This window comes from Micromonospora sp. NPDC005173 (assembly GCF_040608515.1).
GTDB lineage: Bacteria > Actinomycetota > Actinomycetes > Mycobacteriales > Micromonosporaceae > Micromonospora.
Genome location: NZ_JBEXIK010000029.1, coordinates 1 through 56,096, shown reverse-complemented (window position 1 = coordinate 56,096; position 56,096 = coordinate 1). Strand labels below are relative to the sequence as shown.

Here is a 56,096-nt window from a genome sequence, read left to right as displayed (position 1 = left end):
GACTGGGCCATCGACCGTCCCTGGCTGCTCGGCGTCACCGCCGGCCTGTTCTGCGTCTGGATCGCCGTCCGGAACCTCGTCGCCGGCTGGCGGCACCGGTACCACGCCACCGGTGCCCGGCTGGTGACCATCGCCCCGCCACCGGAGGTCGACGAGCACGGTGCCGCCGCCCTGTGAACGAACCGTGCCGGCATCCTCACCCCGTCGCGCCGCCGGCTGTTCTACGGCACGCCGCACGTTGTCCTGCAGTACGCCTGGACCGGCCGGCCGCTGGTCATCTCCCTGTTTGCGCCCGCTGGTATTCACCCGCCCGTCCCAGCGCGGGTGTAAGCAGACGAGTGTCGCGCTTGGTCTGCGCGGCGCGCAGGACCTGATCTTCCCGCCACGGCGCGGTCGCCCTGAACCCGCCACGATCCGGCGCCCTCGGCACCGGCCAGGCATCCGCCGCGCGCACCCCGCCGTGCCGATGGGGTGGCACCAATGCGTCGGATCACCGCCGCCGGGCCGACTGTTCCTGGGATCGTCGGTACGGCTGGCGAGTGTTGAGCAGTAGGAGCGGGCGTGGGCAAGGAGCGGGACGGTGCCGGCCGGGATCGGCCCACGACTTCTGTGAGCCCATCAGCGGAGTTTCCGCCCATGTCGGCGCAGGACATTGAGGCGCTGCGCCGGCTCGGTGACCAGTGGCGGGCCGAGGAACCGGTGCGGGCGCTACCGGTGGATCCCGAGCTTCGCCCCTCCAGGCCGGGCGCTGCCCACGCCCGAGGGTCGAACGAAGAGTTCCGGCCGGACCAACCCGGTCAGCTGACCACGACGACAGCGGCGGAACAGCCCGACACGCTCCGGGGCCGACTCGCCGTCCGGGCACGTCGGGTGCTGCTCGGGCCACCCCTGTCCAGCGCGTCCACGCTGCGGGAACGCATGCGCAAACTGATCGCGCTGCCGATCCTCTCGTCCGACCTGTTGTCGTCGGTGGCGTACGGGCCGGAGGCGATGCTGACCATTCTGGTCCTCGCCGGAGGTGCGGCCCTGGGGCTGTCCTTGCCGATCGCCGGCGCTCTGGTTGTGTTGATGATCGCGGTCGGCCTTTCGTACCGGCAGACCGTGCGCGCCTACCCGCACGGCGCGGGCTCCTACCTGGTGGCCAGCGACAGCATCGGCCCCCGGGCCGGCCTGACCGCGGCGGCCGGTCTCATCCTCGACTACGTGCTGACCGTGTCCGTGTCGGTGGCGGCCGGAATCGCCGCGATCACCTCGGCTCTGCCGGCGCTGACCCCACTGTCCGTACCTCTGTCGTTGGCGGTCATCGCCGCCCTGCTGACCGGGAACCTGCGCGGGATCCGCGTCGCGGGAAACATCTTCGCCGCCCCCACCTACCTGTTCCTGATCGTGATCGGGGGGCTGACGCTTGTCGGGCTCGCGCAGGCCGGGGCACGCGGCTTCACCGTGACCCCGACGCCACCGGTGCCCGCGACGGAGGCTCTCGGCGTGCTGCTCATCGCGCGCGCATTCGCCTCCGGCGCTACCTCGATGACCGGCATCGAGGCAGTGTCCAACGCCGTACCGGCCCTCCGCCCCACCGAGTGGCGCAACGCCCGCACCGTGCTCACCTGGATGGTCAGCCTCCTGGTCCTCCTCTTCGCGGGCCTGATGTTCCTGATCCACCTCAACGGCCTGGTCCCGCGAGCGGACGAGACCCTGCTGTCCCAACTCGCTCACCGCACCTTCCCCCACGGACCGTGGTACGTGATCGTCCAGGCAGCCACCGCGCTGGTCCTGCTGCTGGCCGCGAACACCTCGTACAACGATCTGCCTCGGTTGCTGTACTTCATGGCCCGCGACGCCTACGTCCCGCGCCGATTCCTGCACCTGGGTGAACGGCTGGCCCTCAGCAACGGCCTGGTTGCCCTCTCAGTCTCCGCCGCGGTGATCCTCACCGCGTTCGGGGGCCGCACGCAGGCCCTGATCCCGCTCTTCGCGGTCGGTGTCTTCCTGGCGTTCACGCTCTCGCAGGTCGGCATGGTGAACCACTGGCGGCGTCACCGTGAACCGGGCTGGCGGCGCAGGGCCGCGGTAAACGCGTTTGGAGCGGTGCTCTCGGCGATCGTGCTGGTGACCGCCGCAATCACCAAGTTCACCGCGGGCGCCTGGGTGGTCGTCATCGCCGTGCCGGTGCTGGTGCTGGTGTGCCTACGGATACGACGGCACTACGACCAGGTACGGCAGACGGTGTCCCTGCGCCCCGCCCCCGCGCCAACACAGGTGCCCTCCGAAAACACGAGTGAGCCGGACATGACACAAGAATTCCTACCCCAACACATACGCCACCTACTCGTCGTCCCGGTCGCCCGGTTCGACCGGACAACCCTGCGTGCTCTCGCCTACGTGGTGTCGCTCGGCCAGCCGTCACTCGCCGTGCACGTCAGCCCCGAAGATCAGGAAGCCGACCGGCTCCGCGACGAGTGGACAGCCTGGGGCGACCACATCCGGCTGGAGACCGTGGCGTCACCGCACCGTGAGATCCTCGAACCCCTGGCCCAGTACATCGCCCAACTGCACGACAGAAGTCCAGACATCACTCTCACGGTGGTCATACCCGAGGTGGTGGTGGACCATCCGTGGCAGAAGATCCTGCACACACGAATCGAGCACCGCCTCCGCAAGGCCCTGCGCCGCCTACCCCGCGTCGTCATCACCAGCATGCCCATACGCCTGTCCGAGGCCCCTCCCCAGACCGCTCGCTGACGCGGGCTCGGGCCGACCGCGTGCCCTGACTCATTTGCCGAATGGTTTCCGAGCCGGGCAGGGCCAGCATCCTCGCCGGGTCTGTGGATCTAACGGCACCTCTCTGCTGCCAACGCCTTGACACAGAGGTTCGTTACTGGACAGCGGACGGGACGTGGGATCGGGTGCTCGCGGCGGCGCAGGTTCATGACGACGGCACACCGGTGCAGTGGGCGATCAGCGTGGACTCGTCGGTCGTGCGGGCACATCAGCATGCTGCTGGCGCCCGCCAAAAAGGGGGATCTACGACCAGTGCGGCGACGCCTGGTACGCAAGGTTCTGGCCCTTGCCGCGTCCATAAGTGCGGAACAGGATCCGCTGCGGGGAGGTGTGCAGCCTCCGGCCGAAGCCAGCAGGTGATGACCACCGCCAGAATGAGACGGCCCGTCTGCTGCCCGTGGCAGCGGCGCCGTCGCGAGGGCGGTGCGCAACCGGTTGAGGTCCGGTCGCCGCAGGCGAGGGCGTCATAAAGCGTTCCGTGACCGCGGCGGTCGGCGACCCCGTCCACGCACACCCGTCGAGAACTCGATACGGCGCTGGAGGAGAGACAGGGTGTCAGATCGTCCGTGGACGGGAGGTCCATTCGTGAGTCGACTCAAACAGAACCGTCCACCGTGGTGACCGCGGTGGTGGGCGGTGGCGTCAGCGATGCCACGGCCATCGCGGCGTCCCAGAGTGACGCCGAACAGTTCGGGGTGCTGTACGACCGGTACGCCGCCCAGCTCTACCGATACGCCCACCGGCGGATCGGGCCGGAACGGGCCGAGGACGTGGTCGCCGAGACCTTCCTCGCCGCGTTCCGGCGGCGGGGGGCCTACGACCTCGCCCGCACTGACGCCCGACCGTGGTTCTTCGGCATCCTCACCAAAGAGATCGCCCGGCACCGCCGGGCCGAGGAGGCCCGCTACCGGGCCATGGGACGGGCCGGGAGCGGCGACATCGCCGACGGGTTCGCCGACCGCGTCGCCGCCTCGGTCAGCGCCCAGGCGAACCGCCGCCCGCTGGTCGACGCGCTACGCCGACTTTCTCCCGGCGACCGCGACGTGCTGCTGCTCGTCGCCTGGAGCGATCTCAGCTATGAGGAGGTCGCCGAGACCCTGAACATCAAGATCGGCACGGTGCGCTCCCGGCTGCACCGCGCCCGCCGGAAGCTGCGCGACGCGCTCGGCGACACCAACCCCGCTGACTTCCTCGAGGTGGACCGATGAACGACCTGAAGACCCTGGACGAATTCGGCAGGACGCTCGACCCGGACACGGCCGTCCCGCCGGCCCGGCTGCGACACCGCGTGCTGACCGAGGCGAGGCATCCCCACGGCCGGTTCCGGGCGCCCCGGTTCACCGCGCCCCGGTTCGGTTGGCGCATGGCCGCGGTGGGCGGGATGGCGGCGGTGCTCACCGCCGGCGTCCTGGTCACCCAGGTGGTGCCGATGGACGGCCAGGCCCCGGCGTCCAGTGCGTCGGCCGCTGAGCGGATCCTGGCCGGTGCCGCCGCCCAGGCGCAACGCCAGCCCGCCGTCACCGTGCGGGGCAACCAGTTCGTCTACATCGAGTCGATTGCCACGGCGCTGAGCCGGAACGAGGCCGAGCCCGGGCCGGGGACGACCAGACCGATGCAGCGCCAGATCTGGCTCTCCGCCGACGGCACCCGGGACGGGCTGCTCCGCGAGCGTCCGCGCGGCGGCGCCGGTGACTGGGACGAGACCCCGCTGCCCGGCTGCCGCGACGGCAAGAGTGTCGCCACCAAGTACGGAAAGACCGCCGAGGTGGAGTGCACGCCCACCCCCGGTTACCACGCGGACGTGCCGACCGACGCCGACGCCATGCTGGTGTACCTCTACGCCAAGGGAGCGGGCACCAAGAACCCGCGCGACCAACAGGCGTTCACCGCGGCCGGCGACTTGATCCGGGAGGCGTACCTGTCGCCGGCGTCGCTCGCCGCGGTCTTCACCGCGGTCGCCAAGATTCCCGGTGTACGGGTGGTCGGCGACGTCACAGACGAGGCCGGGCGGGCCGGGGTGGCGCTGGCCCTGAACGAGGTGCAGGGCTTCCGCACCGAGCTGATCTTCGACCGGCAGAGCTACGCGTACCTCGGTGAGCGGTCGGTGGTCGTCCGCGACCAGGACGGGATGAAGGCCGGACAGACGATCAACTCGGCGGCGGTGCTGACCGTCGCAGTCGTCAGCAGCGCCAGCCAACTGCCGAAGTGACCGGTACGGGGCGAGCGGGCGCACGGGGGCCCTGCCCGCCCCGTACATCGGCACTCGAAGTGCAGCTCGTCATACGGGTCGTCCATGCCCGAGCCACGCGGTGCCGGCTCACCGGCAGCGCCCACGTCAGTAATACCGAGATCAGCGCGCCGTCATGGGGCAGGCCAGCGTGCCACACGGGGGAGATATCAGGATGCTCGACCTGCGACCGTCGCCCGGCCAGGCCGCGCGGTGTTCACTGGGCTGGGTGCAGGTCGCCGGGCCGCCTTGGCGTACCGGCTGGCATGTCCCCGCGGTGGTCAGCGGGCGCGGAGGCCCTCCAGCAGGCGGGCGAGTGCGGCCCAGGTCTGCGCCAGCGCGTGCGGGCTGGTCGTCGTGGCGAGCCACAGCGCTGACTCGTTCATCGCGCCGGAGAGCAGGTGGGCTAGCGGCGTGACCGGCTGCGCCGCGATCGTCCCGTCCGCGATCAGGTCGGCGAGCGCCTCGGCGAGGTGGCGCGCGGACGCCGCCTCGTCAAGGGCCCGCCACTCGGCCCAGCCCAGCACGGCCGGCCCGTCGACCAGCATGATCTGCTGGATTTCCGGGGCGGTGCTTGCGGTGAGGAACGCCCTGCAGCCTGCCGTCAACCGCGCCCACGAGTCGTCCTGCGCCTCGGCGGCCGCGACGACCTGCTCGGCCACCTCCTGCTGTACCTGCTCGAGGACCGCCCGGAAGACGTCGGCCTTGCTGGCGAAGTGGTGGTACAGCGCGCCTTTGGTCACGCCGGCAGCGGCAACAATCTGTGAGAGGCCGACCACGCCGTACCCCAGCGTTGCGAACAGCCGCCGGCTCTCGCGCACCAGCGCTTGCCGGGTCCGCACCCGCTGTTCCGCCCGCCGCATACGCCCCTGCCCGCCGCCCGCGGCCTCCCAGCGCCGCACCCACCGTTGACATACCGATGGTACGCCAATATCGTCAGCTCAGATACCGATGGTATGTGAATGGAGTGATCATGCGGTTGACCAGCTTCTACCCGGTGATCTGCACGGCGCAGCTGAAGGAGTCGCACGCGTTCTACGCCGAGTGGTTCGGCTTCGAGACCACGTTCGAGGCGGACTGGTATGTGAGCCTGCGCCGGCTGGGCCCACTGGCGTACGAGCTCGCACTCCTGGACCACACCCATCCGACGATCCCGGACGGGTTCCGGAAGCCGGTGCGCGGGCTGCTGCTCAACTTCGAGGTGTCTGATGTGGACGCGGAGTGGCACCGTCTCGTCGTCGAGGGTGGGCTGCGAGCGGAGCTGGACCTGCGTCGTGAGGACTTCGGTCAGCGGCACTTCATCGTGGCCGACCCCAACGGCGTGCTGATCGACGTCATCACGCCGATCGAGCCCACGGGCGAATACGCCGACCGCTAGGTGCGCTCACCGGACACGCCGGGCGTCGTCCGCCCGGACGGTGTGGCGCTGTCCCACTCTCGATAGCGATCAGATTCCCCCATGGAGGTCGACGAGGACGGGTCCCCCTCCGCACACCATTCTCCTGCTGCAAGCCGGCACCTACCTCGGCGCCCGTGACCATCCCAGTCCGCCTCTGCAGCACCGCTATCTCCGTTGCGACGGCGAGGACGAACCGCCGACATTCCGGTACGACGGGCCCCTCCCCCACGACCAGTGACCTCATCAGGCGGGCAATAGGCCGGAGTGAAGGGTTGCCCTCGAACGCATATCGGCGCACACAGCCCAGCCTGGCGAACTCGATCGCGCAGTTGTGCTCGCGGGTCGACTCGGTCAAGGCCTGGCCTTTCTGCCGACGGTGGGGCACGCGCAGGCCGGTGCCGGAGTAGGCGGCGTCGGCGAACCCGCCCGGGCCCTCCGTCGGCGTGCAGCCGGCCGGTGAAGATCGCGGCGAGTCCGGACTCGCGCCAGGCCTTCGCATCGTGCATCGCTCCTGTCTGGGGTACACCGGTGAGCACGAGGGTGCCGTGGAAGGAGCCGACGACCTGGATGTTGAACCGGCACCGGTGGCGCCTTCCGGAGTACGTGCCGGAGGTGTATGGGCTATCGCCCAACGCGAGCGCCTCGGCTACGTCGTCACGATCATCCCCGCAACCGCCTGACCAGCACATCACTCACATTTTCGAGTCAACGCTTTCAGCCCTCTGCCGGTAGTCGGCCAGCGCGCGCGGCTTCCGGCATGTTAGCGGCGCGTGAGCGGAATCGTTCACCGCCGGCTAACGCGACCTCCGGATACTTACGCAGGGCAGTCTGGCGAGGAGGGTGTATGCGGGTGCTGGTGGTGGACGACGAAGAGCCGCACCCCGCTCGATGTGGCGATGGCCCGCCCGGACAGCCCGCCGCGGGTGCTGCGGCTCGGCGAGAACCTGCTCGCGGTCAACCTGCGCCACGAACGGCTGATCGACTCGCTGCTCACCCTGGCCAAGGCAGACGAGGCGGTCACCGACCGGCGGTCGGTCGACCTGGCGCAACTGGCGGGGTATGCGCTCGACGTCACCGCGAAGGCGGCCGCGGAGCAGCAGGTGCAGGTCCAGGCGCAACTCGCGGCGGCGCCGGTGGTCGGCGACCCGAACCTGCTGGAGCAGTTGATCCGCAACCTGGTCGACAACGCGGTCCGCTACAACCACCCGCACGGCTTCGTGTGGGTGCAGACCCTGGCCGAGGCCCGGCAGGCCGAGATCATCGTGACCAATACGGGCGCGCTGATCTCGCCGCACGAGGTGCCGGCGCTGTTCGAGCCGTTCCGCCGGCTCACCGACCGGGTGGGTTCGGCCAGGGGCAGCGGTCTGGCCTGTCCATCGTGCGTGCGGTCGCCCAGGCCCATGGCGGCGACGCGCTGGCCATCCCCCGTCCCGACGGCGGCCTGTCCGTGCGCGTGATCCTGCCCCGCACTGACGCCCCGCGGGCGTGAACCCACGCCCACACCCGAAGAATCAGTAAATCGATCGACTTCCGATTATGTTAGCGGGATGTGTGGAAATCTGCTCACCGCCCCATAACACCACCTCTGCTGGACTGCGTACCGAGACGGCGGGTGAACCCTTCCGGCGTCCAGCACAGGCATCGCGTACGACATTCCCGTCGGAGCGGACACGTCGCACGCGATGCGAAACCTACCTCCAAAGGAGACGTGGATGCCGATCGACGGCAGACGTGTGGGCCGGCGTTCAGGGCGTGGCATTCGGTACGCGGCAGTGGCGGCGTGCACGCCGTTGCTAGTGGCGGTGTTGACGGCGTGCGGGCCGGGACAGTCGGAGACCACCGGCGAGGCGAACTCCGGCACCGGCGGCCAGTGGGACGCGTACGACAAGCAGAAGCAGAACCTCGCGACGTGCCTGAACGAGAAGGGCCTGTCGGTCCGCTACCTCGGTCACGACAAGATGGTGGATTTCTCGGGCCTGCCGGAGGGCGAGCTGACTCCCGAACTGGTCGAGTGCTTCCAGAAGTGGCCCGCGCTGGACCCCCCGGTAAAGGACACGCTCCCCAAGCCGACCGAGGAGCAACTGCGCGAGCGCCGGGCGATCGCGGCGTGCATGCGCAACAACGGCGTGCCGGACTACCCCGATCCTGATCCCGACCCCGCCCCGGTCGACGCCGCCACCGAGAGCCGCCAGAAGCAGGAACTCAGGGGCCGGATGGCGGAACCGGCGTACAAGGCGGCGTCGGCGATCTGCAATCCCAAGAGCACCGACGGGCCGGGTGTCGGATGAGCGGCCGATGGCGCCGTGTGCTTTTCGGTGTCGTCGCCGCCGCGGTGGTCGCCGCGGCGGCGGCGATGTCCGCCGGGGCCTTCGCGGGGGGCGGGGACGACAGCCCCGTCGGCACTCCCGCGGTCGACACGGTCAAGGTGACGCGGTCCACGATCACGGCGGCCACGGTCGTCGAGGGCGAGATCGGCTACAGCCAGCCGTCGGCGGTCACGTCCAAGGCGGCCGGCACCCTGACCTGGCTCGCGGCGGCCGGCAGCACGGTTCGGCGCGGACAGCCGCTGCTGCGTGCGGACAACAACCCGATCGTGCTGCTCTACGGCGGGCTGCCGTTCTACCGGGTCCTCGCCGACGCGGTCAAAGGCCCGGACGTCGCCCAGCTCGAGGCGAACCTGGTCGCGCTGAAGTACACCGGCTTCGAGGCCGACACCTCCTACTCGGCGTCGACCGCGGCCGCCGTCAAGCGGTGGCAGAAAGACCTGGGGCTGCCCGTCACGGGCACCGTGGCGCCGACGGACGTAATCGTCGCACCCGGTCCGCTGCGGATCGCCACCCCGACGGCCCGGCTCGGGGCGCCGGCAGCCGGTGACATCCTCACCGCCAGCCCGACCACCCTCATCGTCACCGCGAAGGTGCCGGCCACCGCACCCGACCTGGCCAAGAAGGGCGCCAAGGCCACCGCCGCGCTGCCCGACGGCGCACCGGTGGAGGCGACCGTGCTCGGCGTGGTGACACCCACCGAAGGCACGCCCACGGATCCGCCGCCGGGTCAGGGGGAGCCCAAGGTGACCGTGCAGCTGGTCCTGAAAGCCACCGCCGAGCCGGAGCCCGGGCCGGTGACGGTCCACTTCGTCACCGCCGAGCACGCCGACGTGCTCGTCGTGCCGATCCAGGCGCTGCTCGCCATCGGCGAGCGTGGCTACGGCGTGGAACTGCGTGACGGCGCGACCAGCCGGGTCGTGCCCGTGGAGACGGGGCTGTTCGCGGGCGGCAAGGTCGAGATCAGCGGCGACGGCATCGCCGAGGGCGTCACAGTGGGGGTCGCGCAGTGAACGTGGTCAAGCTGACGGACGTCACCAAGACCTACCCCGGCGGGGTACGGGCCGTTCGCGGGGTCAGCCTCGACATCGCATACGGCGAGGCGGTCGCCGTCGTCGGGCGTTCCGGATCGGGCAAGTCCAGCCTCCTCAACCTGATCGGCACCCTGGACCGCCCCACCAGCGGCCAGGTCCGCATCGGCGGGCACGACGTGGCGGCCCTGTCCGACCGGCAGCTGTCCGGCCTTCGGGCCGCCACGATCGGCTTCGTCTTCCAGCAGTTCCACCTGACCCCGGGCGTCGCGGTGCGGACGGCGGTGGCCGACGGCCTGCTCTACTCGAGCGTGGCCGCCCGGGAGCGGCTGAGGCGGGCCGACGCCGCGTTGGAACGGGTCGGCCTGGGCCACCGGCTGCACCACCGTCCGCACGAGCTGTCCGGCGGTGAGCGGCAGCGGGCGGCGATCGCCCGGGCGCTGATCGGCGATCCGCCGCTGCTGCTGGCCGACGAGCCCACCGGCAACCTCGACTCCGCCTCCGGCGAGACCGTGCTGGGTTTGCTGACGGAGCTGAACGCGGCCGGCACCACCGTCGTGGTCATCACCCACGACCGGGAGTTGGCGGCACGGCTGCCGCGGCGGGTCGAGGTCTCCGACGGACTCATCGTGCGCGACGAGCGCGAACCCGGCGTGGTGCCTTTCGCCGCGCGGATCGGGGCGGCCCTGTGAGCGCCCCACCCCGCCCCGGGCGGCTGTCGCCGGGCGATGTGCTGCGGGTCGGCGCGGCCGGGCTGCGATCGCGCCGACTGCGGGTGTTCCTGTCCGCGCTCGGTATCGCGATCGGCATCGCCGCGATGATCGCCGTGGTCGGCATCTCCAGCTCCAGCCAGGCCGAACTGGACCGGCAGCTGGACGAACTGGGCACCGACCTGCTGACTGTCGAGCCGGGCAGATCGTCGGACGACAAGCCGACGCAGCTACCGGACGAGGCGATACCCATGATCGCAAGAATCGCGTCGGTGGAGGCGGTGTCGGCGGTCGGACAGCTGCCCAACGTGCACGCGTACCGCAACGAGCACGTCAACCCCGCGCAGACCGGCAGCCTCGCCGTGTACGCGGGCCGCCTCGACCTGCCGGAAACGGTCGGGCTCAGCCCGGTCAGCGGGCGGTGGCTGAGCCAGCCCACCGCCGACTTCCCCACTGCCGTGCTGGGCTGGACCGCGGCGCAGCGACTCGGCATCGACGACGCCACGGCACAGCCGCAGATCGTGCTCGGCAAGCAACGCTTCACCGTGGTGGGCGTGCTGCGGCCGGCGCCGCTGGCCGAGGAGCTGGATTGCGCCGTGCTCGTCAGCTGGTCGGCCGCGACGGCCTACCTCGGCTTCGACGGGCACGCGACGACCGTCTACACGCGTACGGCGGAGGACGCTGTGGTCACGGTGCGCAAGGTCCTTCCGCGCACCGTGAAACCGACGGCGCCCAGCGAGGTCCTGGTCTCGCGGCCGTCCGACGCGCTGGCCGCCAAGACGATCACCGAGAACACGTTCAGCGGCCTGCTGCTGGGCCTCGGCGCTGTGGCGCTCCTGGTCGGCGGGATCGGCGTCACGAACACGATGGTCATCTCGGTACTCGAACGCCGGTCGGAGATCGGCCTGCGCCGGGCGCTCGGGGCCACCCGCGGCCAGATCCTGCTGCAGTTCCTGGTGGAGTCGCTGCTGCTGTCAGCGCTCGGCGGCCTCGGCGGCATCCTGATCGGCGTCGTGCTGACCGGCGGGTACGCGGCCACGCAGGGCTGGCCGGCCGTGGTGCCGCTGTGGGCGACGGCGGGCGGGTTTGCCGCGACGCTGCTGATCGGCGCGGTCGCGGGACTTTACCCCGCCGTGCGGGCCGCCCGGCTCACGCCGACGGAAGCGCTGGCGGGCGTCTGAGCCGACCGGCCGGCGGCGTCCCGATCGGGGTCGCCGCCGGCGCGCACCGATCCCGAGGGCGGCCGCGAGGGCTGGGCGTTCGCGGGCACCGCCGCGGCGATCGCCCTGGCCGTGGCGTCGCTGTTCGCCGGCCTCTACCCGTTCGTACTCCCGTCGACCGTCGACCCGGCCGCCAACAGCCTGACCGTGGCCAACGCGTCGTCCACGCCATACACCCTGAAGATCGTGACCTGGGTGGCCCTGGTCTTCACCCCGATCGTGCTGCTCTACCAGGGCTGGACCTACTGGGTGTTCCGCAAGCGCATCGACACCCGCCACATCCCGTACGAAGTCGCTCAGCTGCCCGCACCCGGCGACCGCGCCGCCGCCGGATAACCCCGCCCGCGCCGCAGCTTGCGGCTGCTCACCGAGACACTGCCACACTGCGGGTCGACATCGGCCGCTCGGCGCTGTGGCGCTACCGCTCGCCGACGCGACCTAACCGTGCACGGCGGTCTACGTCGACCCGGAACCTGGAGCCCGCTTCCTCGGCGACCCCGACAACCCGTACCGTGCCGCCGAGGTCACGGCTGAAGCTATCGCCGCCACGATCCGCCCCGAGTTCCTCGACGAACACGGCCACCTCGCCGTTCACATACTCCACCGAGCCGTCCTCGCCGGCGGCCCGGTCCTGCGCTGACCCTCCCACCACCCGGCGCGGCCCGCCGCGACGGGGCGGGGCGGGGTCAGGGGTGGGGCGCGTCGTGGGGCTCGGGCAGTGCCGGGGCGACGATCACCGGTTCGGCGAGTGGGTGGGCGGAGCGGGGCAGGATCACTCGGACGACCAGGCCGCCGCCGGGACGGGGCACCGCCACTGCGTCGCCGCGGTGGGCCTGCGCGACCGCACGCACGATGGACAGCCCGAGGCCGCTGCCGCGCGACGAGCCGACCCGGTCGGTGAGCCGCCGGAACGGCTCGAACAGCGTGGGCACCTCGTACGACGAGATCACCGCGCCGGTGTTGCTCACCACGATCTCGGCGTGGCGGGGCCGGGCGACGGTCTGCACCCGCACCCAGCCGCCCTCGACGTTGTAACGCGTCGCGTTGTCGATCAGGTTGCGGATCATCTGCTCCAGAAGGATCGGGTCGCCCGTCACCGGCGCCGGGGCCAGCTCGCGGCCGATCTGCACGGCCAGCCGCCCGGCCAGGGCCTCGGTCGTGTCGGCGGCGATGGTCGCCAGCTCCGCGACGTCGACCTGGCGGCGCTCGGTCACCGCGTCCTCGGCGCGCGCGAGCGTCAGCAGGGCGTCGATGAGCCGTTCGTGGCGCTGGTTGACGGCGAGCAGGTTCTCGCCGAGCTGGCGCACCTGCGGCGGGCTGTCGGGGCGGGCCATCGCCACCTCGACCAGGGTGCGGTTGAGTGCGATCGGGGTCTTCAGCTCGTGGGCCGCGTTGGCGATGAATCGGCCCTGGCCCGCGAAGGCCTCGTCGAGGCGGTCGAGCATGCTGTCGAACGAGTCGGCGAGGCTCTTCACCTCGCCCGGCGGGGCGTCCAGATCGATGCGCTTGTGCAGGGTGCGCCCGGCGATCCGGTGCGCGGTCGCGGTGATCATGCTGAGCGGGCGCAGCAGCCGCCCCGACACGAACCAGCCCGCCACGGTGACCATCACCCACACCACCAGCAGCGTCAACCCGCCCTTGAACAGCAGGTTCGACTGCATCGAATCCATGATCGCCTGCTTGGAGGCGAAGCTCTGCCCGATGAACTCACCCGCGACGGCCTGTTCCTCCGGCGGGAGCACTGCGTACTTCTCCTCGTACGCGACGTTCAGGCTGTACTCCATGCTGTTGTCGACCAGGATCAGCGTCCCCGTCAGCACCGCCCCGCCCGCCATGGCAAACAGCAGGCTGAACACGACGGTCAGCCGGACCCGCAGATTGCCACGCCAGCACCCCATCAGCGGATTCGATAGCCGATGGCGGTCACCGTCTCGATCGGCTGCGGCTCGCCCAGCTTGCGGCGCAGGCCGCTGATGGTGACCCGGACGATGGTGGTGAACGGGTCCATGTGCTCGTCCCAGACCTTCTCCAGCAGCGTCTCGGCCGACACCACCACGCCCTCGGCCCGCAGCAGCTCCTCCAGGACCGCGAACTCGCGGCGGGACAGGCTCACGTAGCGGCCGTCGCGGTACGTCTCCCGGTGGTGCGGGTCGAGCCGGATCCCGGCCCGCTCCAGCACCGGCGGCGTCGCCGGGCGGGCCCGGCGGCCCAGCGCCCGCACCCGCGCCACCAGCTCGGCGAACGCGAACGGCTTGGGCAGGTAGTCGTCGGCGCCGAGGCTGAGCCCGGCGACCCGCTCGGCCACCGTCACCGACACCGTGAGCATCAGCACCCGCACGTCCAGGCCCTGCGCCACGACCTGGCGGCACACCTCGTCGCCGTGCACCCCCGGCAGGTCGCGGTCCAGGACCATCACGTCGTACGCGTTGACCGCGAGCTTCTCCAGCGCCGCCGCCCCGTCGTAGGCGATGTCGACGGCGATGGCCTCCTGCCGCAGCCCCTCGGCGACGGCGTCGGCCATCAACTCCTCGTCCTCCACGACCAGGACCCGCACCCCGCCACCTCCTCGACCGACCGGACCGACCGCTCGCCAAGTATGCACGGGCGTTGTTAGCGCAGCGTTAGTGAAATCCCTCTCGGCACCCTCACACGCCCTGCTGTTGACTACCGAACGTGACTGGAGAGCTGGCTGAGGCAGTCGTCGACCTCGCGGCGGTCCCGGGCAACGTCGAACGGATCGCCGGGGCCACGACCGCCGCGGTGATGGCCGTGGTGAAGGCGGACGGGTTCGGCCACGGCGCGCTGCCGGTGGCCCGGGCCGCGCTGGCCGGCGGCGCCGGCTGGCTCGGGGTCACCAGCGCCGCCGAGGCGCTGGAGCTGCGCTCCGCCGGGCTCACCGCGCCGGTGCTGAGCTGGCTGCACGGCCCCGACGCCGACTTCGCCGCGCTAGCCGCCGCCGACGTCGACGTGTCCGTGGCCGCCCCGGAGCTGCTCGACGCGGTCGCCGCCGCGGCCCGCGGCACCGGCCGCACCGTCCAGGTCCACCTCAAGATCGATACCGGCATGTCGCGGCACGGCGCGACCGCCGACGCCTGGCCGGAGCTGGTCGCCTGGGCCCGCAAGTACGAGCGGGAGGGCGTGCTGGCCGTGCGCGGCGTGTGGTCGCACCTGGCCACCGCCGACTCCTCGCCGTACGGCGTGACCGCGCAGACGGCCGCGTTCGCCGAGGCGGTGGCCTACGCCCGCGACGCCGGGCTGGACCCGGAGCTGCTGCACCTGGCCAACTCGGCCGCCGCCTTCACCGCCCCGCAGACCCACTCCGCGCCGCTCGTCATCGCGATCATGTCCAGCAAAGCGGCCGAAGACGCCAAATACCATCAGGCCCTCCTTGCTGAAGCCGCCGCACATGTAGTAGCCACTCTCACGTGAGCGCGGATGGTGACTGCTGGCTGAAGCCATGAAGCAGCGGCGCAGTTGGGCCTCAGCCCAACTGCCAGCCGAGGTGCGACAGCACTACTTTGCGGCCTGCGCGGTACCGGCTCACCGGCAGCGCCCACGTCAGTGATACCGACATCAGTGCACCGGCTGCGCAATGGAGCAGGCCGGCGTGCCACACGGGGGAGATATTAAAATGTTCGACTCTGCGACGACCCAGGTGATCGAACCGGTCCCGCCACAACCGCCGGCTCGGCGTCGCGCACGCGGCCTCCGGATGCTGGTCGCTGGCCTGCTGACCCTGCTCCTGGGCGGCACCACGCTGGTGGCGGTCGAGCCGCTGCGCCGCCCGTTGCCCGCGCCGACCGTCACGCGAACGCTGCCGGCGTCGACGATCATCCCCGGCACGGCCCCGGCGGTGCCGTGGCCGAAGACCGGGCAGGCTGCCCTCTCCGTCGAAGGGCTGGGCTCGCTCGGCACGTCGGGCGGGAGCAACCCGGTGCCGATCGCGAGCGTGACAAAGGTGATGACCGCGTACCTCATCCTGACCGAGCACCCCCTCAAGCGAGGCCAGCAGGGACCGAAGCTCACCGTCAGCGCGGAGCAGGCAGCCGCATACCCGAGAGAGCTGGCGCGCGGCGAGTCCCTCGTGCCGGTCGTCGCGGGCGCGGTCTTCACCGAGCGCCAGGCGCTCCAGGCGGTGCTGCTCCCGTCGGCGAACAACATGGCGCGGATCCTCGCCGCTTGGGACGCCGGCAGCGTCGAGGCATTCGTCGCCAAGATGAACGACACCGCCGCCGCGCTCGGCATGACCGACACCCATTACACCGATCCGTCCGGGCTCGACCCGGACACCGTGAGCACCGCCGTCGACCAGGTGATCCTGGCCCGCAAGGCGATGCAACTGCCGGCATTCGCGGAGATCGTGGCGCAGAAGAAGGCCACCCTGCCCGTCGCCGGCACCGTGCAGAACTACAACTCCCTGGTCGGCCAAGACGGCGTCGTGGGGATCAAGACCGGGTCCACCGACGAGGCCGGCGGCTGCCTCGTCTTCGCCGCCGTCGTCAAGGTCGGCGGCCGGAAAATCACCGTCGTGGGCGCCGTCCTGGGGCAGCCCGGCGCCAACACCCCTGCGCAGCTGGACCGGGTGTTCCGGGCGACTCGTCCGCTGGTCCGCACCGCCGCCACCGCGATTACGGTGCACCCGATCGTCCGGGCCGGCGATCAGGTCGCCACCGTGCGGGGCCCGCTCGGCACCAGCACGACGATCAACGCCTCGCAGGACCTGACCGTGGTGGGATGGCCCGGCATGCGGGTACGGCTGGACGTCGACATCCCGGCCGTACCGGCACGGCTGCCGGCCGAGGCCGAACACGGCCGGGTCAGCGCGGTCGTCGGCGAGGGCAGGCCGGTCGCCACCGCGCTACGCACCGGCGTACGGCTGGAGCCTCCCAGCACCTGGGATCGCATCCGACAGCACCGCTGAGCCGGCGGCGCTCTGGCCCGACGCCGCCGGCCAGGCGCTCGGGCGGCATGAGTCTCACGGAGTCGTAGCCCTGGGCTTGTCGAATGGATCGGGGTAGCGGATCCCGAGGGGCGGAGCGACGTCGAGGTTGGCGTGCTGGTCGTCGGATGCGGACCGGTTGGTGGAGTGTTGGCGGGGCTTCTCGGTGTCCACGGAACCGGTGTGGTGGTGGTCGACCAGAACCACGAGCCCTATCCGAGGCCGCGTGCTGCCACTCTCGACCGCGAGGTGATGCGGATCCTCGGCTGGGTGCCGGGCTTGGCCATCGGGACGTGGGCAGTGGGGGTGCGACGGTCGCGGGTGGTCGGGCCCGACCACCGGCCGTCGCCCCGGTCGCGCGAGGCTCGACGACGAGGCGCTGCTCGACGGGTACGAGCGGGAGCGGCGCCCCGACGTGCGGGCCACGACCATGATGGCCCTGCGCACCGGCCGAATCGTGCAGAACCGCAGTCGGGTGAGTGCGGCCTTGCTGCATACCGCCGGTGCCATGCCTGGAGGAGCTCGCCAGTAGCCGCGCCCAGCCGCCCAGCCTGGGCGTCGCCTTCCCAGAGGTACGGCCGGCCCCCATCCCGGCACCGGTCGGCTCCTGCCCAACGCTCGGGCACCTACGCCAGACGGTACCGTCGTCCGAATCGACGACCTTATCGGCAACCACTGGGCGAAAATTGGGTACGGCACCGACCCGCACACCCACTTCGATGCTGACGCCCGTCAGCGTAGCGGCGGTCGATCAGACCCAGCTCGTGCTGGTGGCCGCCGAGGCCGAACTGCAGCAGGGCGTAGCCGGCGCCAAGGGCGCGTTCGTCTTCGTTGCGGGTATAGCGCCGCCCGCCGGGGATGGTGAGCAGCTTGCCCAATCCAGCGTGCTTTCTGCGCCCAGGGGCAAAGGGATGACGGAAGTCCGGCCTCGCGGCTGCCGAACCGCCAGATAATGCGGGTGTCAGCCTGCGGTTTATCCCCAGGGGCGGCCGGCTGGCTGATCGAAGTGCCGTCGGAAGGAGCAGCAGTCGGATGAGCACTATGCACGCCGTGAGAGCCCACACCAGGGGCGGCCCGGAGCAACTCGTGTACGAGGAGGTGCCGCGGCCCGAGCCGGGGCCCGGTGAGGTGTTGGTGGCCGTGAAGGCTGCTTCCATGACGCCCCGCGAGCTCACCTGGCCGGAAACCTGGACGCACAGCTCGGACGGGACAGGGCCCGAGCGCACGCCGATCATCCCGTCGCACGAGTTCTCCGGAGTCGTCGCGGCGTCCGGGGCGGGGGTGGAGAGCCCCGCCGAGGGTGAGGCCGTCTACGGGTTGATCCCTTTCACCCGCGATGGCGCGGCCGCCGAGTACGTCGCCCTGCCCGCGGCCGTCGTGGCGGCCAAACCCGCCACCGTTGACCATGACCACGCCGCAGCGCTCCCACTGGCTGCGCTGAGCGCCTGGCAGGCACTGGTGGACCACGCCGACCTGCAGGCCGGCCAGCACGTGTTGGTGCAGGGCGGCGCCGGCGGGGTGGGGAGCTACGTGGTGCAGCTCGCGGCCGGTCTCGGTGCTGGCGTGAGCGCTACGGCGGCGGCGGCCGACCTGGAATTCGTCAAGGGTATGGGTGCCGCGCAGGCCATTGACTATGCGCACGACCGCTTCGAGGATCACGTCAGCGACGTGGATGTCGTCGTTGATCTTGTCGGAGGAGCGACGCAGTCGCGGTCCTGGTCGGTTCTGAAACCGGGCGGCATTCTGGTCACCCTCTCCGCGCCTCCCGACCAGCAGGAGGCAGCCCGGCACGGCGTCCGCGGGGTGTACTTCATCGTCGAGCCCGACCAGAAGGCGTTGCGTTCCATCGCCGAGCTCGTCGATGACGGCCGGTTGCGGCCGGTGCTGGACCGCGTGCTGCCCCTCACTGAGACGCGCTCAGGTTACGAGGCGCTCGAGACTGGTAAACGCCGCGGTAAGATCGTCATCCACGTCGCCGACTAGGTGTATCGCCCAGCGCCGTTGCTTACGCAGGTGACGGGTGATTTGCCGCCGACTGAGGTGTGGCGAGAGCCTGGAAAGCAATCCCGTTCTGCTGGACGAACTCCTCGTCGCCGTCAACAACCTGTGTTTCTTCCGTGCAGGCCGCCTCGTGGTGCCGTAGCCGCCGCGCCCCGGGCGACGGACCGGCCGAGGTGCTGGTCAGGTACAGCCGCCCGGTGGCCACCGCGCTGGCCCGCGCCCGCGAGGGCATCAACTTCGCCTGCCTTACCGCCAAGCTCGCCGCCGACCATGCCGGCAGGGAATCCCAGCTGCGGGAGATGCTCAGAGAACTGCGGGGCCATGGCGTCCTGGTCAGCGAACTGCGCCGGCCCGCCGACGTCACCGACCCGCTGCGCCCTATGAAGACAGCAACAGGTTGTTTAATCAGCTCGCGTCGGCCGTCAACCCCGCCTGCCGATTTGCCTCTGCCTTCAGCACTCCGGATGCTTGAAGCACCTCGCTGATGGCAAGACGTAGCCGCGAAGCGAGCACCTTCCCGCAGAACCCAATATCCTCGGCGCTGGCTTGGTTGACTTCCTCGATGGCCTGCTGTGCCCGTGCGCGCGCAAGGTCGGGCTCTCGGCCGGCGAGGAAGTCGCGATGCAGCAGCCTCACCGCCTGGCTGAGGTGCTCGATCGACGCTGGAAGGCTGGCCGGTACCGGCTCACGCTGCCGTAGCGTCGATACGACCCAATGCGACATCTCTCGGCTGTTGGAATAGGCGTATTGGAGGTGCTGGGAGGCATGCTGGTAGCGGCGCAGAATTCCTAATCGTCGCCACCGCCAGGGTGAGAGAACCGCGATCTCCGCCGCGGCAGCGACCATCTCGACCGTCTTGTTTCTCTCCTCCTCTGCCGCAACCAAGCGCTGCGAGGCGCCCTCGGCCTGTCGAACGTCACGCTGCTCCAATGCCTGAGCGGCAGCCGTGAGACTACGTGCGAAGACATCCAGCGTCGGGCCGGCAGAGCGATTGACGACGCGGACGGGGTTGGCCGGAATGATCAGCAGCGCCACGGCGATCGCGGTCGTCCCTCCGATCAGCCCGTTGACGGTCCGCGCCACAGCCAGGTGTGAATGTTCCGCGGACAGCGTTCCCAGCAGCAAGGCGGTGCTTCCTGCATGAACCATGACGGCGCCGCTCCCGTGGATCAACGCTGCCGACGAGATCGCAAACGCCACGATCAAGGCGGTTTGTACAGGTCCCGTCCCGATGATCTGGAGGATCAACTGTCCGATCAGCACCCCAACAATCACCCCGGCGATAAGTTCCGCCGCTCGCCTGATCCGATTGCCAAGAGCCGCTGCGATCGTGCCGATCGCGGCGGCAGGCGCAAACAACGGCTGCGGATTGTGCAGCACGTCGCGCGCGATGAACCAGGACAGACCGACCGCTGCACCCGCTTGAACCGCGATAATGAGGTAGGTGCGAAGCCGCTCGTAAGCCCCCCGGCTTTCTCGCCACACCATCTCCTCTCCCAGACCCCGATCTCGGCTCGGCACGTTCAACCTCCGAGGAGCAACGGAGGCGCGGGGTCATGTCTGCGGTCACCGCTCGGGGTGGTGGTCCTGCGGGGTGTGGCCGGGCACGCTGATGCAGCGCTGGCCTGGTAGGGATTTGCGCATGGGGCAGGCCCGGAATTCCGGGCCCTCGGGGCACGGATGCCCCAGCTCACAGGCCGCCTGGCTGATGTCGTGGGCCGCTGGAGTGCTTCTTGGTCCGAGGCCACGGCTCCATTCTCCTGGATCCCAGTCGTCTGGTCCCGGCATCAACGGAATGGATCTGGTAAGGGAGCCCGTGTAGTCAACCGGACCTTGACACGGGTTGTCGCGCTGCCCGCGATGGGACCGTGGTGTGCGACAAGGCCGGGGACGGGATGCGGCGCGTGCACCTCCGGGCGGGCTCGTGGCCTGCCGGCAATAGCCGGCCGGCCCGAGGGGTCGCTGAGGCTCCGGGGTCATGGGCGGCTCGCAGGGGCCGCCGTGCAGCGACTCCCCCGTGACCCTGGAGGGGCGGCCCCCGCACACTCCGCGCCGCATCCCCACCACGGCCGGTGGTGACTCGCGCTTCGACGCGATGGCCGCCGCGCCCCGGCTGGCTGCCGGCCCACCAGTTCGCCACCCCGTCGGCCTGTCATTCTCCGGCGGCCCCGGGTTCCCCGGGCTTGCGCGCCAAGCCGCCGGGCACCGGCGGGGCGCAGCGGCCGCGGAGCGCGAGCCCGGCTGTCGAACTCAGCGCAGCCGCGGTGACCCGCTAGGTGCGGCAAGTCGTTGGGCGATGCCGGGTGGTTGAAGGGTCGGTACTGGGGTTTCGGGCCTGGACCATGTGCGCGGGGTCGGCGCCGGAGTGTCGAGGATCACTTCGGGCGGGGCTGCGGTCACTCAACCATATGAAGAGGTCTTCAATTGCCTAATTGCTAGTCATGTTGGGAGGGCGTGTGGCGCTACCGCTGTACGAGAGAAAAGCGGAGTTCTTCCGCACGCTCGGGCATCCGGTGCGTATCCGGGTACTGGAGCTGCTTGGCGATGGGCCGATGCCGGTGCGGGATCTGCTGGCTGAGGTGGAGATCGAGGCGTCAAGCCTGTCTCAGCAGCTGTCGGTGCTGCGCCGGGCCGGGATCGTGACGTCCCGGCGGGACGGGTCGGCAGTCATCTACGCACTCGCAGGCCCGGACGTGGTCGATCTGATGCGGGCGGCCCGACGCTTCCTCACCGAAATGCTGACAGGTCAGGCTGAGCTGCTGGAGACGCTCCGCGAGGACCAGGACAACGCCGACGACCCGTCGCTCCCGGTGCCGCGGTGAGCGCCGCCGCCCTCGCCCGCTCAACCTGGCGCCGGGTGGCTGTCCTACTGCCGACGAAGGCGGATGTCGCCGCGATGCGTCGGCAGCCCCGCCGCGACCTCATCGCTGGGCTCACGGTTGCGGTGGTCGCGCTGCCCTTGGCGCTGGGGTTCGGGGTGTCCTCCGGCCTGGGGGCGGCCGCCGGCTTGGCGACCGCCATCGTGGCCGGGATCCTCGCGGCGCTGTTCGGCGGGTCCAATCTGCAGGTGTCTGGGCCTACCGGCGCGATGACGGTGGTGCTGGTGCCGATCGTGGCGACCTACGGACCCGGGGGTGTGCTCACCGTCGGTGTGCTGGCGGGCCTGATTCTGCTGGCTCTGGCCCTGCTCCGCGCCGGCCGGTACGTGCGTTACGTGCCGGCTCCGGTGGTGGAGGGCTTCACCGTGGGAATCGCTGCGGTGATCTTCCTGCAACAGGTCCCCGCCGCGTTGGGGGTGCCGAACCCGGACGGCGAGAAGGTCGCCGTGGTGGCCTGGCGAGCGCTGGTCGAGTTCGCCAGCCACCCGAACTGGCCCGCGCTGATATTGGCGCTCGGGGTGGCGGCGGCGATGCTGGCCGGTGCGCGTTGGCGCCCCACGGTGCCGTTCTCGCTGATCGCGGTGGCCACGGCCACCGTACTCGGGCAACTGTTGTCGCTCAATGTCACCCGCATCGGTGTCCTGCCGGCCACCCTTCCCGTTCCCTCGCTGGGTTTTCTGGACCTGGCCGCGGTGCCGACGTTGTTCAGCTCGGCGTTGGCGGTCGCTGCCCTGGCTGCGTTGGAGAGCCTGCTGTCGGCGACCGTCGCCGACGGCATGACCGTCAACCAGCGCCACGACCCGGATCGGGAACTGTTCGGTCAGGGAGTGGCGAACTTGGTGACCCCGCTTTTCGGCGGTGTACCGGCGACGGCGGCGATCGCCCGCACCGCGGTCAACGTCCGCTCCGGAGCCCAGTCGCGGCTCGCCTCGCTGACCCACGCGATTGCCCTGGCGGTGATCATCTTGGTGGCCGCCCCGCTGGTGGCCTACATTCCGCTCGCCGCGCTGGCCGGGGTGCTGCTGGCCACGGCTGTGCGCATGGTCGAGGTGGGTTCGCTGGCCGCGCTGGCCCGCTCGACCCGCTCTGACGCTCTCATCATGGCTCTGACCGCGATCGCCACCCTCGCCCTGGACCTGATCGCCGCGGTGGGAATCGGCCTCGTCCTCGCTGCCGCCCTGGCCATCCGCAAGATCGCGCGTGCGGCTCGGCTGGAGGAGGTCCCGCTCGACATCACCGATCATCACGTCGAGGAGGCCGCCCTGCTCCGCGAGCACATCGTGGCCTACCGCTTCGACGGGCCGCTGTTCTTCGCCGCCGCCCACCGGTTCCTGCTCGAACTGTCCCAGGTGGCGGACGTGCGGGTGATCATCTTGCGCATGTCAAGGGTGTCGACGATCGACGGCACCGGCGCGCTCGTGCTGCGCGACGCGATCGAACGTCTCGAACACCGTGGCATCACGGTATACGTCTCCGGCGTCCCAGCGGGACACGAGAAGACCCTCGACGCGGTCGGCGTGCTCGACCGACTCCGCGCCGCAGACCGCGTTTTTCCCGGTACGCCAGAGGCGATCGCCGCAGCCCGAGCCCATCTGCATCACACCGGCGTCCTGGCCACCGTGCAGCGGAACGTACTCGACCCGCCCGGACGATCATGACGGCGGCGTTACCGCAGCCAGGAAGGCGGACATGGCGATGGAACCGGCCCGACGTGCGGCGTGGGACACCTATCTGACGTTGCGTGTCGGCCTGCTACCTGACCTTGACACGCTACCGGTGGGCGACCGAAGGGTCGCGGCGAAGCTTGCCGGGCTTGCGGTCCGCATCCACTGGCATGCCCCGCTGTGGGCCGACTACGGCAGAAGGTTCATCACCGTGGTCAGTCGTGCCCGCGAACTGCAGCGCGCCGGCGACCGTGCCGGCCTCACCGCCATGCTGCGGATCATGCTCCTGTGGCTGTTCAGACTCTCCCGAGGCGCAGTCCGGCTGCCGGGCGCCCAGCAATAGCCGACCGGGGTGTGGCGTTGGGAGCTTCTCCCTGCGTGGGCGGCCGCTGGAGTCGACGCCGACGGGCACGCCCCGGCATCCGGAGCGGGTGTGTGGCGAGATCAACCACCGATGGGTACGTCGGCCAGGTGGCGCCACAAGTCGCGGATGCTGCCGTATTCCTGGTCGGGCAGCCGCTGTAGCACCGCGATCACCTGCGGCCGGGCATGGCTGCTCGCGGCTGCGGCGAGCAGGTCAGCGCGGCCGGCGCGGCCGGCGTCGAACGCCGTAGCGATGTGGCTGGCGAGTTCGGTGCGGGTGACTGAGAGCACGACTTCTCCTCGTTGATTGCCGGCCGCCCATCGGCGCCGAAGGGATGGTTGCCAACGCGAGGTAGTTCCGTTGCGGTAAGGCGGCATGGCCCGCCGTACGAGAGAAGGATCGGCGGGCCATGCCGGGTCAGCGCGCCGCTACGGCGCGGCGAGGTAACGGTGCACGGGGGGTCCGTTCCGCCTGACAGGGGTTGCGGGCGGAACGGACTCGGAGCTTTGCCATGAGCGGGGTCACCAGTCACGCCTTCACCGCATTGGCTTCCTGGCGCTCTGATGACTTGCTAACTTTAGCAAGTCATGAGATTCGTTTGGGTCGAAGGGTGGCCGGACCGGGAACTGGCTTACGCCGCACCGGTCCGGATGACCGACGCCTGGACGTCGCGGATCGCCGAGGAGTAGGCGGCGTCACCGGATGGATGCCAATAGTGGAGGCCCGGCATGGCTGCAACGGCGGCCGGACCAGTTGGGGGCCACGGGCGGACCGCCGAACGAAAGCCAACGAGCTGACCCGGGCGCGGCTGGCGAGGTGACCGGGCGGCGTAACCGGGTGGCGGTGGTGACCGATGGCACGGCGGTGCTGGGCCTGGGTGATGTGGGGCCGGCGGCGGCATTGGCGGTGATGGAGGGCAAGGCGGCCCTATTCGTCCACCTGGCCGGGATTGACGCGGTCCCGGTCTGCCTGGGCACCAAGCACCCGGACGAGTTCGTGGCGGCGGTGCGGGCTCTGGCCCCCTCGTTCGGGGGGATCGACCTGGAGGCGATTGCCGCGCCGGCCTGTTTCGAGGTGGAGCGGCGGCTGCAGGAGGCGCTGGACATTCCGGTGTTCCACGACGACCAGCACGGCACAGCGATCGTGGTCCTGGCCGCGCTGCGCAACGCATTGCGGGTGGTGGGCAAGCGTGTGGAGTCGGCGCGGCTGGTCGTGGTCGGGGCCGCCCGGCGGGTACGGCGACGGCGAGGTTGCTGGTGGCGGGCGGCGCCACCGATGTGGTGGTGGTCGTCCGGGGCGGGGTGCTGCACCGCGACGACATGCCCTGGTTGCCGCCGCACGAGACACGGCTGGCCGAATTGACCAACCGGCGACGGGTCCGTGGCGGGCTGGCCGATGCCCTGGCGGGGGCGGACGCGGTGGTGGGATTGTCTCGGGCGGGGGTGCTAACCCGGGCATTGGTGGCGTCGATGGGCGAGGCGCCGGTGGTGTTCGCGTTGGCCGCCCCGGAGCCGGAGATTCGTCCTGAGCTGGTGAGTGACATCGCCGCGGTGGTAGCCACTGGGCACGGCGACTACCCGAACCGGGTCGACAACGCGCTGGCGTTCCCGGGCGTGTTCCGTGGTGCGTTGGATGCGCGGGCGCCGCGGATCACAATGCCGATGCGGCTGGCCGCCGCTGATGTGCTGGCCGGGCTGGTGCCGCGGGAGGCGCTGTCAACCACCCGGCTGCTACCCGAGGTGCTCGACGAACAGGTGGCGCCCACGGTGGCCGGGGCGGTGGCGGCGGTCGCGGCCGAGCGGCGGCGCCGTGTCGCTCCGGCGGCCGGTGGCGTGCTCCGGCAGGACACGGCTCGTAACGTATCCCCGCAGGAAGGGGTGGGCCCGTGAGCACGCCGTTGTATCAGGCTAAAGCTGAGTTTTTCAAGATTTTGGGGCATCCGGCGCGGATCCGGACCCTCGAACTCCTCGCCGAACGGGAGCACGCGGTCTCGGAGCTGCTGCCGCAGGTGGGCATCGAGGCGGCGCACCTGTCGCAGCAACTGGCGGTGCTGCGCCGGGCGAACTTGGTGGTGACCCGCCGAGATGGTTCGACCGTGTACTACTCGCTGGTCAGCCCGCACGTAGCCGAGTTGCTGGCGGTGGCGCGGCGGATCCTGACCGAGGTGTTGACCAGTCAGGCCGAACTGCTGGGTGACCTGCGTGCCGCGACCGAGCGCGCTGAACCCTCGTGAACAAGCGGTCAAGGTCAGCAGCACGGTGGCCCTCATGAGCAGGAGCCGATGGCGTCGATGATCGGAGCGGACGTTGGGGCTGATCGGCAGAATCCGCCGCGTAGGTCGGGCGGCCGAACCCGCGCCCGAGGCCCCGGTGGGGCCGCTGCCGGCTGCGCCGGGGCGGGCAGATCGGTTCGGGTGCGGCAGGTGGACGCCGGGTCGTATAACGGCTGCGAGATCGAGATCGGGCAGGCGTTCAGCCCTGTGTATGACCTCGAGCGGCATGGGGTACGGCTGGTGGCCTCGCCGCGGCACGCTGACGTGTTGACCGGTGTCCGACGTGATGCCGGTGGACGTGCAGGTGCCGGGCTGCCCGCCGGAACCCGCTGCAATCGTGTCCGCCCTGCGCGGCTCGACGGGCCGGTGAACCAGACTGCCGCCGCCGAGGGTTGGACGCTCGGGGAGGGGCTGCCGCCCGGCGGGAACTCTTCGTGCAGCCGGCCGGGCTCGGGAAGCTCGCCCCCTCTCCGGGAGGGCGTCCCGCCGTCCCTCGTGGCCGTAGAGAACTCTCCGCCGGGAGGGAGCCCTCCTTCCATGCCTACGCGCGCCGGCCCAGGGGCAGGACGACGATGCCGTCGTCGTCGCTGTGAACCTCGGCGCCGGGATTGAAGGTGCAGTTTCCGAACGCCACCGGCACGTTCCGCTCGCCGGCCCCGGTCTTGGCGCTCTTGCGCGGGTTGGAGCCGAGCGCCTTGATGCCGATCGGAAGGGCGCGCAGGGCGGCGACATCGCGGACGGCACCGTTGATCACCACACCCGCCCAGCCGTTCTCCGCCGCCATGCCGGCGATCACGTCGCCCATCAGAGCCGTGTGCACGGACCCGCCACCGTCCACCACCAGCACTCGCCCCTCACCCGGTGCGGAGACGACCGACTTCAGCAGGGCGTTGTCCTCAAAGCAGCGCACGGTGACCGCCGGTCCGTTGAAGGCGTGGATTCCACCGAACTGGCGCAGCTGCGTGTCGCACGAGCCGAGTTCGTCCATGTACCGGTCGTAAAGGTCCGCGGTGGGGGCCTGCATGGTTCGTCCTTCTTCCACTTTGGGTGTCGGATCCAGGGGCGGTGACGGGTGTAGTCCGGTGGCGGTGACGGCCGCTGGGTGCGGTTTGCGGCTGGCACGAGGATTCCCTTCCGCTCCGGCTGGTTCAGGAAAGGGTCCCCGTAGACGGCAGGAAGCGTCGCACTTAGTCGACCTTGACGGCGAGCACCGGGCAGCGGGCGCCGAGCAGGATCTCCTGCGCGGTGGAGCCCATGATCATCTTTCCCACCGGCGTCCGGTGCCGGATCCCGATCACCACCAGCGACACGTCCTCGGACTCGGCCAGCTCGAGGATCTCATCGGCCGCGTCACGGCCCCGCACCAACTGCCGGACGCTGTGCCGCACGCCCAGCCCGGTCAACTCCCGGCGGACACGTTCGAGGTCGTGGTCCTGAGCGAACCGCGGGTCGACGTACGCTTCCCCGCGCGAGGTGTTGACCACGAGGACCGGCTCATCGCGGAACCGGGCCTGCTCAACCGCCGCGCACAGGACCGCCTCGCCCAACGCCGACGGCACGTACCCCACAAGCACGGTCATCCGGTCACCAACCTTTCCCGAAGCGGTCGTACAAGGAACCGGCCGAGCAGGGGCCAGAGCAGCACCACCAGCACGGTGGCGTAGATCAGCCAGGACACCCAGCCACCGAGCAGCCCGGAGAGCTCGCCACCGGAGAGCTGCAGCGCCCGCCGGCCCTGAAGTTCCGCCCGGGGGCCGAGGATCACCCCGACGATCAGCGGCAGGATCGGCAGCCCGAAGCGCCGCATCCCGAACCCGATCAGGCCGAGGGTGAGCAACAGGAACAGGTCGAACGGCTGGGCGTTGACCGCGTACGCGCCCATCGAGGCGAAGAAGACGATCCCGGCGTAGAGGTATGGCCGCGGAACCCGCAGCAGCCGGGCCCAGGCGGGCGCGAGGGGCAGGTTGAGCACGAGCAACAGCAGGTTGCCGACGAAGAGGCTGGCGATCAGGGTCCAGACCAGGCCGGACTCCCGCTCGAAGAGCAGCGGGCCGGGCTGGATGCCGTACTGCTGAAAGGCGGCCAGCATGACTGCGGCCGTGGCGTTGGTCGGCAGGCCGATCGCCAGCATGGGCACCAGCGTTCCGGCGGCGGAGGCATTGTTTGCCGCCTCCGGCCCGGCGACGCCCTCGATCGCGCCCTTGCCGAACTCCTCCGGGTGCTTCGACAGCTTCTTTTCGGTCGCGTACGACAGGAAGGTCGGGATCTCCGCCCCGCCCGCCGGCAGCGCCCCGAACGGGAACCCATACGCGGTGCCGCGCAGCCAGGGCTTCCAGGACCGCTTCCAGTCCTGCCGGCCCATCCAGGGGCGACCCACCGGGATCACCTCGGCGGCCTTGCGCCGCAGGTGCGCGGCGATCCAGAGTGCCTCGCCGACGGCGAAGATGCCCACCGCGACCACCACCACGTCGATGCCGTCGGCGAGTTGCGGGATGCCGAAGGTGAGGCGCTGCTGGCCGGTCTGGTCGATCCCGATCACGCCGATGACCAGGCCGATCAGCAGCGAGGCGAAGCCGCGCACCCGGGACGCGCCGAGAACCGCGGTCACCGCCACGAACGAGAGCAGCATCAGTGCGAAGTAGTCCGGCGCGCCGAGGCTGATCGCGAATGCCACCACCGGTGGGGTGACCACGACCAGCAGCAGGGTGGCGATGGTGCCGGCGACGAAGGAGCCGATCGCGGCGGTGGCCAGTGCCTGCGCGGCCCGACCCGCCTTCGCCATCTTGTTGCCCTCGATCGCGGTCACCACTGAGGACGACTCGCCGGGGGTGTTCAGCAGGATCGAGGTGGTCGAGCCGCCGTACATGCCGCCGTAGAAGATGCCGGCGAACATGATGAACGCCTGCGTCGGCTCCATCCCGTAGGTGACCGGCAGCAGCAGCGCGACCGTCATCGCCGGGCCGATGCCGGGCAGCACACCGACGGCGGTGCCGATGGTCACGCCGAGCAGCGCGATCAGCAGGTTCATCGGGGTCAGCACATTGGCGAACCCGTCGAGCAGGTGGCCGAAATTTTCCATCAGAGGATTCCTTGCAGGACGCCGGCGGGCAGGTTGACGCCCAGCCCGATGGCGAACGTGTAGAAGGTGATCAGCGACAGGGCGACGGCGATCAGCAGGTTACGGATGTAGTGCCGGTTGCCCAGCGCGAACGCCGAACCCCAGAACAGCAGGGTGCCGCTGATCACCCATCCGAGCCGGTCGATCAGCACCGCGTTGACCAGGAAGGCGCCGATCAGCAGGAGGACCGTCCGCCAGTCGATCGGGCTGCTCAGGTCGACGTCCTCGCCGGCTTCGGGCTCACCCGCGCCGCCGCGCGCCACGTCCACTGCGTAGATCGCGGCGACCACCAGCAGCAGTGCGCCGAGCAGGATCGGCACCGGCTTCGGCCCGATCGGGTCGGCGCTGCTAATCGCGTGCCCGATCCGCATCGCGTCGACGATGACCAGTGCGCCGACCACGGCGAGGAATGCGCAGACGCCGTACTGCGCCGGGTCCGGCTTCGCTGTCCGAGGCGCGCCGTCCGGGGCGTCCGCAACCGGCGGCCGGTCGTCGGCCGCTATTGGCCGCGCCACCGGGGGCAGGTCCGGCGTACGCTCCGCGGCCGTCTCGGTCTCCGTCGTGGGGGGCACCGGATCGGCGGCCCCCGCGGTCGGCTGTGCTGGGATCGGCGGTACGACGGGAGCGGTTGCCCCCGGCGCCGCCGGGCGGGGCGGCGGGTCGCCGCCCCGGTCCGGTCGGGTCGTCATGCCGGTCACGCCAGCCCGAGCTGCTTGAGCAGGTCGGCCACGGACGTGTCCTGGTCGGTGAGGAAGGTGGCGAAGGCGTCACCGGTCACGAAGGCGTCGTTCCAGCCCCGCTTGGTCAGCTCGGCCTTCCACTCCGCGGACTCGTGCATCTTCGTCAGCGCATCGATCCAGACCTTCTTGTCGCCGTCACTGATGCCGGGCGGGGCGACGATGCCGCGCCAGTTCGTGAAGACCAGGTCGATCCCGGACGCCTTGAGGGTCGGCACCTCTTTGAGCGCCTCAATCGGCTCCTCGCTGGTCACCGCGAGGACCCGGAGCTGGCCCGCCTCGACCTGGTCGAGGAACTCGCCGAAGCCGCTGGCGCCGAAGGCCACCTTGCCGCCGAGCACCGCCGGCAGCAGTTCGCCGCCGCCGTCGTACGAGACGAAGTTGACCTGGCGCGGGTCGATGCCGACCGTCTTGGCGAGCTGCATGGGCAGCAGGTGGTCCGGCCCGCCTGGCGAGGAGCCGCCGCCGACGGCAATCTTCTTCGGGTCCTTTTTCCAGGCGGTGACCAGATCGCCGATCGTCTTGTACGGCGAATCCTTCGGCACCACGATGGCACCGGCTTCCTCGATCATTTTGGCCAGCGGGGTCGTCTGGGTGAGCGTCGCGGACGACTTGGAGGTGTAGGAGGCACCGACCACGCCCAGCCCCATCTGCATGGCGAGCTTGCCGTTGCCCTTCTCGTTCACCATCCGCTGGAGGCCAACGGTGCCGCCCGCGCCGGGCAGGTTGAACACCTGCACGCCGGTGGCGATCTTCGCGTCCTCCATCACCTTGGCGGCGGTGCGGGCCGTGGTGTCGTACCCGCCGCCGGGGGTGTTCGGCACCATGATCCGCAGGCCGGCGATCGGCTTCCCGTCATCGCCGGACCCGCCCTCGTCTTGTCCGGCGGTGGCGCCGCAGGCGCCCAGCGCCAGCGCCGTCGCGGCGGCGACACCCATGACCAGCATGTTTCTCCGAGTTGCCATCATGTTTCTCTTCCGTTTCGAAGGAGTCCGGCGGCAAGATGATGGCCTCCTGGCGGACTCCGTGTCTGCCTTCTGTCACCAGCGGAAATTGAGGTCTTTGTGGTCGCGATCACGTCCCGACGCCGCAGCCTGGCCGGGCAACTGCTGGTCCTCCAGCTCGCGATCATCGTCGTGGTGCTGCTGGCCGTGGCCGCCGTGTCCCTGGCCCAGTCGGCGGCGACCTTCAACCGGGTGGAGGGCCGCCGCGTCGCCGCCCTCGGCGAGCAGCTCGCCGGCAACCGGCTTCTGCGCGACCGCCTCACCCAGCCGGCACCGGCGGAGACGATCGCGCCGCTGGTGCAGAACGTGCTGACCCAGGCTGGCGTGACCACGGTCAGCGTCGCCGACGCCCGCGGCCGGGTGGTCAGCTCCACCAACCCCACCCTGGTGGGCACCGCGGTAGTGCTAGGCGATCCCCGAGTAACCGACGGTCGTAGCTGGTTCGGCGAGCTGGAGGTCGGCCGATCGCGGGAACTGGTGGCCCAGGTTCCGGTACTCGGCGACCGCAAGGAAAACCTCGGCCGCTACCTGGGTGCCGTGGTGATCGGTGAGGCCACGCCGACGTGGTCACAGCGCATGGTCGGCGCCTCCTCGTACCTCCTCACCTATCTCGGCATCGCCAGCGCTCTCGGGGTCGTCGGATCCTGGCTGCTGGCCCGGCGGATCAAGCGGCAGACCCTGGGCCTGGAGCCGCGGGAGATCGCCGGGCTGGCGGAGCACCGAGAGGCGCTGCTGCACGGCATCGCCGAGGGCGTCATCGCGCTGGACCCGCAACTGCGGGTCACCCTGGTGAACGCCGTCGGGCGGCGGCTGCTCGACCTGCCCGAGCACTGCCTCGGGCTCAGCCTCGCCGACCTGCGCATCTCCGGCCGGCTGCGGGACGTGCTGGCCGGCACCGGCGACGGTCCGGAGGCCCGCGACGAGGTCGTCGTCCGCGCCGGCCGGGTGCTGGTGATGAACCGGATGACGGTCAACAAGGACGGTCGCCGGCTCGGTTCGGTGACCACGCTGCGGGACCGCACCGAGCTGGCCCGGCTGGAACGGGAGATCGGGTCATTCCGCAGCACCGCGGAGCTGCTCCGCGCGCAGACCCACGAGTTCGCCAATCAGTTGCACACCATCTCCGGGCTGATCCAGATCGGCGAACACGACGAGGTGGTCCGGTACGTGGACGCGCTGAGCCGGCACCGGGCGTCGCTCGACCTGACCGTGACCAGCCGGATCCACGACACCGCGGTCGCCGCGCTGCTGATGGCGAAATCCGCGGTGGCCGCCGAGCGTCGCGTGGAGCTGCGGGTCTCCGAACGGACCAGCCTGGACAGGATGGAGCCGGAGATCACCGCGGACGTCGCCACGGTGCTGGGCAACCTGGTCGACAACGCCGTGGACGCCGTCGCCGACGGCCGGGACGCCGGCCCGGCCGCCGGCGGCACCGGCGCGGCGGACGGATCGGCCTGGGTGGAGGTTGAGCTGCGCCAGGACGCCTCGTCCGTGGAGATCATCGTCCGGGACTCGGGGCCGGGGATCGCCCCGGAGCTGGCTCAGGAAGTCTTCACCCAAGGCTTCACCACAAAGGCGGCGCAGGGCGGCGAGCGCGGTATCGGGCTGGCGCTCACTCGGCTGGTCTGCAACCGGCGCGGCGGAGAGATCACGGTGACGAACACCGAGGAGGGCGCGATGTTCACCGCACGGATGTCGGTGGCCACCATCCTGGAGGGAGTTCGTTGATCGACGTCCTGGTCGTCGACGATGACTTCATGGTCGCCCGGATCCACCGGGGGTTCGTCGAGCGGATGGACGGCTTCCGGGTCGTCGGCACCGCGGGCACCGGCGAGCAGGCCGTCGCCGCTGTCGACGAGTTCCGGCCCGACCTGGTGCTGCTCGACCTCTACCTGCCGGACATGTTCGGCCTCGACGTGGTGACCCGGCTGCGCGCCGCCCAGCACGACTGCGACATCCTGGTGATCAGCGCCGCCCGGGAGGCCGAGGCGATCCGCCGGGCGGTCCGCTACGGCGCGGTCAACTATCTGCTCAAGCCCTTCGGGTTCGACGAGCTGCGCACCCGGCTGGAGCAGTACGCCGCGCGCCGAAACTCGCTGCGTGCGGCGGTGGTCAGCGACCAGTCCGACGTGGACCGGGTGTTGTCCCGTAGCAGCTCGCACGTCACCTCCGCCCTGCCCCGGGGCCTTAGCACTGAGACCGCGGAGCTGGTGGAACGCGCACTCCGGGAGAACTCCGGCACCCTCTCGGCAGCCGAATGCGGGGACCGGGTGGGAATCTCCCGGGTCAGCGCCCGTCGCTACCTGGAGCATTTCTCGGGTACCGGACGGGCGGCGGTTACCCTGCGCTACGGCGCGGCCGGCCGGCCGGAACGCCGCTACAGCTGGGTCGGGTGACGGCTGCTGCGGGTGTGCCAGCGGACCGCCGGCGGGACAGTAGCCGGCTGCTGCCGTGGCTGGAAGAGACTGCACGCCCGGATCTCATGGTGGCCGCCGCAAGCATCACCCTGACGGTGGGCGGATCCGCCAACACGATGTCGGCTGTCGGGCGACGATCGCTCCTGTAGGGCCGGCCGTCTGGCTGTGAAGCAGGTCGGGAATCCCGGCCCAGCCTTGACCGGGCCATCACCTCGGTATGGGTCCAGCCGCTCGTTGGCGGGGCGTAGGTCGGCGCTCCGGGTGCACCCGACGGATCACCAGCACGGCCAGGCCCACCAAAACCGCACCGACGCCGGCCCACACTCCGAACGCGAACGCGGTGGAGTGGTCATTTGCCAGCACTCCGAGCGCGGGGCGGGCCACGGCGATGCCAACCCCACCTATGCAGGTCATCACCCCAAAGATCATGGCGCGCACCGCTTGCGGGGTGACTTCATTGGTGAAGACCTCCAGCACCGTCGTGCCCAGGGCGTAACCGAATCCCATCACCGGCAAAAACATGAACGGGCCGAGCCAGATCACCTGACTCGTGGCCACTAAAGCGGCAAGGATGAGGACGAACGCCGTGGTCAGGGCCAACCGGCGGTGCAGTTCGCCCGTGTACCCGGCCACCAACCCACCCAGCACTGAGGCAGCCGCGAACGCCGCATACATCCACCCGGCGACCCGCACGGACATGCCCAGTTCCAGCGCCAACGGCTGGAACAGAATGCGGGCGCTCCACCCGACCAACAGCAGCAGGGCGCCCAGCCACACGGCCCGGCGCACCCTCGCGTCAGCCGCCGCGCCACGAATGTCCGCCATCACCGAGGTGAGCGTGGAGACCACCCGCGGCCCGCTGACTTCCGGCAGCGTGAACGCGAGCACGAGCGCCACAACAGCCAGGACAGAGGTGACGGCGAACGGCAATCGCGGATCCACCTCATACAGGTACCCGGCAGTCAGGAGTGACAGCAGTATGGACACATGGCCGGTGGCCCGGACCAGCCCGAAAGCCTTGGACGGGTTGACGTCGAGTTCGTCGTGGGCGCACAGTTCGTACAAATAGGTGCTGGCCGCCCCAGACGTCAGCGCCCACAGCACACCCCACAGCACCCATGCCCCGAACAGCAACTGCACGGACTGGATCTGGGTGATCACCGCGAACGTCAGCACTGTCCCACCGGTCAGGGCCAGGTAGGTGCGCCGCCGCCCGATCAGGTCCGCGACCACTCCCACCGGGAACTCACATACCACCGAGACGAGCCGGAATACCGCGTCGGCAAGCACTGCCGTTGTCAGCGGGAAGCCCAGGTCCAGCAGGTAGATAAGCCAGATCGGGAACCAGAACTGCACCTCGAGCAGGAACTGGGTGGCCGCAAAGGTGCGTATTGAACGGCTGCGAAGCGCTGTCCTCATGAGCCGTTGTCGCGACGGAAGAACAGGTACACCATCACTAGCAGCACTGAGACCAGTCCAGAGGTAATGAGGATAGCGTCCGCTGGCTGTGCGGCGATCCACTCCATTGCGGAGGACTGGCCCAGGTCGTATATCGCCGTGCCCGGATCGCTGGCTATCGACCGTCCGAACTCGGTCACCGCCAAGGCCGTGCCGAGGATCGACGTCACACCGATGCCCAACAGGATGAGGTCGGTGAACATCGTCGACCGAGCTGTGCGCCTCGAGGCAAGTTCGGCCAGGCGTCGGTCGCAAATCTCGATCTTGAACCGCACCGGCTGCTCCAGGACGTTCTCGTAGTCCCAGAACTCGAGGATCGCGTCCATCTCCACGCGTACGGCGCGCTTGAGGTATTTCGACAGGTCGCGGCGCTCCATGATGATCAGCTCGGCCCGCTTGCTCAGGCTCATCAGCTGCCCCTTGAGCTGCTCGAGGTCCCAGCGGGAAGCTGGCGCCGCTGAGTCCGCCACGATCTTCGACAGTCGGGTGTCGATGCGGTCCAGAACACCGTAGAACACCTGCGCGTAACGCAACGCGTCCCACTGGTCCCGGAACGGGTCACCGGGCAACATCCGACCGCCCGCACCAGTTCGATCCATGAAGATGTAGTTCAGCCAGCGCACGAGGTGGTCGAGGTTGCCGTCCAACAGTCGGTCCGCCGGGGTCGTGCCGCCGTCTCCGGCCGTCACTACGTCCTTGACCCAGTGCCGCACCACCCTCTCGATACCCGACTCTGACGGGTCCACCACGAGGCTGCGGGTGACCCACAGCGACTCGCCGAACTCCGCCGTGATCGGGTCGCCCCCAGGTGTGGCCGCGACGAGGATCTGCTCGTCCCGGTCGGCCTGGCGCAGTAGGTCCAGCACCGGATTCAAGTATCGCTGAACGGTCTCACGCGCCACCCGCTCACCCATCCCCACCGCGCGGGCCTGGAGGTCGTCGAGGTGGGCCTCGAGGCCGTCGTTGGGCTCGGTAAGCGACGGTTGCACGTCCGCCAGCAACTCCAGCAGCATCAGGCCGTGGTCGTAGAGTCGAAAGCCGATCTCGGTGACCCCAACGTGCAGGGCGTCGGTGGCCCCGCCGAACTCGCCCGGCAGGTGCTCCGGGGCCAGCTTGCCGGTGAGGACGTGAAACGTGCGCTCCACTGCGTGGTCGCTGATGGTGCGGTAGAGGTTCAGTGAGCTGGTGGCCCTGGTGTGTTCCAGCACGACAGCTGGGGACGTCCCGGGGCCCTCCTTCACAGAATCGGGGACCAGGACCTCCAGCAGCTCGTCTACGGCCGGCTGCTGCTTGGCCCAGAACTGGGCGTAAGCCCTGGGATCGCGCAGAGATGCTCCGGGCACGGCGTAATAATCCACCACCACTGGGGCGAGGATCCGCAGCTCGGTCATCGCCTTTCCGCCTCGAGTTGCAGCGCACGGGCGTCCACGTAGAGGACGCGGCCCTTCGCCGGGCCATTGGTGACCTTCACTTCGACGAGGATGTTTTCGGAGGGTGTTCCGGCGGAGCCGACGAACTCCTTGGGCCAGGTGAGCACGCGTGCCCGCGTACCTCCCGGGGCAAGCAGCACCAGCTTCCCATCGGCGTTCAGCAGTTCCACCAAACCCGTCTTACCGGACGGGGTCAAGGTGACGTCCCTGACCGCGGACGGCTCGAGCTCCGAGACGATCTCCTCGTACGCCGGGCCCTGACGCATCTTCGCCAGTTCCTTGTTGAACTCTTTCATCACGGAGGTGGCCGCACTAGTGTCCGCCATCATGAAGTGCAGGCCCTGCACCGAGTGCACCAGCGGGCCGCCGTCCTGCAGGTAGGCAAAGTTCCCGGCGTCCCCGGCGAAGGACGGATCGGTCAGCACCGCGTGGCCGGAGAGCAGACCTTCGGCGAGTAGGTCGATCCTGCCATCGGCCAGAGCCCGGAAGCCATCCAAGGCTGAGTCGAACTCAACGAAGTCGGTCACCGCCGACTCCAGTTCGGGCCAGTAGTCGTAGCCGGCGATCCTGCCCACTCGCAACGCGCTCAGGTTCGCAGCCGGGGAGATCTGTGGCTTGCCGTCACGACGGTCGTAGAACAGGACGTACTCGAAGTCGATGAGTGGGTCGGAAATCAGGAAATTGGCGCGCCGCGATTCGCTGCTCACCAGCGGAAACACGCCGACAGCGGAGCCCGAGGCGACCTGTTCCTCGGCAAGGGACCACGACGTGTAGCTGATCTCGGGGGAATACCCAGATCTGTTGAGGACCTCGACGACCAACTTCGTGACCGGTCCGCCGTCGGGCAGCTCGGGCCCCACGAACGGAGCCCACGCTCCACTGGAGATCAGCACCGGCCGGGAGGGAGAGACGGGGGAAGAGCGCAGCTTGCCGGCCACGATCGCCCCGGACACGACCACCGCCATCGACAGGACCAGGACCATGCCCCAATTCCGTAGCGGCTTCAGCAATGCGGAAAGCGTGCGCGAGTGAGGGGACACGGCCGGTCATCCTATCCGGACGACGCCGCCAGGGATGCCGGCGCCGATACGCCGTGCACCATCACGTCGCGCAATGTACGCCGCTACGGTCGCCGGGGCTGGACACATACATCCGCGCACGCAACGATCCATCCGAAGTGGACGGGCACGTCGTCGCCGCGCTCCCCGCGGCCACGGGCCGACGGCGGGTCGGGTGTTGGCCGCGCGCACGGCATGTTTCGCCGCCGCAGTGCCTCGACCGCCAGTGCGGCCACGGCCGATGCGACGACGAGGTGGTCGGCGTGGCCGCCGATCGCCTGTGGGGCGAGGACTAGCTAGATGCCGTTCGTTACACCGCAACAAACGCCACGGAACCTAAAAAACTACTAGACGGCGTCACGGTGGAGGACGCCAACAGCAGCCTGGACGGGCCGGAGCTGTTCAGCGTCGTCTACTGCGGCACCACCGAGCAGCCGGAGACGAGCGCGCGCTACCGCCGAGTCCTGGAGCAGGCCGGCTATCAGGTCGACGCGGACCCGCTCGGCGAGAACATGCTCTTGAGAGCCGTCTTGTGCTGGTTGGACTCCGCGCCCCGGTCGGGTTCCCGCCCTGATTCCGGTTACGCCGCCCCGCGTCGCCGTAATATGCACGGCGGTGGCTCAGTGGCCACGGAACGCCTCCTCCAGCCACCACGAGCCGCGCGCGGCGCAGACCTTGGCGTCGACCACCAGCGGCCGGGTACGGGGACCAGCGAGCCAGCGGCGTACCGGCTCGAGATCGTCGACGGTCCGGACGGTCAACCCGTCGCAGCCGTAACCACGGGCGATCGCGGCCAGGTCGGTCTCGGGGAAGGTGACCGTCTCCAACGGGTGCCCGTCCGGGCCGAAGTGGTGCACCTCGGCGCCGTACGCCGCGTCGTCGTAGATCACCACGAGGAGGGGTAGCGCCAGCCGGACGGCGGTGACCAGTTCAGACACGGACATGACGAAGCCACCGTCGCCGACCGCGGCGACGGTGAGCCGGTCCGGCCGGGCGACCGCCGCGCCGAGCGCACTGGCCAGGCCGAGCCCGATCGACTGGAACGCCTGGGTGAAACAGAATCCGGCCACGTCCGGCACGTCGAGCCACATCGACGGGTAGCCCATGAAGTTGCCGGAGTCGACCACCACCGTCCGGTCGGGCGGCAGCAGGTCGTCCAGGGCGGCCGAGAGCGTCCTCGGGTCGATCGTCGCCGCGCCGGCTCGCGCCGGCCCACCCTCGTCCCGGTACGCGACCGTCCGCCACCGGCCGTGGTCGCGAATCCGTTGTGCCAGCTCCGGCGTACGCCAGCCGCCGGCCCCGGCGTCCACAGGCCCCGTGGAGCCGGCGCCCAGCCGACCGAGCACCGCCTCGGCGACCGCCGCTACCTCGCCGGCCACAGTCAGGTCAACCGGGCGGTTCACCCCGAACGCGGCCGGGTCGTGGTCTACCTGGACGACGACGGCGGAGGGCGGGATCAGTTCGCCGTGCCGGGTGGTCCACATGTTCAGCGTGCTGCCCCATGCGACGACCAGGTCCGCCGCGCCGATCAGCTCGGCGGCGAGCGGGGTGGCGAAGCCGCCGGCCACGTCGATGTTCCACGGGTTCCCGGCGAACAGTCCCTTCGCCGCGGCCGAGACCGCGAGCAGCGCGCCGCACGCGTCGGCGAGCCGGGTCAGCGGTTCCCGGGCCGTCCGGGCGCCCCGACCCGCGATGAAGACCGGTCGACGTGCGGCCTGGATCGCGGCCAGCAACGGCTCGACCTGCGGGGCGGTGGCCGGGGTCGGCGCGACCGCAGGGACCGGGCCGGACCACGGTTCGGTCACGGTGTGCTGCACCTCCAACGGGAGGCTCAGCACCACCGTCGCGCCCCGGGCGGCGGCCCGGTACGCCGCGCCCGCGTCCTCGGCCGCGTGCGTCGCGCGTACCCGGTGGAAATCGGCCCCGACCGAGGTGACGAGCGCCGGCAGGTCGATGAAGAAGTTCGACCGGGGCGCGGTCGCCTCCGGGGCCAGGACCACCATCGGGGTACGGCTCTTCGCGGCCTCGGTGAGGCCGGTCAGCGCGTTGGTGACGCCCGGACCCTGATGCACCGAGAGCAGGCCCACCGTCCCGGAGGTGCGGGCGTACCCGTCCGCCATGCTCGCCGCGCCGCCCTCGTGGGCCGCCGCCACGAACCGGGCGCCGGCCGCCACAAGCGCGTTCGTGACATGGAAGTTGCCGCTGCCAACCACCCCGAAGACGTACCGTGCGCCGTGTCCGTACAGAACCCGTCCGACCACCTCGGCTACCCGCATCTGTGGCCCGGTCCTACCGTTCGACCAGCGCGAGGACCCGGCACGGGCTGCCGGACCCGGAGACGATCGGCAGTGGTCCGGCAATCACCACCGCGCCGGTCGCCGGCAACTGCGCCAGGTTACGTAGCTGGGTCAGGCCGTACTTATCCTGGCCGAGCAGGAACGAGTGGCACGGGAACGGCGGGTCGAATGAATGCGCAGCGCCCGCGTCGGTCCCGACCGTCTCCACCCCGACGCCCTGGATCGGCGACTCCTCGGCCAGCCAGCGGGCGCACTCGACGGAGATGCCCGGGGTACGCCCGGCGTTGGCGTACCGCTCCGGGTCGTCGCCATATGCGTCCCAGCCGGTGCGGTAGAGCAGCCAGCCACCGGTGGGCAGGGCACCGTGTTCCGCCTCCCACGCCTTGATGTGCTCGACCTCGAGCAGGAAGTCAGGGTCGGCGTCGGCGTCGGCGGCGTGATCGATCACTACCGCCGGGGCGATCAACTGGCTCACCGGAACCTGCGACACGTCCGCGCCCTTTTGACCGGTGACCCAGTGCACCGGGGCGTCGAAGTGGGTGCCGGTGTGCTCGCCGGTGGAGAAGTTGTTCCAGTACCAGGCCGGACCGCGGTCGTCGTACCGGCTGATCTCGCTGAGCCGGAACGGCCAGGTCTGGCCGAACTGCTCGGGCAGACCCAGGATCGGGGTCTGGTCCGAGAGCGGAGCGGTGAGGTCGACAACCTGGATCCGGCCGCTGGAAAGAGCGGCGACAAACTCCTGCAGCACCGTCATGCGGCGACGGTACACCGCGCCCCCACTCCACGATGGACCCTCGAACGGGGGCGTATCAGCGGCGCTGCCCCGCCCCCGCGGCTCGTGGGCCGAGGAGCGGCTCCCAAGCCCCGTCGTGCGGCGCGGTCGTCGTACGCCCCCGGCGGTGGCCGCCCATTCTGGACGCGGGTGGTGGCGACCTGTACCTGTCTGGTTTTGGGATGGCGACGGCGACGAGTGGTTCGCTGACTGCCCGGCCGGCCGGCCGGAACGCCGCTACAGCTGGGTCGGCTGCCGGCTTCGGTCTGGTGGCGGGCGTCCTGCCGCGTCAGCGAGCGGCGTCGGCGTCGGGTGATCCCGACGATGCCCCGCTGGCGCATGATCCGCTTTACCCGCTTGCGGTTGACCCGCCGCCCGCGGCGGGTCAACTCAACGTCCGCTCCCGGGGACCCGCTGCTGTGCGTCGGCGGCCTTGTCGTTCTTCCGCCATCACTTTCGCGTTGCAGGCTCGTGCTGATTCACCGCTGATTCGGCCTGGCGATGGCTGTATGGAATGTTCGAGCCCTGTGGATCGGCCCCGAGGGGTCCCTTCCCGAGTGACCGTCCTCGGATACGTATTACTGACGTTCCGCCTGTCGTCAGCGAGCCGGGCCGCGTCTGCCCAGCCGCCATCCCACCATCGTCCAACATGCACCCCAAACCAGGAAGAACGGCGACCACAGCAACAGATCCCAGCGCGCGAGGTCGCGAGCCAACGCGGCATGCTCGGCCGGTGGCGGGCGGACCCCGGCCAGCAGCAGCGCGTCGCCGACGAAGCCGAACCCCAGCACCCCGATCGACCGGGCGATCATGAAGACCCCCAGCGTCCAGGCGATCGCGAGCAGCAGACGGCGCGGGAGGGCCACGCCCCCGGGTCGGACGGTGGCTAGCGCAACGATCACGCCGGCCACCGCGGCACCGGCCAGCACCCAATGGCTCGCCACGAACAGCGGATCACGCGCGAGCAGCCGTTCGCGCAGTTGCGGAGGCAGCGGGTCCTTGTCGGCCAGCGCATTGGCCCCCAGCGCCTGCGCGAGCTTCATCGACCCGTAAGTCGCCGCGCACACCGCCGCCCCGTACGCGCCCACCCGCGCCCGATCAGCTGACGACACGTCGTCTCGTCGCCACAGCGTAGGACTGGATCATCGCCAGGAACAGCCCGGTCACAACGACCCCGAGGATCCCGTGGTACCACCGCCAGCCCACACCGATGCCGACGAACCCATCCACGATCATGATCGCTGCGCCGCCGCCGGCGGCAAGTAGCATCCCGACCAGCACCAGCAGCATCAAGATTCTGGGCACCCTGCGCCCCAGCTGCGTGACCGTGGCGACGGCGAGGCATGCACCCATCACGCCGGACGCGGTCGCAAACCACTGTGCTGTGGCCGCATCCATGAAATAACCTTCGGTCTCGGCAGCCGATACGGGCGGGCCGCCCGGAAACCCGAGCCGGGCCTGTAGGGCAAAGGCGGCCTTCCCTGCGGCGTAACCGAGGAACAGCACCGCCATCGCGTAGGCCGGCCAGCGTCGTGGGCGAACAAACTCAACCATGGCTGCGACCGTAGCCGCCACACACCGGGCGCCAACTCCCGCAAGCGAGGGAGGCGCCTACTCCGCAGGAGCGAGCACGGCAGCTCCTCGTGGATCGAGTCGACGTTCGCCACGGTGCGGCACCACACCAAGATCACTCGCGGGCGGCCGGATGGTTATCGGGTTCACGCCGCCCAGCACTGCCCGCGCGCCTGAACGTCCCGCACCTCGTCTCCCTCGTCCGCGCCGGCCCGGTCTTCGAGGTCGGCAAACTGCCCTCCGACTCGCTCCACGGCGTTCTTCTCCTGCGGCACGACTTCGGCGACGACGTCGTTTGCGTCGATGCCGACCTGCTCGGCCACGGTCCGTGCCACGGTCGCGTTGTTGACGGTGAGGAGGGAGAACCGGCGTCAGGCCAGGACTCGCACGCTGACCGATCGGCGTCGGCCCTCTTCCCACCCGCGAGCGTCTCGACCTCCTCGCACACGGAGGCTCCGGCTGCAGGTCTTCATGCTGGCATGTTCGGTGAGTTCGCTCCCCTGGCGAGTTGGACGCTACCTCTGGGGACAGGTTCTGGAGGCGAACCTGACCTCGGCCTTCCTCTCGATGCGGACAGCATCCCGAAGTACCGCAGAGTGGTCCCCCCGAACGACAGTGGCAACGCCCCGTCATCGCCGCCTTGCCCGACGCCGGCTGGTCGACACGACTAACGTCCTCGTGCCGCCAGCTGGCGTACCGCGTCCAGGCGACGAAATTGGCCCGGCGGTGGGTCAGTGCGGGGCAGACACCGCCTCGCGGGCCAGGATCACCGCGCCGAGCAGGGCGGCGTCGTCGGGGAACCCGGAGCGGACGACCTCCGGCGGGTACGGCAGGACCTCGGCCATCCGCTCGACCAGCATTCCCCGGATCAGGTCGCTGCCGGTCACCCCACCGACCAGCACCACCCGCTGCGGATCCACCAGCAGGCAGCAGGTGACCAGGTGGCGGGCCAGCTCGTCGACCCGGGCCAGCAACGCGTCCCGGATCCCGCCGGGCTGTCCGGCCCGGACGGCGAGCCCGGCCGCCCCACCGGGCAGGACCAGTTCCTCGGCGAGCTGATCCAACGCCCGACCGGAGAAGGTCGCCTCCAGCATGACGCCGGGCCGGGCGGCACCGGCGACGGCGTACCCGATCTCGCCGGCCGCGCCGTGGTGACCGGACAGCACCTCCCCGCGTACCGTGACCGCCGCCGCCACGCCGGTGCCGAGTCCGACCACCAGGCCGGGGTCGGCGTCGCGCAGCGCGCCGAGCCGCAGCTCGGCCAGGGCGGCGGCGTTCAGGTCGTTGTCGACCGCCACCGCCGGCACGTCAAGCCGCTCCCGGACCGCCTCGGCCAGCCGCAGCCGGTCCCAGCCGGGCACGTTCGGCGCCAGGTCGATGCCGTCGGGCCGGACCACCCCGGGCGAGGCGATGCCGGCCGCCGTCAGCGGGCCGCCGACCTGCGCCACCAGCTTCGCGGCCAGCTCCAGCGCACGGTCCAGGGCCTGCGGGGCACCCTGCTCGGCGTACGTGAGCACTCGCTCCCGGGCCAGCAGCCGACCCTGGCGGTCGGCCACCCCGACCGCCATTTTCGTGCCGCCGAAGTCGATGCCGAGCAGCAGCGGGCCGGTGCCGGTCGGTGCGACAGGCTGAGCGGCCTGGCCGGCGAGCCGGACGTTCATCGGTCCCGCCGTTCGGCACTGGAGCTCGCGGGCGTCGCGCCGGGCCGTCGCGCGCTCACCGGGCAACCGGCGGTCAGCGGCCGCGGATCCTCCGACCACCGCGCGGTCACCGGGCCGCCTGCTCGGCGGCGACCGCGTCCAGCGCCGCGTCCGCCCGGGCGAGCCGGTCCCGGACCGCCGAGAGCCGGCCGGCGACCGTGTCGAAAGTGCCACGTACCACGCCCACCTGGGCGCGGACGGCGGCCGCGCCGGGGCCGTCGACCTGGACCCGGTCGAGGACGAGCTCCGGCCGGACTGCGGCGGCGATCAGGTCGGCGACGGCCGCGTCGTCGAGCCGGGCGGTGATCCCGTCAGCCGCGGCCCGCACCGAGTCGACGGTCCAGCCGTCCGGCGCACCGCCACGGACCAGCCGTCCGACCACCGAGTGCGCGGCCCGGAACGGCACCCCGTGCCGGGTAAGCGCGTCGGCGGCGGCGGTCGTGGTGGCCCCGGAGGCGACGATCTCCTCCCGGGTCGGCGGCTCCAGCGGCTCTAGCTCGGCCAGGAAGCCGCCGAGCAGGGCGAAGAACCGGTCCGTGCGGTCGTTGCTGTCCCAGAGCCGCACCTGCACGTCGGTGGTGGCGTTGTTGGAGTCCTCCCACCAGGCGGCGCCGACGTTGTTGAGCACGGAGGCGGCGTCAGCGGCGGTGGCGCCGGCCATCGACACCAGGTGCTCCAGCACCACCGGGTTGCGCTTCTGCGGCATGATGCTGCTGCCCTGGGTGAAGTCGCCGGGGGTGGCCACCCAGCGCCAGGTGAGCCAGTCCATCAGGGTCCGGGCCAGCCGGGCGCCGGTGGCCAGCGCCTGGGCGTTGAGTGTGCCCACCCGGACAAGGTGGTCCGCGCCGGCGACCGCCTCGTACGAGTTGGTGACCAGGCCGGCGAAGCCGAGCAGTTCCGCCACCCGGGCCGGGGCGATGTCCAGGTCGGTGCCGGCGAAGGCGCAGGAGCCCAGCGGCGAGGTGTTGAGCTGGTCGATCAGGTCGGCGTAGGCGACCGCCTCGCCCGCGAGAGCCTCGGCGTAGCCGGCGAGGGCGTGGCCGATGGTGGTGGGCTGGGCCGGCCTGCGGTGGGTGTAGCCGGTGATGACCACGTCGGCGTACCGGTCGGCCCGCTCCAGCGCGGTCCGCCCGGCGGCCAGCACCCGGTCCAGCACGCCGAGGAGCTGGTCGCGCAGCAGCATCCGGAACACCCCGGCGTCGAGGTCGTTGCGGCTGCGGGCCATCTGCACGTCCAGCTCGGAGGTGGGGACGCCGCACGCCTCGGCGAGCCGCTTCTCGAGCAGGTAGTAGGTGTCCTCGAAGCTGCCGTCGAATGCTGGCGCCGGTGTGGTGTCCGCGCGCAGCTCGGCCAGCCCGCGCAGCAGCCGAGCGCCCCGCTCGGCCGGGATCAGCCCCTGCTCGGTCAGCATCACCACGTGGGCCTGGCTGGCCCGGACCATCGCCGGGTACAGGTACCCGACGTGGTGGTCGTAGGTGGGCCGCAGGTGGTGCCGCTGGTATGTGGTCAGCGCGGGTGTGCTCATGGCGGTTCCTTACTTCCTTCCAGGCCGGACGCGGCCGGTTCGCCGCCCCCGGAGGGGTCAGCCGGTCAGCCGCTGAGGCCGAGCAGCCGTTCGGCGTTACCGGCGAAGATCGCGCGGAGGTGGTCGTCGGGTAGGCCCAGCTCGTGGCAGACCCGGAGCTGGTCGTCGAGGTACCGGGTGACGTAGCCGCGCGGGAACCAGGACGAGTCGCTGCCGAACACGATCCGCTCCGGGCCGATGGTCTCGTAGCAGCGGCGGAAGAGGTCCTCCAGCGTGAGCTTGTACGGCATCCAGCGCACCCACTGATTGGAGCCTGAGGTGTCGATGTGGATGTTCGGACAGCCCCAGGCGGCAAAGAACAGCTCCTGTACGTGCTGCACCCCGAAGTGCGGCACCACGACCGCCAGCTCAGGGAAGCGGCGGGCCATCCGGGCCAGCTCGTCCGGGCTTCCGTACCGGCCGACGGTGAGGCCGCCGGCGCTGCCGTAGTGCCCGATGTGGATCAGCACCGGCACGCCGAGTCGCTGGGCGGTGCCCCAGAGCGGATCGAGGGCCTCGTCGTCCAGCGGGCCGCGCAGCAACGGGGCGAAGAGCTTCAGCCCGCGCAGGCCGCGCTCGACCACCGCGCGCTCCAGCTCACCGGCGGCGTCCGGGCCGTACGGGTCGTGGTGGGCGAAGCCGAGCAGCAGGTCCGGGTGCCGGTCCACCACGTCGGCCACGGTGTCGTTGCCGCCGCCGGTGACGAAGACCGCCCGGCGGATGTTGACCTCGCGCAGCTCCTGGGCCCACCGGTCAGCCTCGTCCTGCCAGCGCTGGGCGGGCGGTTCCGGGTCGGGGAAGCTCCAGGCGCGGCGCCATTGCCGGGCGTATGGAGCGGAGCCGGCGGCCCGGACAGCCGCCTCGTGCTCGCCGCCGGGGTGCATGCCGGCGGCGTGCTCGCAACCCTTGACCGTCTCGTCGGCGCCGATCCGGAAGTGCAGGTGGAAGTCGACGATGTCCAGTCCACGGTCCACGGTCATGCGCTCTCCTCTGGCAGTGGTCTGGCCGGCGCCGAGAACGGCGGCGAATCGGACGGCAGCGGGTCCGCGGTGGGCGGGGCGGGCAGCTCGGCGGCCACCCAGGCGGTCACGACCTCGCGCAGTCGGGCTCCGGCCAGTTCGCGGATCTGCCGGCCGGCGGCCTCGCTGGCCAACGAGACGTGCCCGGACCAGCCCTGCCAGGGGTCCGGCCGGGACTCGACCAGGACGTATGGCTGGGTCACCGGCAGCTTCGGCTTCGGCGGCAGGTCGGTCGCAGCGTCGAGGCGTACCGCGTCGGGGTCGAAGCCGAGCAGGCCCGAGGTCTCGTACGCCCCGCCGTGCCCACGGGAGACCAGCGGGCCGTAGATCTCGGCGGTCTCCGCCGGGGTGACCAGCTGGAACCAGTTGACCAGCAGCAGGCTGGCCTGCCGACGGCCGGAGACCCACTCCATGGCGGCCCGGACGGTGGACATGTTGGCGTCGTGGCCGTTGACGATCAGCAGCCGGGGGAAGCCGGCCGCGACGATCCCCTCGATCACGTCGGCGAGGTAGCCGACCGCGATCTCGGGTCGGATCGCCACCGTGCCGGGCCACGGCCGGGTCTGTCCCGGGCAGGCCGCGTATGGCACGGCGGGGAAGAGCACCCCGCGCGGGCCGGTGTCGCCGGGCACGGCGCTCTCGGCGGCGAAGCCCTCGGCCAGGATCAGGTCGGTGCCCAGCGGCAGGTGCGGGCCGTGCCACTCGACGGCGCCGACCGGCAGGACCGCGAAGTTCGCCGCCGCGGCGACCGCCGCCAGCTCGCCGCCGGGTATCCGGGAGGCCGGGACGAGCCCCCCGGGTGCCGGCCAGGATGTCACGTGGTCCACTGTGCCGCCTCGCGGGTGGCTCGGCGACCGCTCTGCAGCCGGCCGGAGACCACCATCACCACGAAGATCAACACCACCTGGAGCATGCCGTATGCGGCGGCGGTGCCGACCTCGAACGAGTACATCCGGTTGTTGATCTCCACCGAGATCGGCGCGGTCTCCGAGGTGTAGATCAGCACCGAGGCGACGAACTCACCGACGCCGTGCACGAAGGCGAGCAGTGCGCCGGCGATCACGCCCGGCAGCATCAGCCGCAGGGTCACCGTGCCGAACGCTCGCCACCAGGAGGCGCCGAGGTTGCGGGCGGCCTCCTCCAGCGAAGGGTCGATCTGGGCCAGCGTCGCCGAGCTGGACCGGAAGACCAGCGGCAGGAATCGCACGAAGTACGCCAGCGGCATGATCCAGAAGGTGCCGATCAGCACCTGCCCGAAGCTGAACGCGTTTCCGGTGCTGAACGCCGAGATCAGGTTGATCGCGACCACCGTGCCGGGCAGCGCCCAGGCCAGCATGACCGCTACGTCCAGCAGGCCCCGGCCGCGGAAGTTGAGCCGGCGCACCGCGTAAGCGATGAGCACGCCGATCACCACGCAGCCGACGGTGGCGAGCAGGCTCATCTGCAGCGAGTTTAGGATCGGTTGGAACGCGTCTGGGTCAGAGAAGATCGTGACGAAGTTCTGCCAGGTGTACGCGGCCGGGATTACCTCGGTGGTCCAGGAGCCGTCCTGGGAGAACGCGACCAGGGCGATGGTCGCCACCGGGGCGAGCAGCAGCGCGGTGGCCAGCAGCGAGGCGGCCAGGGCCAGCCACTTGCCGAAAGGGTTGGTGATCTCCCGGCGGTGCGCGGCGACGCCCTTGGACTGGGAGCGGTAGCTGCGCCGCCCCTCGTACCAGCGCATGCCGAGCAGGAAGAGCACCGAGACCACCGCGAGCACGGAGGCGTAGGTGGACGCCATCGGCAGGTCGTTGTTGGTGCGGTTGATGTAGATCTGCATGGTCATGGTCTGGTCCACCCCGAACAGCAGCGGGGCGGTGTACGAGGCCAGCGAGGTCATGAAGACCAGCAGCGAGGCGGAGACCAGCGCCGGGGTGAGCATCGGCAGCAGCACGGTACGCCAGACCCGGACCCGGCCAGCGCCGAGGTTGTAGGCGGCCTCCTCCACCGATGGGTCCATCCCCGCGAGGGCTGCCGAGGCGGACAGGTAGAAGAAGGGGTACATGGTGAAGGTGTGCACCACCAGCACCCCGGCGATGCCGCTGAACGGCAGCACCGGGTTCTCGGTGCCGAAGAGCTGCTGGAGGCCGCGCGGCAGGATGCCGGTCTCGCTGTAGAGGAGCTGGAACGAGATCGCCCCGATCAGCGGTGGCAGCGCCGCCGGCACCAGGATGATCGCCTCGATCAGCCGGCGGCCGGGAAACGAGAAGCGCTTGAGCAGGAAGGCCATCGACACCCCGACGATCCCGCAGAGCAGCACGCTGGCCGCCGAGATGATCAGGGAGGTGACCAGCGACGACCGGGCCACCCCGGCGCCGGTGAGGAAGCTTGTGTAGTTCGCCGTGCCGTCCTCGCCGAAGCTCTCCACGAAGGTGGCGAACATCGGCTGGACCACGTACCCGAAGAGGATCAGGGCGAGCGGGAAGACGAGCAGGTATGGGAACCAGCGGGAGTTGGTACCCCCGGCGAAGCGGTCGGTGAACCGCGGCCGACGGCCGTCGTCGGAGGGCGTGCGGTCCTCGGTGATCGGCGGGACGGTCGCCGGGCTCGGCGTGGCCGGGATGGTCGTCACGGCCGCACCACCCACATCCGCTCCCGTGGCAGCCGCAGCCCGACCTGGTCGCCGACCGCGATCCCGGCCGGTACGTCCACAGCAGCGACCTGGACCGGTTCGCCGGCCACGTCGATCACCAGGTTGGTGGCCATGCCGGTGAACTCCAGGTCGGTGATCCGGCCGGGCAGGGCGTCCGGTGCGGTGGTCGAGGTGAGCCCGATGTGCTCCGGGCGGATCGAGACCAGGCCGGTCTCCCCCGCGCGCAGGCCGTGGTCGGCCGGGGCGGCGACGGTGACCTCGTTGCCGTCGGGCAGCCCCACCGTGACGGTCTCCGGGCCGGCGCCGAGCACCGGCAGGGTAAGCACGTTGCTGCGCCCGATGAACCGGGCGACGAATGTGGTCGCCGGCCGGTGGTAGATCTCCTGCGGCGACCCGATCTGCTGCACCCGGCCGGACTGCATCACCGCGATCCGGTCCGACATTGCCATCGCCTCGGCCTGGTCGTGTGTGACGTAAAGGGCGGTGGTGCCGGTCTCCTTCTGGATCCGGCGGATCTCGGTCCGGGTCTCCTCGCGCAGCTTGGCGTCGAGGTTGGACAGTGGCTCGTCGAGCAGCAGGGTACGCGGCCGGATGACCAGCGCGCGGGCCAGCGCGACCCGCTGCTGCTGGCCGCCGGAGAGTTCGTCGATGCGCCGCCCGCCGTAACCGGCGAGGTCCACCTGGCCGAGCGCCTCCTCGATCCGCCGCTTCGACTCGGCCCTGCCGACCTTGCGGATCTTCAGCCCGTACGCGACGTTCTGCGCGACGCTCAGGTGCGGGAAGAGCGCGTAGTTCTGGAAGACCATGCCGGTGTCCCGCTTGTTCGGCGGGCGGCGGGTGACGTCCTCCTGTCCGAACCGGATTCGGCCGGAGGTCGGGAAGTAGAAGCCCGCCACCATGCGCAGCGTGGTGGTCTTACCGCAACCGCTCGGGCCGAGCAGGGTGAAGAACTGTCCGGCGGCGATGGTGATGTCGACGCCGTCGACGGCGGCCGTGTCGCCGGCGCGCGCGAAGCGCTTGCTCACCGACTCCAACGTGACATCGATCATGATGTCTCTCCTCTGTCTGGTACCGGGGCTGGCCGGTCGCAGGTGGTGGGGCCGGGCCCGGTGGGCGGTGCGGCCGGGTGGCGGCGGGCGCCGGGCCCGGGTAAACCCGGTCCGGCGCCCGTCCGGTCAGCCCTTGTTCTTGATCTGGCTGTTCCAGTGGTTGATCCACTCGGTCTCGTTCTTGCCGATCACGTCCCAGTCGACGTCGAGTGGCTTGAGGTTGAGCTGGGCCAGCCACTCTGGCTTCTGGGCGATGTCCACAGCCGGGATCTGGTAGTAGTCCTTGGCCAGGTCGGCGCGGAGCTTGTCGTCGAAGAGGAACTCCACGAACTTCTGCGCTCCGGTGGTGTTGCCGCCCTTGACCGCGGCCAGCCCGTCGACCAGCACGGGAGCGCCGGAGGTCGGCATCACGAAGCCGAACGGCATGTTCGACTGGTTGGCCTGGAGCAGGATGTCCTGGAGGTTCCAGGCGCTGAGCAGGCCCTGCTGGCGGGACAGCTTCAGGTAGAGGTCGGCCGGGTTGGCGGCGTAGGCGCCCGTGTTGGCGTCGAGCTTCTTGAGCCAGTCGTAGCCGGGCTGCGGGTTGCTGCCGTCGGCGGACTGCCGCACGATCATCGAGGCGTAGATCGACCGCATCGTGCCGGACGCGGCGACATCCCGGATGAGGATCTTGTCCTTCCACTCCGGCTTGAGCAGGTCGTCCCAGTCCTTCGGGGCCTGCTCCGGGGTGAGCGCCTTGTTGTTGTACATGATGACCTCGGGCAGCAGGATCTCACCGAACCAACGGCCCTCGGAGTCCTTGTACTGCGCGTCCATCTTGGCAGCGAACGTCGGCTGCCAGGCGGTCAGCAGGTCCTCGGTCGCGCCGGCGGTGAGCCCTTGCTGGGTGCCTCCCCACCAGACGTCGGCCTGCGGGTTGGCCTTCTCGGCGCGAACCCGCTCCAGGATCTCCTGGGCGCCGAGGTTGAGGATCTCGACTTTGCCCTTGTACTCGGGGTACTTCGCGGTGAACTGGTCGACGACGAAGGTGGAGACCTTCTTGTCGCGGGCGGTGTAGATGGTCAGCTTCTCGGCGCTGGCGCCGTCGGCCGCGTCGTCTCCGCCTCCGCCTCCGCAGGCGGTGCCGGCGGCCAGCACGGTGGCGAGCGCTCCGGCAAGGAACAGGCGACGTTTCATGGGGTACCTCCGAGGGGGAAGGGAACTGCGAGGGGATCAGGGTGTGGGCGGCAGGTTGGGCAGGCCGGACGCGGCGGCCGAGAGGGCGTAGCTCACCGCCCCGTGCAGCACGGACCGGTCGCCGAGCACCGCCCGGCGTACTTCGGTGGTGGCCGGCGCGGCGGCGGTGACGTAGTCCTGGACCCGGGCGACGGCCGCGTCGTCGAGCTGGGCGGCGGCCCCGCTGAGCAGCACCCGGCCCGGGTCGATGACGCAGGCGCACGAGACGATCAGGCGGGACCAGGCGTGCAGCACCTCGTCCAGGTACGCGGCGGCGGCCGGGTCGGTGCCGGCAAGCTCGACCAGGGCACGGACGGGTGACTCGGGACGCCGGCCCGGGCGCAGCGCGACCACCCGCTCGGCGATGGCGCTTTCCGACCAGCGGGCCTCGAACGGGCCGATCCCGTCGTGCCCCCGGTCGGCCGGGTCCAGCGGCAGGAAGCCGACCTCGCCGGCGGCCCCGCCGGCACCGCGCCGGACCTGCCCGTCGAGCACCAGCCCGGCACCGATCCCGTCGGCCACGTGCAGCAGCAGCAGGTCGGCGACGTCGCTGCCGGCGCCGGCCGCGTGCTCGCCGGCCGCCATGAGGTTGACGTCGTTGTCGACGACCACCGGCACGCCGAGCCGCCGCTGCACCGACTCCCCTATCGGCAGCCCCTCGACCACGCCCACCGACGGGGCGAGCCGGACGGCACCGCCGGAGCTGACGCCGGGCGCCGCGATGGCCACGCCGCGCAGGGCGGGCAGGGCGTCACCGGCAAGTTCCGGGATGAACCGGCAGATGGTGTCGACGATGTCGCCGGTGAGCCGGACGCCGCGGTGGGCCACCACGTTGCCGTCGCTGTCGGCGATCTCGCAACTGATCCGGGACGGCTCCAGGGAGACCGCCGCGACCAGCTCGGCGCGCGGGTTGAACTCCAGCATGGCCCGGGGCCGGCCGGCGCGGGAGGCGCCCGGCCCCCGCTCGATCAGGTAGCCCTCGGCGATCAGCTCGCGGACCAGCGGGGTGAGCGTGGCGGGGCTGAGGCCGGTGAGTTCGGTCAGCTCGGCGCGCGAGAGCAACCGGACCTGACGGGCGGTGGAGATCACGGACAACCGCTTGATCTCCTTCGACCGCTCCCGGCTCACCGGGCTCGTTGGGGGTGTCACCACGTCAGTCACACTTCCTTCCTACGGCGAATAAAGTAATGAGTCAAGTAACGAATGCGTCTCGGGGCATCCGAAAGCTGCGCTGAGCTGCGTAGACGACCTCCGCGAGCGGGATGGACGGGAGAGCGCCCCCGGCGGATGGCCGCCGGGGGCGGGCCAGAGCGGGCCGGCTTAGTTTCTTTCGCAAACGAAGAAAACCTTCTCCAAGGTATTGACGGTCCGTACCGCCGATCTTTAGCGTCACCCGGCGAAGGCCTTCCAGTGTGTACGGACCAGCCGTGCCGCTGTGCACCCCGGTGATCCGACGCCGTCGGCGTCCAGCACCGTCCGCTCCCCACCAGCCATCCGACCACCCTGCCCGGCGCCGACGCGGTTGTGCGTCCGCCGCCGGTCGACGCTGGTCGGATCCGTGGTCCGGAAGGATCTGCATGCGAGCAAAGGGATTCCTGCTACCCGCCGCCCTGGCCCTGGCCCTGACGGCGACCCCCACCACCGCGTTCGCCGCGCCCGCCGACGCCGCCCCGAAGCGGCCCACCGGCGCGGTCGACCTGGACGTGCTCTTCGTCAGCGCCCACCCCGACGACGAGGCGGGCAGCCTGGCCACCCTCGGCCAGTGGAAGGAGCAGTATGGCGCCCGGGCCGGCGTCGTCACCATCACTCGCGGCGAGGGCGGCGGCAACGCCGTCGGCCTGGAGGAGGGGCCGCCGCTGGGCATCATCCGGGAGCGCGAGGAGCGCTCCGCGATCGGCAAGGCCGGCGTGGCGAACCTGTACAACCTGGACCGGGTCGACTTCTGGTACACCGCGTCCGCTCCGCTGTCGGAGCAGATCTGGGGGCACGACGAGACCCTCGGCCAGATCGTCCGGGTGATCCGACAGACCCGGCCCGAGATCATCATGACGATGAACCCGTCGCCGACCCCGGGCAACCACGGCAACCACCAGCAGGCGGCTCGGTTCGCCGCCGAGGCGTTCCAGGCCGCGGCCGACCCGAATGCCTTCCCCGACCAGCTGCGCAAGGAGGGGCTGAAGCCGTTCCGGGCAGCGAAGTTCCTGCGTACCGGCGGCACCGGCAGCTCCTCGGCCGGCCCGCAGTGCGCGGCCAGCTTCACCCCGACCGTGCCGACCGACCAGGTCTTCGGCGTATGGGAGGGCACCCCGAGCAGTAGCGGGAAGAGCTGGGCGGAGATCGAGGTCGACGCACGCCGGGAGTACGTCACCCAGGGCTGGGCGGGCACCGCCGCCGCCCCGACCGACCCCGCCGCACGGCGCTGCGACTTCTACACCCTGGTAGACAGCCGGGTGCCCTACGACCCGTCGGACACCTCCCCCGCGGCGATCCTGCGCGGGCCGGTGCTGCCGCCGGTCAAGGGTGGCCTGCCCAAGGGCACCGAGCTGTACCTGACCACCGACCGGTTCGACGTCGCCCCCGGCGAGAGCGTCGAGGTCACCGCACACGTACGCGGCGGCGACCGGAAGCTGGACGTGCCCCGGGTCGCGCTGCGCGCCCCGGACGGCTGGCAGGTCTCCGCCGGCAAGGGCCTCGGCACCGTGGTCCCGGCGGGCCAAGAGCGGACGGCGACCTTCACGGTCACCGTGCCGAAGGGCGCCGACACCGGCGCGCAGAAGCTGCTCACCGCCACCCTGACCACCAAGGGCCAGGGCACCGGGACCACCGACGAGGCGCTCCGGGTGGTCGCCGATGTCCGGGGCACCCTGGAGCCGCTGCCCGAGGTGGGCCTGTTCCGCGAGTGGGCCGCCGAGGGCGGCTACGGCCAGCTCGACACGCTGATCAAGCCGGTGCTCACCATCGGCTCGGGTCAGGGCCGCGAGGTCCGGGTGGACCTGCGAAACGTCGGTGAGACCGCACAGCGCGGCACGGTCACCCTCGACCTGCCCGCCGGGTTCACCGCCGACGCGACCACCAAGAGTTACGCCGACCTGGCGGCCGGCGCCACCGGCGCGGTCACCTTCACCGTGACCAACACCGACGCCTCGCTGCCCACCGCCAACGAAGGCGGCGAGAACGGCGACTACGGCGTCACCATCACCACCACCAGCACCGTCGGCAGCACGGTGGAGACCGGTGCGTTGGAGATCGTGCCGGCCAGCGAGGTGCCGCACGCCGGCGGCGACCACGCGGTCGACGGGGTGGCCAGCGCGGGCGAGTACCCCGGCCCGGAGCTGGACCTCTCCCGGATTTGGGAGGGTGAGGCCAGCACGCCGCAGGACGCCTCGGCGAAGGGCCGGATCGCGTACACCGAGGACGCGCTCAAGGTGATCGTCACGGTCACTGACGACGTGCTCGGCAGGAAGGTGGTACCGCAGGACTGCAAGCGGCAGCGGCGCACCGACAGTGTCGAGATCATCGTCGACCCGAAGGGAAACTCCTCGGACACCTCCACGGTTTTCAAGGCGGGCATCTTCCCGGTCACCGACGACCCGGCCAACGGCAACCCGCCGTGCTGGCAGCGCGACGCCGACAACCGGCAGGGGCCGGGCGCCGAGACCGCTCCGGGGATGACCGTGGTCAGCCGGGTCAGCTCGCCCTACACCGGCTACACCATCGAGACGAGCATCCCCTTCGCAGTGCTGCCGGACGCGGTGGACCCGACCCGGATGGGCTTCAACGTGCTGGTCTACGACTCGGACACCCAGGACCTGTCGTCCCAGTCCCGGCTCGGCTGGTCGACCTTCACCGGCGTCCGGGCCGACCCGTACCGGTACGGCCTGGTGACCCTGCCCGGCTACACCCCGGCGGACCGGGCGCCGAGCGCCCCGGTCTTCCCGGACACCTCCGCGCGTAGCGTTCACAGCCCGCAGACGATCGCCCAGTCTGCCGTGGACGGGGTGGCCCCGGCCGCCGTGGCCCGGCTGCCCGAGCGGGCGCTCACCCTGACCGGGCAGCGCCCGGTAGCCGGTGGCGTCGAGGTGACCGTCAAGGCGGACCGGAAGGGTACGGCGTACCTCTACGGCTGGGACGGTGACCAGGCGCTGGGCAGCCGCACCGTCGAGCTGCGGCCCGGCCGAGCGGTGAAGGTGCTGGTCCCGGTGTCCGACGGAACGGCCACCTCGGTTCTGGCCGCTTTCGAGGCGAATGGCGCGGCGCTGGCGAAGCAGGCCCCGATCCACCGCTGACTCCGCTACGGACAGTGATCTTGGACAGTTGTCGTTCCACCGGCGGGCTCAACCAGTGGTTGCAACACTCTTCTGTGATTTTCGTTGGGGTGGTTGTGGCTCAAGGTTGAGCCCGCTGGAGCGGGACAGATCGGGTTGGGTCGGGCTGCGGGTGAGTCGTTGCGGTCGATCACGCGCAGGTTGGGACGGGCGGCGTCGACCGTTTCGCGGGAGGTGGGCCGGTTCGAACGCTACGGACAGCGGTATCAGCCGTCGATGGCGCAGTGGGCGTCGTTTCTGCGGTACAAGCGGCCCGGGCGAGTGCCGCGGTTGGCTGTTGACAGACCGTTGCGTCAGTCGGTGCTGGATATGCTCCGTCTTGTATTCGTGTTCATGGCTCGTCCAGCAATCACGGTGAGTCTCGTAGGTATCCAGCAGCGCCGCGTCGCCCCGCAGGGCCTGGGCGAGTTTCCAGCCGAGGTTGGCGGCGTCCTGGATGCCGGTGTTCATTCCCTGCGCGCCGGCGGGGCTGTGGATGTGCGCGGCGTCGCCGGCCAGGAACACCGGCCCGGCCCGGTAGTGGGTGGCGGCGCGGTGGTGAAGCCGGAAGTTGGTCATCCAGACAGGATCACGCAGGCGCACAGTCGCGGCGGTGTAAGTGTCGGCGAGTGCCTGCACCTCGTCGAGGGTGACCGGGGCGTCTGGTGAGACCACCTCGGCGGGCGGTCGCATGACCAGCAGTCGCCAGGTGCTCGGGTGGCCGAGTGGAAAGAAGAACAACATCCCCCGCTCGGACAAGAACACGTGCGCCGTCCCCGTGTCGAGGCCGTCGGCCTCCAGGTCAGCCAGGACGAACGTCTGCGGATACGCAGCGCCCTCGAAACCGATCCCGGCGAGGTGCCGCACAGCGCTGTGCGCGCCGTCGCAACCCACCACATACCGGGCCGCCACCCGTTCCGCCCGGCCGTCTCCGTGCCG

At 70.6% G+C, this 56,096-nt stretch carries 53 protein-coding genes and 6 pseudogenes (1 of these 59 running past the window's edge); 29 read left to right on the top strand and 30 right to left on the bottom strand.

The window, feature by feature from the left end:
- The 3 genes and pseudogenes from ABZV00_RS26225 to ABZV00_RS26215 all read left to right on the top strand — a co-directional run.
- A pseudogene (locus tag ABZV00_RS26225) lies at positions 1-504 on the top strand (type VI secretion protein) (its annotated part extends 102 nt beyond the left edge of the window); the annotation flags it as partial.
- Positions 505-636: 132 nt separating this feature from the next.
- Complete coding sequence (locus ABZV00_RS26220; protein ID WP_355610512.1) at positions 637-2,742, top strand: APC family permease; 2,106 nt, start codon at positions 637-639, stop codon at positions 2,740-2,742.
- Positions 2,743-2,879: 137 nt separating this feature from the next.
- A pseudogene (locus tag ABZV00_RS26215) lies at positions 2,880-3,050 on the top strand (IS5/IS1182 family transposase); the annotation flags it as partial.
- Positions 3,051-3,054: 4 nt separating this feature from the next.
- Here ABZV00_RS26215 and ABZV00_RS26210 read toward each other — a convergent pair.
- Positions 3,055-3,271, bottom strand: a pseudogene (locus tag ABZV00_RS26210) (transposase); the annotation flags it as partial.
- A gap of 127 nt (positions 3,272-3,398) precedes the next feature.
- On the opposite strand from ABZV00_RS26210, the gene ABZV00_RS26205 reads away from it, so the two are divergent.
- Positions 3,399-3,989, top strand: coding sequence for an RNA polymerase sigma factor (locus tag ABZV00_RS26205; RefSeq protein WP_355610510.1), 591 nt, complete (start codon positions 3,399-3,401; stop codon positions 3,987-3,989).
- Positions 3,986-4,990, top strand: a complete 1,005-nt coding sequence (locus tag ABZV00_RS26200; protein ID WP_355610508.1) for a CU044_5270 family protein — start codon at positions 3,986-3,988, stop codon at positions 4,988-4,990. The genes ABZV00_RS26205 and ABZV00_RS26200 overlap by 4 nt, the downstream gene beginning before the upstream one ends.
- Before the next feature lie 299 nt (positions 4,991-5,289).
- On the opposite strand, the gene ABZV00_RS26195 is transcribed toward ABZV00_RS26200, so the two are convergent.
- Complete coding sequence (locus ABZV00_RS26195) at positions 5,290-5,850, bottom strand: helix-turn-helix domain-containing protein (RefSeq protein WP_355610506.1); 561 nt, start codon at positions 5,848-5,850, stop codon at positions 5,290-5,292.
- 131 nt (positions 5,851-5,981) lie between these two features.
- Here ABZV00_RS26195 and ABZV00_RS26190 point away from each other — a divergent pair, with 131 nt between their 5' ends.
- The 7 genes and pseudogenes from ABZV00_RS26190 to ABZV00_RS26160 all read left to right on the top strand — a co-directional run.
- Entirely contained in the window at positions 5,982-6,386 is a 405-nt protein-coding gene (locus ABZV00_RS26190) for a VOC family protein (protein ID WP_355610504.1), read from the top strand.
- A 917-nt stretch (positions 6,387-7,303) separates the two neighbouring features.
- Entirely contained in the window at positions 7,304-7,864 is a 561-nt protein-coding gene (locus ABZV00_RS26185; RefSeq protein WP_355610502.1) for a HAMP domain-containing sensor histidine kinase, read from the top strand.
- Between the two features lie 255 nt (positions 7,865-8,119).
- The gene (locus ABZV00_RS26180; protein ID WP_355610500.1) at positions 8,120-8,695 is read left to right on the top strand and encodes a hypothetical protein; all 576 of its coding nucleotides are present in this window, start codon (positions 8,120-8,122) and stop codon (positions 8,693-8,695) included.
- Complete coding sequence (locus tag ABZV00_RS26175; protein ID WP_355610498.1) at positions 8,692-9,744, top strand: peptidoglycan-binding domain-containing protein; 1,053 nt, start codon at positions 8,692-8,694, stop codon at positions 9,742-9,744. The genes ABZV00_RS26180 and ABZV00_RS26175 overlap by 4 nt, the downstream gene beginning before the upstream one ends.
- A gap of 2 nt (positions 9,745-9,746) precedes the next feature.
- Positions 9,747-10,454 carry an ABC transporter ATP-binding protein gene (locus tag ABZV00_RS26170; protein WP_355610562.1) on the top strand — a complete coding sequence of 236 codons (708 nt, stop codon included), beginning with the start codon at positions 9,747-9,749 and terminating at the stop codon, positions 10,452-10,454.
- Entirely contained in the window at positions 10,451-11,653 is a 1,203-nt protein-coding gene (locus ABZV00_RS26165) for an ABC transporter permease (protein WP_355610496.1), read from the top strand. Before ABZV00_RS26170 ends, ABZV00_RS26165 begins: the two co-directional genes overlap by 4 nt.
- Before the next feature lie 63 nt (positions 11,654-11,716).
- Positions 11,717-12,028: pseudogene (locus ABZV00_RS26160) on the top strand (cytochrome d ubiquinol oxidase subunit II); the annotation flags it as partial.
- Between the two features lie 82 nt (positions 12,029-12,110).
- Here ABZV00_RS26160 and ABZV00_RS26155 read toward each other — a convergent pair.
- From ABZV00_RS26155 to ABZV00_RS26145, 3 genes are all read right to left on the bottom strand, one after another.
- Positions 12,111-12,296 (bottom strand): hypothetical protein, encoded by a 186-nt coding sequence (locus tag ABZV00_RS26155; RefSeq protein ID WP_355610494.1) that lies wholly within the window; start codon positions 12,294-12,296, stop codon positions 12,111-12,113.
- A gap of 82 nt (positions 12,297-12,378) precedes the next feature.
- Positions 12,379-13,590 carry an ATP-binding protein gene (locus ABZV00_RS26150; RefSeq protein WP_355610492.1) on the bottom strand — a complete coding sequence of 404 codons (1,212 nt, stop codon included), beginning with the start codon at positions 13,588-13,590 and terminating at the stop codon, positions 12,379-12,381.
- Entirely contained in the window at positions 13,590-14,246 is a 657-nt protein-coding gene (locus ABZV00_RS26145; protein ID WP_355610490.1) for a response regulator transcription factor, read from the bottom strand. The genes ABZV00_RS26150 and ABZV00_RS26145 overlap by 1 nt, the downstream gene beginning before the upstream one ends.
- Before the next feature lie 119 nt (positions 14,247-14,365).
- On the opposite strand from ABZV00_RS26145, the gene ABZV00_RS26140 reads away from it, so the two are divergent.
- The 6 genes from ABZV00_RS26140 (at position 14,366) to ABZV00_RS26115 (ending at position 19,117) form a co-directional block, all read left to right on the top strand.
- A complete protein-coding gene (locus tag ABZV00_RS26140) occupies positions 14,366-15,121 on the top strand; it encodes an alanine racemase (protein ID WP_355610488.1) in 756 nt (251 codons plus the stop codon).
- Positions 15,122-15,323: 202 nt separating this feature from the next.
- Positions 15,324-16,613 carry a D-alanyl-D-alanine carboxypeptidase gene (locus ABZV00_RS26135; protein WP_355610486.1) on the top strand — a complete coding sequence of 430 codons (1,290 nt, stop codon included), beginning with the start codon at positions 15,324-15,326 and terminating at the stop codon, positions 16,611-16,613.
- A 132-nt stretch (positions 16,614-16,745) separates the two neighbouring features.
- Entirely contained in the window at positions 16,746-17,357 is a 612-nt protein-coding gene (locus ABZV00_RS26130) for an FAD-dependent monooxygenase (RefSeq protein WP_355610484.1), read from the top strand.
- Complete coding sequence (locus ABZV00_RS26125) at positions 17,351-17,584, top strand: hypothetical protein (protein ID WP_355610482.1); 234 nt, start codon at positions 17,351-17,353, stop codon at positions 17,582-17,584. The genes ABZV00_RS26130 and ABZV00_RS26125 overlap by 7 nt, the downstream gene beginning before the upstream one ends.
- Before the next feature lie 133 nt (positions 17,585-17,717).
- Positions 17,718-18,614, top strand: coding sequence for an NADP-dependent oxidoreductase (locus tag ABZV00_RS26120; protein WP_355610480.1), 897 nt, complete (start codon positions 17,718-17,720; stop codon positions 18,612-18,614).
- A gap of 59 nt (positions 18,615-18,673) precedes the next feature.
- Positions 18,674-19,117, top strand: coding sequence for a lantibiotic dehydratase (locus tag ABZV00_RS26115; RefSeq protein ID WP_355610478.1), 444 nt, complete (start codon positions 18,674-18,676; stop codon positions 19,115-19,117).
- On the opposite strand, the gene ABZV00_RS26110 is transcribed toward ABZV00_RS26115, so the two are convergent.
- Positions 19,038-20,120 carry an FUSC family protein gene (locus ABZV00_RS26110; protein WP_355610476.1) on the bottom strand — a complete coding sequence of 361 codons (1,083 nt, stop codon included), beginning with the start codon at positions 20,118-20,120 and terminating at the stop codon, positions 19,038-19,040. The two genes, ABZV00_RS26115 and ABZV00_RS26110, sit on opposite strands and share 80 nt — an antisense overlap.
- Positions 20,121-21,088: 968 nt before the next feature.
- Here ABZV00_RS26110 and ABZV00_RS26105 point away from each other — a divergent pair.
- The 3 genes from ABZV00_RS26105 (at position 21,089) to ABZV00_RS26095 (ending at position 23,518) form a co-directional block, all read left to right on the top strand.
- Positions 21,089-21,454 (top strand): metalloregulator ArsR/SmtB family transcription factor, encoded by a 366-nt coding sequence (locus ABZV00_RS26105; RefSeq protein WP_355610474.1) that lies wholly within the window; start codon positions 21,089-21,091, stop codon positions 21,452-21,454.
- 74 nt (positions 21,455-21,528) lie between these two features.
- Positions 21,529-23,169, top strand: coding sequence for a SulP family inorganic anion transporter (locus ABZV00_RS26100; protein WP_355610560.1), 1,641 nt, complete (start codon positions 21,529-21,531; stop codon positions 23,167-23,169).
- 31 nt (positions 23,170-23,200) lie between these two features.
- Positions 23,201-23,518, top strand: a complete 318-nt coding sequence (locus ABZV00_RS26095; protein ID WP_355610472.1) for a hypothetical protein — start codon at positions 23,201-23,203, stop codon at positions 23,516-23,518.
- 101 nt (positions 23,519-23,619) lie between these two features.
- On the opposite strand, the gene ABZV00_RS26090 is transcribed toward ABZV00_RS26095, so the two are convergent.
- On the bottom strand, positions 23,620-23,829 hold the full coding sequence (locus ABZV00_RS26090; protein WP_355610470.1) for a DUF2795 domain-containing protein: 210 nt from the start codon (positions 23,827-23,829) through the stop codon (positions 23,620-23,622).
- A gap of 526 nt (positions 23,830-24,355) precedes the next feature.
- Here ABZV00_RS26090 and ABZV00_RS26085 point away from each other — a divergent pair.
- The 4 genes from ABZV00_RS26085 to ABZV00_RS26070 all read left to right on the top strand — a co-directional run bounded on the left by ABZV00_RS26085 (position 24,356) and on the right by ABZV00_RS26070 (position 26,181).
- On the top strand, positions 24,356-24,901 hold the full coding sequence (locus ABZV00_RS26085; protein ID WP_355610468.1) for a hypothetical protein: 546 nt from the start codon (positions 24,356-24,358) through the stop codon (positions 24,899-24,901).
- On the top strand, positions 24,859-25,428 hold the full coding sequence (locus ABZV00_RS26080; RefSeq protein ID WP_355610466.1) for a malic enzyme-like NAD(P)-binding protein: 570 nt from the start codon (positions 24,859-24,861) through the stop codon (positions 25,426-25,428). Before ABZV00_RS26085 ends, ABZV00_RS26080 begins: the two co-directional genes overlap by 43 nt.
- On the top strand, positions 25,425-25,772 hold the full coding sequence (locus ABZV00_RS26075; RefSeq protein WP_328417878.1) for a metalloregulator ArsR/SmtB family transcription factor: 348 nt from the start codon (positions 25,425-25,427) through the stop codon (positions 25,770-25,772). The genes ABZV00_RS26080 and ABZV00_RS26075 overlap by 4 nt, the downstream gene beginning before the upstream one ends.
- Positions 25,773-26,085: 313 nt before the next feature.
- Entirely contained in the window at positions 26,086-26,181 is a 96-nt protein-coding gene (locus ABZV00_RS26070; RefSeq protein WP_355610463.1) for a hypothetical protein, read from the top strand.
- A 171-nt stretch (positions 26,182-26,352) separates the two neighbouring features.
- On the opposite strand, the gene rraA is transcribed toward ABZV00_RS26070, so the two are convergent.
- The 5 genes from rraA to ABZV00_RS26045 all read right to left on the bottom strand — a co-directional run bounded on the left by rraA (position 26,353) and on the right by ABZV00_RS26045 (position 30,631).
- Entirely contained in the window at positions 26,353-26,835 is a 483-nt protein-coding gene (gene rraA / locus ABZV00_RS26065) for a ribonuclease E activity regulator RraA (protein WP_355610461.1), read from the bottom strand.
- Between the two features lie 163 nt (positions 26,836-26,998).
- Entirely contained in the window at positions 26,999-27,391 is a 393-nt protein-coding gene (locus ABZV00_RS26060; protein ID WP_328417882.1) for a universal stress protein, read from the bottom strand.
- Positions 27,388-28,890 (bottom strand): tripartite tricarboxylate transporter permease, encoded by a 1,503-nt coding sequence (locus ABZV00_RS26055; RefSeq protein ID WP_355610459.1) that lies wholly within the window; start codon positions 28,888-28,890, stop codon positions 27,388-27,390. Before ABZV00_RS26055 ends, ABZV00_RS26060 begins: the two co-directional genes overlap by 4 nt.
- Positions 28,890-29,618 (bottom strand): tripartite tricarboxylate transporter TctB family protein, encoded by a 729-nt coding sequence (locus ABZV00_RS26050; protein ID WP_355610457.1) that lies wholly within the window; start codon positions 29,616-29,618, stop codon positions 28,890-28,892. The genes ABZV00_RS26055 and ABZV00_RS26050 overlap by 1 nt, the downstream gene beginning before the upstream one ends.
- 5 nt (positions 29,619-29,623) lie before the next feature.
- On the bottom strand, positions 29,624-30,631 hold the full coding sequence (locus ABZV00_RS26045; protein WP_355610455.1) for a tripartite tricarboxylate transporter substrate binding protein: 1,008 nt from the start codon (positions 30,629-30,631) through the stop codon (positions 29,624-29,626).
- Between the two features lie 99 nt (positions 30,632-30,730).
- On the opposite strand from ABZV00_RS26045, the gene ABZV00_RS26040 reads away from it, so the two are divergent.
- Both ABZV00_RS26040 and ABZV00_RS26035 read left to right on the top strand, forming a co-directional pair.
- Positions 30,731-32,398, top strand: coding sequence for an ATP-binding protein (locus tag ABZV00_RS26040; RefSeq protein ID WP_355610453.1), 1,668 nt, complete (start codon positions 30,731-30,733; stop codon positions 32,396-32,398).
- Positions 32,395-33,066 (top strand): response regulator, encoded by a 672-nt coding sequence (locus ABZV00_RS26035; RefSeq protein WP_355610451.1) that lies wholly within the window; start codon positions 32,395-32,397, stop codon positions 33,064-33,066. Before ABZV00_RS26040 ends, ABZV00_RS26035 begins: the two co-directional genes overlap by 4 nt.
- Before the next feature lie 228 nt (positions 33,067-33,294).
- Here ABZV00_RS26035 and ABZV00_RS26030 read toward each other — a convergent pair whose 3' ends face one another.
- The 17 genes from ABZV00_RS26030 to ABZV00_RS25950 form a co-directional block, all read right to left on the bottom strand.
- Entirely contained in the window at positions 33,295-34,506 is a 1,212-nt protein-coding gene (locus ABZV00_RS26030; RefSeq protein WP_355610449.1) for an MFS transporter, read from the bottom strand.
- Positions 34,503-35,936: a hypothetical protein gene (locus ABZV00_RS26025; RefSeq protein WP_355610447.1), complete on the bottom strand. Its 1,434-nt coding sequence runs from the start codon at positions 35,934-35,936 to the stop codon at positions 34,503-34,505. The genes ABZV00_RS26030 and ABZV00_RS26025 overlap by 4 nt, the downstream gene beginning before the upstream one ends.
- Complete coding sequence (locus tag ABZV00_RS26020) at positions 35,933-36,958, bottom strand: transporter substrate-binding domain-containing protein (protein ID WP_355610445.1); 1,026 nt, start codon at positions 36,956-36,958, stop codon at positions 35,933-35,935. Before ABZV00_RS26020 ends, ABZV00_RS26025 begins: the two co-directional genes overlap by 4 nt.
- Before the next feature lie 695 nt (positions 36,959-37,653).
- Positions 37,654-39,309: a thiamine pyrophosphate-binding protein gene (locus ABZV00_RS26015; protein ID WP_355610443.1), complete on the bottom strand. Its 1,656-nt coding sequence runs from the start codon at positions 39,307-39,309 to the stop codon at positions 37,654-37,656.
- A 13-nt stretch (positions 39,310-39,322) separates the two neighbouring features.
- Positions 39,323-40,084, bottom strand: a complete 762-nt coding sequence (locus ABZV00_RS26010) for a cyclase family protein (protein ID WP_355610441.1) — start codon at positions 40,082-40,084, stop codon at positions 39,323-39,325.
- Positions 40,081-40,491 carry a hypothetical protein gene (locus ABZV00_RS26005; RefSeq protein WP_355610439.1) on the bottom strand — a complete coding sequence of 137 codons (411 nt, stop codon included), beginning with the start codon at positions 40,489-40,491 and terminating at the stop codon, positions 40,081-40,083. The genes ABZV00_RS26010 and ABZV00_RS26005 overlap by 4 nt, the downstream gene beginning before the upstream one ends.
- 210 nt (positions 40,492-40,701) lie before the next feature.
- Positions 40,702-41,145 (bottom strand): DUF3995 domain-containing protein, encoded by a 444-nt coding sequence (locus ABZV00_RS26000; RefSeq protein WP_355610437.1) that lies wholly within the window; start codon positions 41,143-41,145, stop codon positions 40,702-40,704.
- Between the two features lie 55 nt (positions 41,146-41,200).
- The gene (locus ABZV00_RS25995; RefSeq protein ID WP_355610435.1) at positions 41,201-41,656 is read right to left on the bottom strand and encodes a hypothetical protein; all 456 of its coding nucleotides are present in this window, start codon (positions 41,654-41,656) and stop codon (positions 41,201-41,203) included.
- Between the two features lie 164 nt (positions 41,657-41,820).
- On the bottom strand, positions 41,821-41,997 hold the full coding sequence (locus ABZV00_RS25990; protein WP_355610433.1) for a hypothetical protein: 177 nt from the start codon (positions 41,995-41,997) through the stop codon (positions 41,821-41,823).
- Positions 41,998-42,405: 408 nt separating this feature from the next.
- A complete protein-coding gene (locus ABZV00_RS25985) occupies positions 42,406-43,335 on the bottom strand; it encodes an ROK family protein (RefSeq protein ID WP_355610431.1) in 930 nt (309 codons plus the stop codon).
- 106 nt (positions 43,336-43,441) lie between these two features.
- On the bottom strand, positions 43,442-44,899 hold the full coding sequence (locus tag ABZV00_RS25980) for a lyase family protein (RefSeq protein ID WP_355610429.1): 1,458 nt from the start codon (positions 44,897-44,899) through the stop codon (positions 43,442-43,444).
- 65 nt (positions 44,900-44,964) lie between these two features.
- Positions 44,965-45,918 carry an amidohydrolase family protein gene (locus ABZV00_RS25975; RefSeq protein ID WP_355610427.1) on the bottom strand — a complete coding sequence of 318 codons (954 nt, stop codon included), beginning with the start codon at positions 45,916-45,918 and terminating at the stop codon, positions 44,965-44,967.
- A complete protein-coding gene (locus tag ABZV00_RS25970) occupies positions 45,915-46,775 on the bottom strand; it encodes a creatininase family protein (protein WP_355610425.1) in 861 nt (286 codons plus the stop codon). Before ABZV00_RS25970 ends, ABZV00_RS25975 begins: the two co-directional genes overlap by 4 nt.
- Positions 46,772-48,568 (bottom strand): iron ABC transporter permease, encoded by a 1,797-nt coding sequence (locus ABZV00_RS25965; protein ID WP_328415455.1) that lies wholly within the window; start codon positions 48,566-48,568, stop codon positions 46,772-46,774. The genes ABZV00_RS25970 and ABZV00_RS25965 overlap by 4 nt, the downstream gene beginning before the upstream one ends.
- Positions 48,565-49,638 (bottom strand): ABC transporter ATP-binding protein, encoded by a 1,074-nt coding sequence (locus ABZV00_RS25960; RefSeq protein WP_328415453.1) that lies wholly within the window; start codon positions 49,636-49,638, stop codon positions 48,565-48,567. Before ABZV00_RS25960 ends, ABZV00_RS25965 begins: the two co-directional genes overlap by 4 nt.
- A gap of 126 nt (positions 49,639-49,764) precedes the next feature.
- Complete coding sequence (locus ABZV00_RS25955; RefSeq protein WP_355610422.1) at positions 49,765-50,814, bottom strand: extracellular solute-binding protein; 1,050 nt, start codon at positions 50,812-50,814, stop codon at positions 49,765-49,767.
- Positions 50,815-50,850: 36 nt separating this feature from the next.
- Positions 50,851-52,014: an ROK family protein gene (locus tag ABZV00_RS25950; RefSeq protein ID WP_355610420.1), complete on the bottom strand. Its 1,164-nt coding sequence runs from the start codon at positions 52,012-52,014 to the stop codon at positions 50,851-50,853.
- A gap of 416 nt (positions 52,015-52,430) precedes the next feature.
- Here ABZV00_RS25950 and ABZV00_RS25945 point away from each other — a divergent pair, with 416 nt between their 5' ends.
- Both ABZV00_RS25945 and ABZV00_RS25940 read left to right on the top strand, forming a co-directional pair.
- Entirely contained in the window at positions 52,431-55,139 is a 2,709-nt protein-coding gene (locus tag ABZV00_RS25945; RefSeq protein ID WP_355610418.1) for a sugar-binding protein, read from the top strand.
- Between the two features lie 84 nt (positions 55,140-55,223).
- Positions 55,224-55,316, top strand: a pseudogene (locus ABZV00_RS25940) (hypothetical protein); the annotation flags it as partial.
- A gap of 222 nt (positions 55,317-55,538) precedes the next feature.
- Here the strand turns inward: ABZV00_RS25940 and ABZV00_RS25935 are convergent.
- Positions 55,539-56,096: pseudogene (locus tag ABZV00_RS25935) on the bottom strand (FAD-dependent monooxygenase); the annotation flags it as partial.

Bases quoted from the DNA above. Each gene is read 5' to 3' on its own strand.
- ABZV00_RS26110 (WP_355610476.1), bottom strand. From the start codon at position 20,120: ATGGTGTGGCGAGAAAGCCGGGGGGCTTACGAGCGGCTTCGCACCTAC.
- ABZV00_RS26080 (WP_355610466.1), top strand. From the start codon at position 24,859: ATGCCCTGGTTGCCGCCGCACGAGACACGGCTGGCCGAATTGACCAAC.
- ABZV00_RS26185 (WP_355610502.1), top strand. From the start codon at position 7,304: ATGGCCCGCCCGGACAGCCCGCCGCGGGTGCTGCGGCTCGGCGAGAAC.
- ABZV00_RS26000 (WP_355610437.1), bottom strand. From the start codon at position 41,145: ATGAAGCTCGCGCAGGCGCTGGGGGCCAATGCGCTGGCCGACAAGGAC.
- ABZV00_RS26015 (WP_355610443.1), bottom strand. From the start codon at position 39,309: ATGCGGGTAGCCGAGGTGGTCGGACGGGTTCTGTACGGACACGGCGCA.
- ABZV00_RS26020 (WP_355610445.1), bottom strand. From the start codon at position 36,958: ATGGTCCTGGTCCTGTCGATGGCGGTGGTCGTGTCCGGGGCGATCGTG.
- ABZV00_RS25985 (WP_355610431.1), bottom strand. From the start codon at position 43,335: ATGAACGTCCGGCTCGCCGGCCAGGCCGCTCAGCCTGTCGCACCGACC.
- ABZV00_RS26055 (WP_355610459.1), bottom strand. From the start codon at position 28,890: ATGGAAAATTTCGGCCACCTGCTCGACGGGTTCGCCAATGTGCTGACC.
- ABZV00_RS26125 (WP_355610482.1), top strand. From the start codon at position 17,351: ATGCTGACGCCCGTCAGCGTAGCGGCGGTCGATCAGACCCAGCTCGTG.
- ABZV00_RS25995 (WP_355610435.1), bottom strand. From the start codon at position 41,656: ATGGTTGAGTTTGTTCGCCCACGACGCTGGCCGGCCTACGCGATGGCG.
- ABZV00_RS25945 (WP_355610418.1), top strand. From the start codon at position 52,431: ATGCGAGCAAAGGGATTCCTGCTACCCGCCGCCCTGGCCCTGGCCCTG.
- ABZV00_RS26010 (WP_355610441.1), bottom strand. From the start codon at position 40,084: ATGACGGTGCTGCAGGAGTTTGTCGCCGCTCTTTCCAGCGGCCGGATC.
- ABZV00_RS26200 (WP_355610508.1), top strand. From the start codon at position 3,986: ATGAACGACCTGAAGACCCTGGACGAATTCGGCAGGACGCTCGACCCG.
- ABZV00_RS25960 (WP_328415453.1), bottom strand. From the start codon at position 49,638: ATGATCGATGTCACGTTGGAGTCGGTGAGCAAGCGCTTCGCGCGCGCC.
- ABZV00_RS25980 (WP_355610429.1), bottom strand. From the start codon at position 44,899: ATGAGCACACCCGCGCTGACCACATACCAGCGGCACCACCTGCGGCCC.
- ABZV00_RS25955 (WP_355610422.1), bottom strand. From the start codon at position 50,814: ATGAAACGTCGCCTGTTCCTTGCCGGAGCGCTCGCCACCGTGCTGGCC.
- ABZV00_RS26025 (WP_355610447.1), bottom strand. From the start codon at position 35,936: ATGACCGAGCTGCGGATCCTCGCCCCAGTGGTGGTGGATTATTACGCC.
- ABZV00_RS26050 (WP_355610457.1), bottom strand. From the start codon at position 29,618: ATGACGACCCGACCGGACCGGGGCGGCGACCCGCCGCCCCGCCCGGCG.
- ABZV00_RS26190 (WP_355610504.1), top strand. From the start codon at position 5,982: ATGCGGTTGACCAGCTTCTACCCGGTGATCTGCACGGCGCAGCTGAAG.
- ABZV00_RS26150 (WP_355610492.1), bottom strand. From the start codon at position 13,590: ATGGGGTGCTGGCGTGGCAATCTGCGGGTCCGGCTGACCGTCGTGTTC.
- ABZV00_RS26180 (WP_355610500.1), top strand. From the start codon at position 8,120: ATGCCGATCGACGGCAGACGTGTGGGCCGGCGTTCAGGGCGTGGCATT.
- ABZV00_RS26220 (WP_355610512.1), top strand. From the start codon at position 637: ATGTCGGCGCAGGACATTGAGGCGCTGCGCCGGCTCGGTGACCAGTGG.
- ABZV00_RS26135 (WP_355610486.1), top strand. From the start codon at position 15,324: ATGTTCGACTCTGCGACGACCCAGGTGATCGAACCGGTCCCGCCACAA.
- ABZV00_RS25975 (WP_355610427.1), bottom strand. From the start codon at position 45,918: ATGACCGTGGACCGTGGACTGGACATCGTCGACTTCCACCTGCACTTC.
- ABZV00_RS26100 (WP_355610560.1), top strand. From the start codon at position 21,529: ATGCGTCGGCAGCCCCGCCGCGACCTCATCGCTGGGCTCACGGTTGCG.
- rraA (WP_355610461.1), bottom strand. From the start codon at position 26,835: ATGCAGGCCCCCACCGCGGACCTTTACGACCGGTACATGGACGAACTC.
- ABZV00_RS26030 (WP_355610449.1), bottom strand. From the start codon at position 34,506: ATGAGGACAGCGCTTCGCAGCCGTTCAATACGCACCTTTGCGGCCACC.
- ABZV00_RS26095 (WP_355610472.1), top strand. From the start codon at position 23,201: ATGGCGATGGAACCGGCCCGACGTGCGGCGTGGGACACCTATCTGACG.
- ABZV00_RS26175 (WP_355610498.1), top strand. From the start codon at position 8,692: ATGAGCGGCCGATGGCGCCGTGTGCTTTTCGGTGTCGTCGCCGCCGCG.
- ABZV00_RS26045 (WP_355610455.1), bottom strand. From the start codon at position 30,631: ATGGCAACTCGGAGAAACATGCTGGTCATGGGTGTCGCCGCCGCGACG.
- ABZV00_RS26060 (WP_328417882.1), bottom strand. From the start codon at position 27,391: ATGACCGTGCTTGTGGGGTACGTGCCGTCGGCGTTGGGCGAGGCGGTC.